Origin of the sequence: Ruminococcus sp. RTP21484sp1_RTP21281st1_A8_RTP21281_210402, from assembly GCF_040914025.1 — a bacterium.
Taxonomy (GTDB): Bacteria; Bacillota; Clostridia; order Lachnospirales; family Lachnospiraceae; genus Blautia_A; species Blautia_A faecis.
The window spans coordinates 1-49,512 of sequence record NZ_JBCPGE010000037.1 but is presented as its reverse complement, the minus strand read 5'-3'; the positions used below and the strand labels follow the sequence as shown (position 1 = coordinate 49,512).

The 49,512-nt window shown below is 45.4% G+C and carries 43 protein-coding genes and 4 pseudogenes; 7 read left to right on the top strand and 40 right to left on the bottom strand.

Annotation, left to right across the window (positions count from 1 at the left end; genetic code table 11):
* Positions 1-106: 106 nt before the first annotated feature.
* The 9 genes and pseudogenes from AB5170_RS16245 to AB5170_RS16205 form a co-directional block, all read right to left on the bottom strand.
* Positions 107-1,207 carry a glycoside hydrolase family 172 protein gene (locus tag AB5170_RS16245; protein ID WP_005423676.1) on the bottom strand — a complete coding sequence of 367 codons (1,101 nt, stop codon included), beginning with the start codon at positions 1,205-1,207 and terminating at the stop codon, positions 107-109.
* Positions 1,208-1,234: 27 nt separating this feature from the next.
* Positions 1,235-3,214 carry an alpha-amylase family glycosyl hydrolase gene (locus tag AB5170_RS16240; protein WP_368361524.1) on the bottom strand — a complete coding sequence of 660 codons (1,980 nt, stop codon included), beginning with the start codon at positions 3,212-3,214 and terminating at the stop codon, positions 1,235-1,237.
* On the bottom strand, positions 3,211-4,293 hold the full coding sequence (locus AB5170_RS16235; RefSeq protein WP_368361522.1) for a LacI family DNA-binding transcriptional regulator: 1,083 nt from the start codon (positions 4,291-4,293) through the stop codon (positions 3,211-3,213). Before AB5170_RS16235 ends, AB5170_RS16240 begins: the two co-directional genes overlap by 4 nt.
* 68 nt (positions 4,294-4,361) lie before the next feature.
* Positions 4,362-5,915, bottom strand: a complete 1,554-nt coding sequence (locus tag AB5170_RS16230; RefSeq protein ID WP_368361521.1) for a hypothetical protein — start codon at positions 5,913-5,915, stop codon at positions 4,362-4,364.
* 14 nt (positions 5,916-5,929) lie between these two features.
* Complete coding sequence (locus AB5170_RS16225; protein ID WP_368361520.1) at positions 5,930-6,724, bottom strand: polysaccharide deacetylase family protein; 795 nt, start codon at positions 6,722-6,724, stop codon at positions 5,930-5,932.
* Between the two features lie 123 nt (positions 6,725-6,847).
* A pseudogene (locus AB5170_RS16220) lies at positions 6,848-8,049 on the bottom strand (glycoside hydrolase family 32 protein).
* Positions 8,050-8,479: 430 nt separating this feature from the next.
* Positions 8,480-9,337: a carbohydrate ABC transporter permease gene (locus AB5170_RS16215; RefSeq protein ID WP_368361519.1), complete on the bottom strand. Its 858-nt coding sequence runs from the start codon at positions 9,335-9,337 to the stop codon at positions 8,480-8,482.
* Complete coding sequence (locus tag AB5170_RS16210; protein ID WP_144368412.1) at positions 9,337-10,221, bottom strand: carbohydrate ABC transporter permease; 885 nt, start codon at positions 10,219-10,221, stop codon at positions 9,337-9,339. Before AB5170_RS16210 ends, AB5170_RS16215 begins: the two co-directional genes overlap by 1 nt.
* A 96-nt stretch (positions 10,222-10,317) precedes the next feature.
* Entirely contained in the window at positions 10,318-11,625 is a 1,308-nt protein-coding gene (locus AB5170_RS16205; RefSeq protein ID WP_368361518.1) for an ABC transporter substrate-binding protein, read from the bottom strand.
* Positions 11,626-12,009: 384 nt separating this feature from the next.
* Between AB5170_RS16205 and AB5170_RS16200 the strand changes: the two are divergent.
* A pseudogene (locus tag AB5170_RS16200) lies at positions 12,010-13,696 on the top strand (glycoside hydrolase family 3 N-terminal domain-containing protein); the annotation flags it as partial.
* 33 nt (positions 13,697-13,729) lie between these two features.
* Positions 13,730-14,062, top strand: a complete 333-nt coding sequence (locus AB5170_RS16195) for a fibronectin type III-like domain-contianing protein (RefSeq protein ID WP_368361526.1) — start codon at positions 13,730-13,732, stop codon at positions 14,060-14,062.
* Here the strand turns inward: AB5170_RS16195 and AB5170_RS16190 are convergent.
* The 13 genes and pseudogenes from AB5170_RS16190 to AB5170_RS16130 all read right to left on the bottom strand — a co-directional run bounded on the left by AB5170_RS16190 (position 14,049) and on the right by AB5170_RS16130 (position 24,293).
* On the bottom strand, positions 14,049-14,900 hold the full coding sequence (locus tag AB5170_RS16190; protein ID WP_368361517.1) for an alpha/beta hydrolase fold domain-containing protein: 852 nt from the start codon (positions 14,898-14,900) through the stop codon (positions 14,049-14,051). The two genes, AB5170_RS16195 and AB5170_RS16190, sit on opposite strands and share 14 nt — an antisense overlap.
* A gap of 258 nt (positions 14,901-15,158) precedes the next feature.
* On the bottom strand, positions 15,159-15,284 hold the full coding sequence (locus AB5170_RS16185) for a hypothetical protein (RefSeq protein ID WP_264293654.1): 126 nt from the start codon (positions 15,282-15,284) through the stop codon (positions 15,159-15,161).
* Between the two features lie 64 nt (positions 15,285-15,348).
* Complete coding sequence (locus tag AB5170_RS16180; RefSeq protein WP_368361516.1) at positions 15,349-15,759, bottom strand: hypothetical protein; 411 nt, start codon at positions 15,757-15,759, stop codon at positions 15,349-15,351.
* On the bottom strand, positions 15,722-15,913 hold the full coding sequence (locus AB5170_RS16175; protein WP_368361515.1) for a hypothetical protein: 192 nt from the start codon (positions 15,911-15,913) through the stop codon (positions 15,722-15,724). The genes AB5170_RS16180 and AB5170_RS16175 overlap by 38 nt, the downstream gene beginning before the upstream one ends.
* Before the next feature lie 400 nt (positions 15,914-16,313).
* A pseudogene (locus tag AB5170_RS16170) lies at positions 16,314-17,069 on the bottom strand (reverse transcriptase/maturase family protein); the annotation flags it as partial.
* A 665-nt stretch (positions 17,070-17,734) separates the two neighbouring features.
* Positions 17,735-18,016: a hypothetical protein gene (locus AB5170_RS16165; RefSeq protein WP_368361514.1), complete on the bottom strand. Its 282-nt coding sequence runs from the start codon at positions 18,014-18,016 to the stop codon at positions 17,735-17,737.
* Between the two features lie 452 nt (positions 18,017-18,468).
* Entirely contained in the window at positions 18,469-19,455 is a 987-nt protein-coding gene (locus AB5170_RS16160; RefSeq protein WP_368361513.1) for a LacI family DNA-binding transcriptional regulator, read from the bottom strand.
* A 100-nt stretch (positions 19,456-19,555) separates the two neighbouring features.
* Positions 19,556-20,098, bottom strand: coding sequence for an HdeD family acid-resistance protein (locus AB5170_RS16155; RefSeq protein WP_368361512.1), 543 nt, complete (start codon positions 20,096-20,098; stop codon positions 19,556-19,558).
* Entirely contained in the window at positions 20,095-21,924 is a 1,830-nt protein-coding gene (gene ftsH, locus AB5170_RS16150; protein WP_368361511.1) for an ATP-dependent zinc metalloprotease FtsH, read from the bottom strand. The genes AB5170_RS16155 and ftsH overlap by 4 nt, the downstream gene beginning before the upstream one ends.
* Positions 21,925-21,962: 38 nt before the next feature.
* On the bottom strand, positions 21,963-22,403 hold the full coding sequence (locus tag AB5170_RS16145; protein WP_226820626.1) for a hypothetical protein: 441 nt from the start codon (positions 22,401-22,403) through the stop codon (positions 21,963-21,965).
* A gap of 284 nt (positions 22,404-22,687) precedes the next feature.
* On the bottom strand, positions 22,688-22,840 hold the full coding sequence (locus tag AB5170_RS16140) for a nucleotidyltransferase family protein (protein WP_195478088.1): 153 nt from the start codon (positions 22,838-22,840) through the stop codon (positions 22,688-22,690).
* A gap of 43 nt (positions 22,841-22,883) precedes the next feature.
* A complete protein-coding gene (locus AB5170_RS16135; RefSeq protein WP_368361510.1) occupies positions 22,884-23,417 on the bottom strand; it encodes a TetR family transcriptional regulator in 534 nt (177 codons plus the stop codon).
* Between the two features lie 222 nt (positions 23,418-23,639).
* Positions 23,640-24,293 (bottom strand): hypothetical protein, encoded by a 654-nt coding sequence (locus tag AB5170_RS16130; RefSeq protein WP_368361509.1) that lies wholly within the window; start codon positions 24,291-24,293, stop codon positions 23,640-23,642.
* Between the two features lie 247 nt (positions 24,294-24,540).
* Here AB5170_RS16130 and thiE point away from each other — a divergent pair, with 247 nt between their 5' ends.
* A complete protein-coding gene (thiE, locus tag AB5170_RS16125) occupies positions 24,541-25,230 on the top strand; it encodes a thiamine phosphate synthase (RefSeq protein WP_368361508.1) in 690 nt (229 codons plus the stop codon).
* Positions 25,224-25,883: an HAD family phosphatase gene (locus AB5170_RS16120; RefSeq protein WP_173716082.1), complete on the top strand. Its 660-nt coding sequence runs from the start codon at positions 25,224-25,226 to the stop codon at positions 25,881-25,883. Before thiE ends, AB5170_RS16120 begins: the two co-directional genes overlap by 7 nt.
* Before the next feature lie 197 nt (positions 25,884-26,080).
* Here AB5170_RS16120 and AB5170_RS16115 read toward each other — a convergent pair whose 3' ends face one another.
* The 5 genes from AB5170_RS16115 to AB5170_RS16095 all read right to left on the bottom strand — a co-directional run bounded on the left by AB5170_RS16115 (position 26,081) and on the right by AB5170_RS16095 (position 34,738).
* Positions 26,081-29,392 carry an SbcC/MukB-like Walker B domain-containing protein gene (locus AB5170_RS16115; RefSeq protein WP_368361507.1) on the bottom strand — a complete coding sequence of 1,104 codons (3,312 nt, stop codon included), beginning with the start codon at positions 29,390-29,392 and terminating at the stop codon, positions 26,081-26,083.
* Positions 29,389-30,540 (bottom strand): exonuclease SbcCD subunit D, encoded by a 1,152-nt coding sequence (locus AB5170_RS16110; protein WP_173716080.1) that lies wholly within the window; start codon positions 30,538-30,540, stop codon positions 29,389-29,391. Before AB5170_RS16110 ends, AB5170_RS16115 begins: the two co-directional genes overlap by 4 nt.
* Before the next feature lie 100 nt (positions 30,541-30,640).
* Positions 30,641-32,143, bottom strand: coding sequence for a DUF4186 family protein (locus AB5170_RS16105; protein ID WP_173716079.1), 1,503 nt, complete (start codon positions 32,141-32,143; stop codon positions 30,641-30,643).
* Positions 32,144-32,659: 516 nt separating this feature from the next.
* Positions 32,660-32,869, bottom strand: a complete 210-nt coding sequence (locus tag AB5170_RS16100) for a hypothetical protein (RefSeq protein WP_118581997.1) — start codon at positions 32,867-32,869, stop codon at positions 32,660-32,662.
* Positions 32,870-33,055: 186 nt separating this feature from the next.
* Positions 33,056-34,738, bottom strand: coding sequence for a phospho-sugar mutase (locus tag AB5170_RS16095; RefSeq protein ID WP_118582000.1), 1,683 nt, complete (start codon positions 34,736-34,738; stop codon positions 33,056-33,058).
* 530 nt (positions 34,739-35,268) lie between these two features.
* Here AB5170_RS16095 and thrH point away from each other — a divergent pair.
* Entirely contained in the window at positions 35,269-35,874 is a 606-nt protein-coding gene (thrH, locus tag AB5170_RS16090) for a bifunctional phosphoserine phosphatase/homoserine phosphotransferase ThrH (protein ID WP_173716078.1), read from the top strand.
* A 229-nt stretch (positions 35,875-36,103) separates the two neighbouring features.
* On the opposite strand, the gene AB5170_RS16085 is transcribed toward thrH, so the two are convergent.
* The 8 genes from AB5170_RS16085 to AB5170_RS16050 form a co-directional block, all read right to left on the bottom strand.
* On the bottom strand, positions 36,104-37,102 hold the full coding sequence (locus AB5170_RS16085) for a LacI family DNA-binding transcriptional regulator (RefSeq protein WP_148463200.1): 999 nt from the start codon (positions 37,100-37,102) through the stop codon (positions 36,104-36,106).
* 105 nt (positions 37,103-37,207) lie between these two features.
* Complete coding sequence (gene rbsD, locus AB5170_RS16080; RefSeq protein ID WP_148463201.1) at positions 37,208-37,609, bottom strand: D-ribose pyranase; 402 nt, start codon at positions 37,607-37,609, stop codon at positions 37,208-37,210.
* A gap of 103 nt (positions 37,610-37,712) precedes the next feature.
* Positions 37,713-38,759: an ABC transporter permease gene (locus tag AB5170_RS16075; protein ID WP_148463202.1), complete on the bottom strand. Its 1,047-nt coding sequence runs from the start codon at positions 38,757-38,759 to the stop codon at positions 37,713-37,715.
* A gap of 19 nt (positions 38,760-38,778) precedes the next feature.
* Complete coding sequence (locus AB5170_RS16070; protein WP_148463203.1) at positions 38,779-40,317, bottom strand: sugar ABC transporter ATP-binding protein; 1,539 nt, start codon at positions 40,315-40,317, stop codon at positions 38,779-38,781.
* A 14-nt stretch (positions 40,318-40,331) separates the two neighbouring features.
* Positions 40,332-40,919, bottom strand: a complete 588-nt coding sequence (locus tag AB5170_RS16065; protein WP_178090715.1) for a DUF2291 family protein — start codon at positions 40,917-40,919, stop codon at positions 40,332-40,334.
* Between the two features lie 174 nt (positions 40,920-41,093).
* Positions 41,094-42,077 (bottom strand): D-ribose ABC transporter substrate-binding protein, encoded by a 984-nt coding sequence (locus tag AB5170_RS16060; protein ID WP_148463205.1) that lies wholly within the window; start codon positions 42,075-42,077, stop codon positions 41,094-41,096.
* A gap of 430 nt (positions 42,078-42,507) precedes the next feature.
* Complete coding sequence (locus AB5170_RS16055) at positions 42,508-43,398, bottom strand: ribokinase (protein ID WP_368361505.1); 891 nt, start codon at positions 43,396-43,398, stop codon at positions 42,508-42,510.
* A gap of 169 nt (positions 43,399-43,567) precedes the next feature.
* Positions 43,568-44,206 carry a Crp/Fnr family transcriptional regulator gene (locus tag AB5170_RS16050; protein ID WP_368361504.1) on the bottom strand — a complete coding sequence of 213 codons (639 nt, stop codon included), beginning with the start codon at positions 44,204-44,206 and terminating at the stop codon, positions 43,568-43,570.
* A gap of 221 nt (positions 44,207-44,427) precedes the next feature.
* Here AB5170_RS16050 and AB5170_RS16045 point away from each other — a divergent pair, with 221 nt between their 5' ends.
* Positions 44,428-46,218 carry a flavin reductase gene (locus AB5170_RS16045; RefSeq protein WP_173716073.1) on the top strand — a complete coding sequence of 597 codons (1,791 nt, stop codon included), beginning with the start codon at positions 44,428-44,430 and terminating at the stop codon, positions 46,216-46,218.
* On the opposite strand, the gene AB5170_RS16040 is transcribed toward AB5170_RS16045, so the two are convergent.
* A complete protein-coding gene (locus tag AB5170_RS16040; RefSeq protein WP_368072597.1) occupies positions 46,166-46,312 on the bottom strand; it encodes a DUF6783 domain-containing protein in 147 nt (48 codons plus the stop codon). The genes AB5170_RS16045 and AB5170_RS16040 overlap by 53 nt on opposite strands.
* On the opposite strand from AB5170_RS16040, the pseudogene AB5170_RS16035 reads away from it, so the two are divergent.
* Positions 46,284-46,349: pseudogene (locus tag AB5170_RS16035) on the top strand (hypothetical protein); the annotation flags it as partial. The gene AB5170_RS16040 and the pseudogene AB5170_RS16035 overlap by 29 nt on opposite strands.
* On the opposite strand, the gene AB5170_RS16030 reads toward AB5170_RS16035, so the two are convergent.
* The 4 genes from AB5170_RS16030 to AB5170_RS16015 form a co-directional block, all read right to left on the bottom strand.
* Positions 46,350-47,369 (bottom strand): U32 family peptidase, encoded by a 1,020-nt coding sequence (locus AB5170_RS16030; protein WP_195391703.1) that lies wholly within the window; start codon positions 47,367-47,369, stop codon positions 46,350-46,352.
* Positions 47,370-47,468: 99 nt separating this feature from the next.
* Entirely contained in the window at positions 47,469-48,902 is a 1,434-nt protein-coding gene (locus AB5170_RS16025) for a hypothetical protein (protein ID WP_368361503.1), read from the bottom strand.
* Between the two features lie 74 nt (positions 48,903-48,976).
* Positions 48,977-49,078, bottom strand: coding sequence for a hypothetical protein (locus AB5170_RS16020; RefSeq protein WP_368361525.1), 102 nt, complete (start codon positions 49,076-49,078; stop codon positions 48,977-48,979).
* Between the two features lie 17 nt (positions 49,079-49,095).
* On the bottom strand, positions 49,096-49,512 hold a 417-nt coding region (locus AB5170_RS16015; protein ID WP_368365103.1), incomplete at its 5' end, for a GH36 C-terminal domain-containing protein.

The following is a 49,512-nucleotide window of genomic DNA, read 5'->3' as shown; positions in this document are numbered from 1 at the left end:
ATCAATTTAACAAGCCCCAGCAAAAAGCCGGGGCTAATACTTCAATTATTTTAGGACATTTTCAAAAACGCTTGACAGCCAAAATGAAGAAAATGTGCTTCCATACTCATCTCGGCCAGCGCTCTTCCTTTTTCAAAAGCGGAGCAAACGCCTGATGTGGCTCGCTCTGATACCAGTAAGCCACGCTTGCCACATCGTCCTGCCGTTCAAAATTTCCCTTATGGCAGCCTCCGATCTGCTGAAGCGTCACGCGCAGATCCTCCTCAAACAGAATCGGATCCAGAATATGCCAGCGATAAAAGCCACGCTGCGGAAGTGTATCATCATTATGATACGCACTCCAGGCCCGCTCATCGTGTGTGGAATAATACGGATATCCGAGGAACGGCGTATTGTAATTCTGCTCCACCGTCTTCCCGTCCACCTGCTTTGCAAAGCTCCAGGAGCCGCCGAAATAGTCCTCCATCCCGGTTCCACAGATCGTCGGATATTCCTCATCTCCGTCAATATAGAACTTCATCTCACCTTCGCCATACCAGTAACGCTCCAGTGATGTATGGGCAATATACGTGCCGACATAATGTCCGCGTCCCTTCACGCCATCCAGAATCGTATAATCCTTCTGCAGCTGCGTCAGCTTCTCCCTGCGCCACTGTGCATGGAAGTATAAGGTATCCTCCGGCTGCTCATCCAGCTCCAGATAATCAACCTGATAAAAGAAGCACTCCAGCTCTGTCTCGTGCTGATTTTCCAGTGTGATCCTTGCCCGCTTTCCGAACGGCATCTGAAAATAGCAGTTAAAACCTCTCGCCGGAACCACGCAGATCGGAAGGGAATTGACGATACAGTCCCTGGCAAAGCCGCAGCAGAAGAAGTCCCCGAGCGGGCTCTCCACAGAAGGTGTCTCCTCATCATCCCAGTACATCCGCAGCACCAGATCGCGCAGAACATAATAGTCCTTTTCCGTCTGATCTGCTACCGTGATCCAGATATGATTGATCACGCCCGGCCCTTTGATATCTGCCAGCGTTGTCACGCTTCCGGAAGCAAGGTTTCGCAGACACGGAGAACCTTTTCTGGAAGGTCCCAGATTGCTGGGTGCCATCCCGCCCTTTCCTTTTTCGCCTGTCGGATTTTCTGCATTGACAGAACGGCTTCTGCCTCTTTTTGCTGTCGTCAGATCTGAAATACCACCAAATCCATTCATTTCTTTTTCCTCCTACAATTTACTTTTTTACAGCTTTTTCAGATAATAGTAACCAAACGCCGGAATATTAACCCCGCATGCCTTCATCTTCTGTCCAGAGATCAGGTCGACATACAGACCGTCATTTCCATTGATCCATGCCGTCTTGTCATACTCACTGAAATTAAACAGACCGTAAATTTTCTCTCCGTCATAAAATCTTCCGATACAGAGTACACCCTTTTCCCACGTCTCGACTGTCCATGTATCTGCATAGGAGACAAACGCCTTCTCTTCCTTGCGGATCTGCTCCAGCTTTTGCAGGCCAAGGAACATTTTCCCTTCTACGGTAGACAGATCGTTTCTCTTTTTTGCCAGATCCCAGTGCATCACGCCACGGTGAATGTAACGGGAATCTGCCACCTTGTTCGGATCATCCTTGTAGGTATAATCGTTGACCTGTGCGATCTCGTCTCCGCTGTAGAGTACCGGAATACCGGACTGCATAAACATATACGCATGCAGCATCAGATCCTTGCGGATTGCCAGATCCATCGCGGCCGGATCCTGCTCAAAACCGGCTTTTTCGATTCCACACATGGAAGCGGTCGTTCCGCAGAACCGCGCATCTCCGGTCACCGGATCGGCATTGTACAGCTCACCTCGGCTCGTGCTGTTTCCTGCATAGCCCTGGAAATAGTCATTCAGATACTGCTTGTGGGAGCGCTCCATCATGCCCTCCTGCTCCAGTGTCGCATAATCCAGTCCCCAGCCGATATCATCGTGGCAACGCAGGTAATTCAGAAATACATAATCCTTTGGCAGACTGTCCACGATATCCAGCTGCTTCTTTAAAAGGCTCACATCACGTGTCGCTACGGTATGCCAGGTCGTAGCCATCGTCGTCACATTGTAGAGCATGTGGCATTCCGGCTTCTCGACTGTGCCGAAATACGGAACGACCTTCTCCGGCTCCATGACTACCTCACCGAGCAGCAGAATACCCGGGCAGACGATCTCACCGATCATACGCATCATGCGCACAATCGTATGCACCTGCTGAAGATTCCGGCAGGTCGTACCGAGTTCCTTCCATATATATGGCACCGCATCGATCCGGACAATGTCGATTCCCTTATTTGCAAGGAAGAGGAAATTGTACATCATCTCATTGAACACGCGCGGATTGCGGTAGTTCAGATCCCACTGATACGGATAGAAGGAGGTCATGACAAAATGTCCGGCATCCGGAAGCCAGGTAAAGTTGCCCGGTGCTGTCGTCGGAAATACCTGAGGAACCGTCTGTTCATATTTTGCCGGAATATCCCAGTTGTCAAAGAAGAAATAACGGCCCATATACTCGCCATCTCCCTGACGCGCACGCTTCGCCCACTCGTGATCCTCTGAGGTGTGATTCATGACAAAATCCATGCAGACATTAATGTCCTTCTCATGGCAAGCTGCGGTCAGATGCTCCAGATCCTCCATTGTGCCAAGCTTTTCCTGTACCTTGCGGAAGTCTGATACTGCATAGCCACCATCGGAGCGCCCCTCCGGAGTATCCAGAAACGGCATCAGATGAATGTAGTTGACGCCACACTGTTCTATATAATCCAGCTTCTTCTGCACGCCCTTCATATTGCCTGCAAAATTGTCGATGTAGAACATCATGCCCATCATGTCATTCTGCTTGTACCAGTCCGGGCGTTTCTCTCTGCTCGCATCAGATGCACGCAGATCGGTATTTCGCTCCATGTAGAAGCGTTTCATATTGTCGCACAGCTCTGCAAACATGGAGCTGTTGCCATAAAGCTCCATATACAGCCAGCGCAGCTCCTCAAAGTGCCGGTCAAACCGCTTCCGGTACGTCGCTTCGATTGCATCCTCGCGTGCTTTTTGGGCTGCCTCTGCCTCGCGCAGTGCAGCCACCTTCTCAGCTGCCGCCTTATCCTCAGCTGTCATCGTGATTGCCACGGTCGGCTGCTGTAATGTCTCCTGCTTTGTTGTCTTTTTTCTCGTTCTTTTCATCTTCTATCCTCTCCCTCCAGAATCGGAAGCATGATGCCCTGTTTCTCCTTTATATCAGTCTCTGGCAGTGGAAGCGTCGTCCCGCCGTCCTGAAAGACAATCGGCAGATCCACAATATCCTCCACCGCTTCTCCATTCAGAAGCCGCATCAGACAATCAACACTTGTCTTTGCGATTATCCCGGTATCCTGATAAATACTCGACACAAATGGCTGTCCGGTATTCATCCAGCGCAGCCCGTCATAACCAATCACCTGCACATCCTCCGGGACACGCAGGCCCATCTGCTCCAGCTCCTCCTGAATGACGACTGCCAGATGATCAGTACCTGCAAAAATCCCGTTCGGCCTTCCATTTTCCGTCATCTGATTATTCATATGTGCCTGCAATACACTTCCGATCAGGCTACGTGCAGAAAAGGATGAGTACACGGACGGTACCTGCTTCTCGGAAAACGTAATGCTTGCATATGGAATCTCGTTTTCTTCACAATATCCTTCAAAACCAAGTCTGCGCTTTCGCACCTCATTGTCCACTGACATAATGGTCTGCACAAGCAACAGGTTCGTCGCACCGCGCCGGGCCAGATTCTCTGCCGCCATACGTCCGCCCAGATAATTATCTCCGGATACACACGGAATATTTTTTGAAAAACGGCGCTCAATCGACACAAATGCCAGCGTATCATCCAGATATTCCTCCACATCACTGAACGTGACACCGATGATACCGTCGACCTTATTGGCTCTGGCCATTTCGATATATTTGATCTCTTTCTCTTTCTCGCCGTCTGAAATACACAGCAGTGGCTGTTTGTCATAGGCAGAAAGTGCATGCTCCAGCCCCTGCAGCAACAGGCTGTAAAACGGATTGATAATATTAGGCAAAATGACAACGACATAGTCGGTGCGCTGTGTACGCATCTTCCGCGCGATCCCATTCACCTGATAGCCCAGCTTCTGAATCGACCTCTCGACCCGCTGTCTCCGCTCTTCACTTACCTTTCCACCGTTAATGACATTGGATACCGTTCCTACCGATACACCTGCATCCATCGCCACGTCTTTGATTGTTGCCATACCTGTTATCCTCACTTCTTTTCCGGTATTCGATTTTTTATCTGTTCAACCATTGTTCTTTCACACTTTTATTTCAGTACGCACCACTTTGCAGCTTCCGGAGCCGCATCTCCATGCAGCTTAAGCGTTTTTCCAAGTACATTTTCCTCGGTCTCAATGGTGCCGCAAAGCCGTCCGCCGTCTGCCAGGATATCCAGCATCTCCTGATCGATCACAACTGTCATATCAAGCGGCTTCGCCGGATCAAACACACCTCGCAGTTCTCCATCCAGCTCATGCTTCCGGTCGGTGTCCACCCAGAGCTCGCCATGTGTAAAGTCTATCCGGATCGTCGTCTCTCCGATCTCAAGAAGCTCTGTTCCTGTCATTCCGGCATTCCAGCTAAGCACAACTTCCCTTGCTTCCCCTGCAATGGAAATGGTCTCATTTTGCGGAAGTACCTCCCAGCTGCCGCGCATGGCATGCAGCTCCTCTGTCATGGAAAATGCCAGCTGCAATCCGTCCGCGCCATCCTTCAGGCAGATTTCCTGCGGAATTCCCATTGCGCCGCGATACCAGCCGTTTGCATTATCCAGCCGCACCCACGGAACGAGTAATACTCTCTCTCCAACATTTACAAAATTCTGTGCGGCATAGGCCCGTCTGCTGAAATAGGCCATCTTCCGCTCCGTCTTCGTCTGGAAGGTATAGCCGTCAAAGCTGCCGATCTGATAATAACCGTCCGCAGACCAGAATACCCATTCCTTCTTATCCGTCCCCTCTACCGGAACCTCGATCAGAAGCGGACATTCCCACATCCCCGGTACCGTCATCTTCTGCGTCTGCTCCCAGTGCAGTAAATCGGCAGAGCGCAGGATCAGAAAATCATTTTCCTCCAGGTACATAATCATCACATAGGCGTTTGATTCCGCATGCCAGAATACCTTCGGGTCGCGGTTTTCCCCGACAATCCACGGAACCAGCTCTTCGTCACGCTTATGAAGGGTTTTCGTTCCGTCTGTCGACCACATCAGCTTCTGTGTGAAGAGATTACCTGCTTCCTTCGACCACTCGTTCATCCCTCCTGCCGCTGTATAGAAAAACAGCAGTGCATCCTTTCCGTAACCGGCTGTATTTTTTTCATCAACCAGCGCACAGCCCGAATACATCGTGCCGTACTCATCCGGCGTGATTGCCACCTCCTGCTCTTCCCAGTGCATAAGATCCGTACTGATGGCATGTCCCCAGGACATGTTCTGCCATTCCGTCGAATACGGATTGTACTGATGGAACATATGATAAACGCCATCCGCATACACCAGTCCGTTCGGATCGTTCACCCAGCCGTATGCCGGCGTGTAATGCAGCCGCGGACGGTACGGATAATCATTCTGCGGACGCGTCTCCTCCTCGCGGATGCCAACGCCATCCAGATACTCCTCCCCTTTTTCGCTGACTATCCGAAGCTCTTTTCCAAGATACTCCGTTGCCTTCCATGCCCCGTAAAAATCAATATGCTCTTTTCCGAGGGAAACTTTCATCTCCTGAACCTTCTGATCCCCGTCATATACCGACACCCAGGCCATTTCTCCGGACATATCCACCGGAAACCAAAGATACTTCTCACTCACTGTAATTTTCATAAACGTTTCTCCCGTTATTTTCTCCACAAGCTGAAATTATATGGCTCTTTTGCAGGCTCTGCATCTTTGTAGCTCAAAAGCTTCACACCCTGCTCCTGTAAAAAGCTAAGAACCGTCGGATCATTGTAAAACTCATAATCATCCTCCCGCTCCCACGCAATAAATTCCCCGGAATAATTGTGATTTCCGGTCATCTTCATCTCATCTGAGGTCTTTGCCGGATGCAGCACCAGCTTGTACTGGCCCTCCATCTTTTGGATCTCTTTTTCAAACAACGCCCGGTCATGGGAAAAATTTCCGTTATCCGGAAGCATCCGGTTGTAATAGCGGTGGTTGATCAACCCCTCTTCCTCTACCCACCGGTCAAATTTTTCTGCCAGTCCCGGAATGTCTCCCTCCGGCATCATATGAGAGTCAATATACGCTATCGGGAAGCCCACCTTGCGCAGCCGATCCAGCTGATACTTGTATTCGGTAATAATCTCATCCAGATCCGGCTTTGCCGCTGCCAGCTCCAGCACATCCTGGTAAAAAACGCCCCGGTGGTCGATCAAACTTTTCACTTTCTCCTTCGGCGCTACCGGTCCCCATACGACCCGATCCCATTCTGCATTGATCACACTGTGCATACCAAACGTGACATCCTTACTGGATGCAAGCATTTCCGCTGCTTCCTCCAGATATGGTGCACATGCCATCACGGATACATTTTTTACAATTCCTTTTTTTGACACTTCATAAATCGCCTGGTTCGCCGAATGGCTAGACCCAAAATCATCTGCTCTTGTAATTAAAGCTTTATCTAACATAGTAATCTCCATTCTATCCCCGTTGGCAAAGCGGAAACATCCTCTCTGCCAACTGCTCAGCACTGCGCACATCTGAATCAGGAAATGCTTACTCTGCCTTCATAACAGATGTGGGCAAGGTTCTTACCGGATCAGGAACAGCTCTGCTTCCATCTCACCGGAAAGTTCAATACTTTTCACAAGTTCCCCGTTTCCCGGAACATAATAGCAGGCTGTATCTTCATTAACTGCGATCTCCAGCACCCCACGGTCTGCCAGAATCGTCATATTCCTGATTTCCCGGATGTCAAGACGGTTCATAAAGGTAAATGCCAGCTTTTTCTTTTCGGCATCCCATTCAATCCGTTCGCCGCAGATCCACAATGCAAAAGGCGTATTCTCGGAAAAAGTCAGCTGCAGCAGCATCGCTCCGTCCTCTTCCCAGCAAAATTCCATCGGTTCCTTCTGAACCGTCCGCCAACACAACGGAATCTTCTGCTGCTGCAGCTCCCGGCACAGCGGTTCGGATAAGACATATTCACCGCCGTCTTTTTGAAGCTGCATTTCTCTCGGAGCGCCCATCAGGCCGCGATGATTATAATACGGCTGCGTATGTCCGCGCAAAAACGGGATCTGGAGTACACGTCCATCCAGATTGGCGACCGTCTGTGCCGCATAGACCTTCTCGCTTCCGTAAAATCTTCTTCCCGGCTGCGTCGCGGTAAACTGCATGCCGTCAAATTCTCCCACCAGGTAAAATCCGTCCGGTGTCCAGAACAGCCATTTTTCTTCTCCGGTGCTTTGTACTCTCAGCCGGACAAGATCCGGACATTCCCATGCCTCCGGAATCACCAGACTCTGCGTCTGTTTCCAATCCTTCATATTGTCTGAGACAAAAATTCCGAATTCATGCCCATCCAGGAATAATACCATAAACCAGTGCTTTTGTCCAAACCTGTATACCTTTGGATCCCGGTTTTCAAAAATCTGATTTGGCAGTATCTCACCCAGCGCCTGAAAATGCGTTCCATCCTCGCTCCACGCGATTTTCTGACACATCTTCTTCCCACGGCTCCATACGCTGTGATTTCCGGCACAGGTGTAATAGACCACCAGTGCATCCTCCGGCACTTCCGGCAGCTCACCCTCATGCAAAATGGCACTTCCGGTAAAAGCCGCGCCGTCTGCCGCCGGGAGCAGCGCCTCCTCCAGCTGCTGCCAGTGCAGCAAATCGCTGCTCACCGCATGCCCCAGCTCATATTGTTCCACTGAATACCAAACGGATTGTGCTGAAAATACAGATGATAGCTTCCCTGATACCAGCACGCTCCACAGACATCATTCATCCATCCGCTTTTCGGTGCAAAATGAATCCATGGCTGAAATGGCTCTGTATTTGGCAAGAGCTCATCCGACTGCAGAAACGGAACCGGCCGGTCCTCCTCATGCACAAACGTCAGTACCGAACCCTTCCATCGTTCTACCGGAAGCTCCGCATAAAAATCCGGTGCCCCGGATCCATAATCCACAAAAAGGCCTGCCTGGAACTGCAGCACTGCGGTCAGTTCCTGGTAAAGCCACACATTTTTTTCAATTGCATCTTTTCTGATCGGTATCCGAAGATAATTTTTTTCAATTAAAACCCGCTGATTCATGCGTTTTTCTCCTTGCATCTTCGTATTATCTCTGCCAAATAAACAGATTTACTGTATGCAGAAAAGGGCAACGCATTTTTACTAAATTGCTGCATTGCCCTTTTTCTTGCTTATACATTCATCAGGATTTTACTGCTCCTGCAACAACACCTGCAATAATATACTTCTGCAGCACGACATATAAGATAATAATCGGAATAATCGACATCACAAGGCCTGACAGAAGCAGATCCATCTGATTTGAATAAGTACCCTGGAACAGCGACATCGCTACCGGAAGGGTATATACCTTCTTGTCGGTCAGTATCAGGCTCGGCAGCAGGTAATCGTTCCACAAAGACAGGACATACAGGATGACCAGTGTCGCCGTCGGCGCCTTCAGCAGTGGAAATACGATGGAGAAATATGTCCGGAACGGGCCTGCACCATCAATGTGCGCCGCCTCCTCCAGTGCCAGAGGAACACTTTCCTTGATAAAGCCATGATACATGAATACCGCCATTGAGACAGAAAAGCCCAGATGCATGAAAATCAGCGTATATCTGTGATTCAGCAGACGGAACATGCCGCCGTAAATGGAGATCAGCGGGATCATGACTACCTGGAACGGAATGACCATCGAAAACATCATCAAAAGGAACAGGAGTTTATTGATCTTCCAGTCTTTTCTTACAAAGATGTAAGCGCACATGGAAGAAAACAGAATGATCAGAAGGACACTGATACCTGTTACTAGAAAGGAGTTCTTAAATACATTCAAGAAATCCAGTCTCTGGAAAGCTGTGATGTAGTTGTCAATCGTGAATCCCTTCTTGCCGCCGAAGCTGAGCGGCAGCTTTGTAATATCACGCTTATCCTTAAAGGAGTTCAGCACGATCATGAAAAACGGAAACATATAAAACAGGAACAGCAATACCGCAACCACCGTACGGATAATCGGTCTTATTTTGCTGGATTCTACACTTCTTCCCTCATCCATTACGCTTCTACCTCCTTCCGCTTATTCATAACAGCCTGAGAAACTGCAATAATCGCCGTAAACAGGAACAGAATGACCGCCTCGGTCTGACCCGGTCCGTAGGACTTTGTCACAAATGCCTTGTTGTATACGTACATTGCCGCCATAACGGTAGAACCGAACGGGCCGCCCTCAGTCAGGGCAAGGTTCAGATCGTAAACCATGAAGCAGCGGGTAATTGTCAGGAACAGACAGATCGTAAAGGAGGAACGCATCAGCGGGATGACAATGCTTCTTGTCACCTGGCTCTCCGTACATCCGTCGATCTTGGCAGCCTCGCGCAGGTCGGCAGATACACTTGTCAGTCCTGCGATGTAGATCAGCATCATGTAACCGGACAGCTGCCATACCGTTACGATGATCAGTGCGATAAATGCGGGTACCGGGGAGGACAGCCAGGACTTGGATAAAAATCCGATGCCTGCGTTCTTACCGATATAAACCAGAATGGTCTTGAAAATGAACTGCCAGATGTAGCCAAGTACGATTCCTCCGATCAGGTTCGGAACGAAGAAGCCTGCACGGAAGAACTTTTTGCCACGGAGCTTTCCGGTAACCAGCAGTGCCAGAAGAAATGCTACGACATTGACCAGAACCACGGACACAACCACATAGATCAATGTCAGTCCGAGTGCCTGCCAGAAGCCGGTATCCTTAAATAGCTCAGCGTAATTCGCAAGTCCTACAAACGGCTTTGACTTGGAAAGGCCGTCCCAGCTCGTAAAGGTCAGATAAAATCCGTATAAAAACGGGATAATAACTACTGCCATGAAGGCAAAGACTGCCGGTCCTGCAAAGGCCAGAAACAGTCCCGTATTTTTTAAAGACTCATTTTTTTTATTCATAATTCCCTCTCTTAATCGAAGAATAGCTGCCGCCACCGCCGACAGCAGCTATCATCAGCCGTTCAAGCTCTGTATGTCCATTGAATCGGTTCGGAATTATTTTGCAAGTCCGGTCCAGTAATCCTGAATCTCCGTTGCGAAGGTAGCGCGGTCGGTCTCACCTGCGAAGTACTTCTGCATGTAAGCACCAACGGTCTGCCAGTGATCTCCCGGGTAGGAGTACGGTACGTTGATGACTTTGCCTTCCTTCACGTAGTTCTGAACGCTCTGTGCCAGCATGTTGGTAACATCCTTGTCGATATTCGTGAATGCCGGGATCAGGGAGCACTGCTCGATCAGAACGCTCTGGCCTTCCTCAGACTCAACAAGCCAGTTCAGGAAATCCTTCGCTGCTGCCTGCTGCTGCTCATCATTGCACTCCTTGTCGATCATGACCTGCTTCGTTGCGCTGCCGCAGATGGAGCTGTTTACTGCTTCGTTCTCAGAGGTCTCATTCTGCATTACCGGCATGATACCGATCTCTGTGCCGTCTTCAATATAGGAAGAAATCTCTGCCCATGCCCAGTTACCATTGAAATAAATAGCTACTTCGCCTTCTGCCAGGTCTGCGCAGTTCGTAGCGTAGTCCGCTGCGAGCGGGTCATCCTTATTGATATTGTACTGAGCCAGAAGATCGAAGGTATCCATCAGAGCTGTGAATCTCTGGTTGGACATCAAATCTACGTTACCAGCCTTCAGGTCATCGATGAACTTGGAAGTTGTCTCCATCGTGCTGTCCTGCTCCTCATATACCTGTGTGAGGTAATGTCCTCCAAGAGCATAGTCCTCCATGTTCAGTGCTACCGGATACTCCATGCCGTTCTTAACGAGCTTCTCCAGCAGAACTGCCAGATCATCCATGTTCGTTACAGAAGACGGATCCCACTCTTCGCCGAGGGTCTCTTCGATCGCGGTCTTATTGTAAATCAGGCCACGGCCCTCAATGCAAAACGGGAAGCTGTAAAGCTTGCCATCTACAGATACACCGTAGGTCTCACCACCGTTTGCTGCCCAAGACTCATTGCTTAAGTCTGCACCATACTCCTCGCAGATATCAGCTACGTCCTGTACATCGCCCATGATCAGGGTCGGTGCATTGTTCGCTGCATATCTGGCTGCGATCTCCTGAGACGGTGAACCGCTGTCGCTGATCGTATAAACATCCAGTGATGCTCCGGTCAGCTCGCCCCACTCTGCTGCTGCATCTACCAGGTAATCCTGGAGCTCACTCTTTGTGTTCAGCATTGTGATGGAAACCCCATCGTAGCTTCCTGCCTCGTACGCAGAAGCGTTCACGTTCACGTTCACGCCCATAAGGCCAACCATCATGCTCAGTGCCATTGCTGTTGAAACTGCTTTTTTCATATTCATCCTCCTGTTTTTTCTGTTGCTTGTTTTGTTGAAATGAGTTATTTTGTGCCGTTCTTTTGAATCGTTTCATTTCTTGTTTTTTGCAACATTTATTGTGGTTACAGAATAACACAATCTTTTTCTGATTTCAATGCACAGATATGTACAATATCGTTTCCTGTTTTTGTGCACTTTTAACCTGTTTTCGTTTTCTGTTTCGTATTCCGGTTTTTGAACGTTCATTTTCGTTCTTTCATTTTTCATTATGAATATTCATTTTTTTGAATTTTCTGAATCGAATAAACAGAAGATTCATTTTTTTCGTTGCGATATGTTCCTTAATAAAAGTATAGGAATGCCCGTTTGATTTACTTGCAGGATGCCAGCTGAAATGATACGATGAAAGTAGCTAGGATTGCGAGAGCACTGATGCAGATTCAGGATGCCTATATAAACAGGCATCCGCATCATATCCCTCTTCTGTTTATGATGGATGTCATCCACGGCTACCGCACGATTTTTCCGGCTCCGATCGCGCAAGGCGCTTCCTTTGACCCGGAGATAAGCAAAAGGGCTGCTTCTGTCGCCGCACGCGAGACATCTGCCGCAGGAATCCACGTTGTCTTCTCTCCGATGGTTGACCTCGTCCGCGACCCGCGCTGGGGGGCGTGTCATGGAGTCCACCGGCGAAGATCCATATCTGAACAGCCGCTTTGCTGCGGCACAGATCCATGGCTTTCAGGGCGACGATATGAAAGAGGATGGGAAGGTGTGCGGCTGTATCAAGCATTTTGCCGGATATGGCGGTGCCGAGGCCGGAAGGGAATATAATACCGTACAGGTCTCAGAGCATACGTTCCGTGAGTATTACCTGCCCTCCTATGAAGCCGGAATCAAAGCCGGAGCCGGTATGGTCATGACAAGCTTCAACACCGTCAACGACATCCCTGCCACAATTAACCAAAAGCTCATGCGTCAGATGCTCCGTGAGGAGATGGGCTTTGACGGCGTACTGATCTCCGACTACGCTGCAATCCTTGAGACAGTCGCACATGGTGCTTCCTCCGATAAAAAAGATGCCGCACACAAAGCACTGCTCGCCGGTGTCGACATCGATATGATGACCGGCTGCTATGCCGGGGAGCTTGCAAAGCTCGTAAAAGAAGGCACGATTCCGGAGTCACTGATCGACGAGAGTGTCCTGCGCATCCTGCAGCTGAAAAATCAGCTCGGTCTCTTTGAGCATCCGCATAAGGATGCCGACCCTGAAAAAGAAGCCCGCTATATCCTCTGTCCGGAACATCGCGCGCTGGCCCGCGAGGCAGCTGCCGCTTCCTGCGTACTGCTCAAAAACGACAAAGTGCTGCCGATCCGCCCATCCCAGAAAGTAGCTTTTATCGGGCCGTACATCGACAATTACGAGATTTGCAGCAGCTGGGCCGTCACCGGACATCCAGAGGACTCCGTCACGATCCGACAGGCCGCTAAGGAACTGCTCCCGGACTCTGACCTCACCTTTTGCCACGGCACGACGCTTCTTCCGCGTGACCACGTCTTTGCCGGCTTTGCAGAGCCAAATCGCGCCGAAGAATTTTATGCCGACGTGTTTGCGGATCCGGAAAAGGCACTGGCAGATGCAGTCGCGGCCGCTAAGGCTGCTGATGTCGTCATTCTGTGTCTTGGAGAGCATTACCTCCAGACCGGCGAAGCGACCTCACGCACTGAGCTTTCCCTTCCGGAGAATCAGATGGAGCTGTTTTGCGCAGTAAAGACAGTCAATCCAAATGTCGCCGTTGTGCTCTTTAACGGACACCCGCTGCTTCTTGACGAGCTCTCCCGTAATGCCGCTGCAATTCTCCAAGCATGGCTTCCGGGTACTGAGGGCGGTCATGCGATCCTTGATCTTCTGACCGGTACAAAAAATCCATCCGGAAAGCTTCCGATGACATTTCCGCGGAATATGGGACAGATTCCGATTTACTACAACCATTTTTCTACCGGGCGTCCGCTGACCGGAACAGATCCACAGCGTTTTGTCTCCAAATACACCGATACGCCAAACACACCGCTCTTCCCGTTTGGATACGGATTAAGCTATGCAGAGTTCTCTTATTCTGATGTGAGCCTTTCTTCCGATTCTCTGACGAGCGAAGATTCCATCACTGCATCCGTACAATTAAAAAATACCGGTGCATGCACCGGTACGGAAGTCGTACAGCTCTATATTCAGGATGTTGCCGCGAGCACGGTTCGCCCGGTTCGGGAGCTGAAAGGCTTTACACGTATCACCCTGACTCCTGGTGAGACACAGACCGTCTCCTTCCGGATTTCCGAGGCAGAGCTGGCCTTCCACCGGGCAGACGGCAGCTACGGCACAGAGCCGGGTGCCTTCCGCGTATGGATCGGCGGCAGCAGTGCCACGGAAAACGGAACAGGATTTACTTTACGTTGAGCTTTTCTTTAAAAAAATCTGCGATGATTTTCCAGACTTCTCTCTGGAAAAAGTGCAAATCTGCGTGATCCGCGCCCTCGATGGCGATCAGATCCGCATCTGCGCCCGCTTTGGTCAGCGCCTCATACATCGCCTCGCCCTGTGTGTACGGTACCGTATGATCATTGGTGCCGTGCAGCAGTAAAAATGGCGGGGCATCCTTTGTCACATAGCTGATCGGGCAGGCCTTCATCGCCTCCTCTTCATGCAATGCCGCGTTTTTTCCAAGCATCAGAGATTCCGGCGCAGCCATCATCTCCACATCGGAAAGACGCGGCATTTTGCTGATATCCGCCGGAAGATACCACGGGCAGGCTGCCTGCACCGCACTGCTGTACTCCAGGTAATCCCCCTTGTCAAATTCCTTATGGCCACCGGCCAGAGCTGTCATAACCGTCAGATGTCCTCCGGCTGACTCTCCCATCACACCAAAGCGCTCCGGATCGATGCCATAGCGCTCACTGTGTGCCTTCAGATACCGGATCGCCGCCTTTACATCCTCAAGCTGTGCCGGGAATACCGCCTCGTTACTCGTGCGGTACTGTACGCTCGCCACGACAAAACCCTCGCGTGCCAGATCACAGAGGTATGCCAGATGTGCGCTCACACTCATCTGCAGCCACGCACCTCCGCAGATCCACACGATACATGGACGTTTTTCCGTGTGCTCCGGATAAATAACATCCAGCTTCAGATCCCGCACCGTATGCCCAAACCACGCATCTACCTGTGCGAACGCCACATCCGTGCTGACGACGTACTGCGGCTCTTTGACTGCTACCTGAATTACTTTTTTCATGAAATGAGTCCTCCTTAAAGCATCTATCAGCCATTGCACTCATTCGTACTAATTATAATATGGTATATCAGCAAAAACAATCGTGGCAATATAACATTTTGCTTACTTTATAAAAATGAACAATTGAGAATCTATGTTACTTTAAAAAGAATGAACAATATTCTTTTGTTCAAAACTGAATATTGTTCAAATATCAAATTTATGGACAAATTCCTTAAAGCCTTATTTTATAAGGTTTTTATGTGTTTTGTATAAAGTTCAAATTTTTCGAGAGTTTTTAGCACATCTTGGATTCCCCAACTCACTTTTCTCACAATAATTCACATACACCATCGGCTCCATATCTTTTGGAAGCTCCGGATCATAGGCTTTCAGTCTTTCCATCAATACACCTGCACGAACAGATAAGCCTGATGGAAAAGGGAGATTCCACCAGGCTCTTTCAGATCTACTCTTCCGTTTCCGGAAAAGACGGCTTATATCGTTTGTTTGCAGATTGTGGCACTACGATTTCAAAAAAATAATATCCAAGATACCGGAGAGCTACTTTTTTCTTCCGGTAAAAACTTGCCCGGCTCATCCCCAGTTCAAGCATAATTTCCATATCTGTCATTTTTCTGTGTCTGCAGAAGCAGCCATAAAGCACATCATAATATTCGGTTCCAAAATTCGGGGTAAAATATTTTACCAATGTCATTGCCCGGTTGACCATATCGCAAAGTCCATAGATTAGAATGATATTGTTTACTTCTTTTTTCAGTTTTCCTAAATTCATGCGGTAATCGTAAGAATCCATATACTGAAGAGCATAAGCCATGTTCTCATTGATCTTTTCCTGACACTCCTGCTCTATATTCATCCAGAACCATCTGATTTTCCAAAATCAAGTCCTGATAATTGTTCATCAGTTCCTTGATTTTTCCATAGTACAGGTTCATTCTTTCTTCTGTATGGCGTGCTGCATTTAAGGTTACTTCTTTAAACGATCTGATCGCATAATCTCTTTCTGTCATTATCAAAATCTCCTTTTCGTATTGAATCGTCTTTCTCTGACGTTCTACACTCCCATCCCTGTGATTTTGACGGAAGCTCAATAAGAATTATTCTTGAGCAGGGTCACATCTGCATAGACAATATAGTGGGTATATTGTTTCATGGACATAAATGTAATGCCCTTATATGTCAATCTGAAAAGAGCAAAAGGGAAAGGTCAGCTCTTCTGCAGATCCTGTTTTCTTTCTTAAATCTTTACGCACTCTTGTATTCCTTATTGTTTGCTCTCTTGCTTGGTAAACTGCGCATGTAGTTAATAGCGTCCTTTTGCAGCCGCAGAGCTTCCTTTCTTTGTTGCTCATTCCAATTTTCCCAATTTGCTCGGTTTTTTCTTCTGATGTAGTATAATTTGCTTGCTGCCCTTTGATACTCAAGGTTTTCTTTTGATTTACCTTTATTGAAGCTTTTCTTTAAGTTTTCCGCAAAATCGTCCAGCTTCGACAGATGTATATTTGCCAATATTGGACTTACTCCTGAACCCTGAGGAGTTCCTGAGAAAGTGCAGTTATAAGCCCATTGCTCCATGTAGCCTGCCTTCAACATTTTCCAAATGAGAGCCAAGAAATTTTCATCCTCGATTCTCTCCCTCAGAATATTCACTAGCACATGGTGGTCAAAGCTATCAAAACAGGCATGAATATCACCTTCTACAAACCATGTGATTCCGGTGAATTGATTCTGTATTTGCTGTAAAGCCGAGTGACAGCTTCTTTTAGGTCTGAATCCATGAGAGCAGTCTGAGAAATTTGGTTCATATATACTCTCAAGAATCATTTTTACAACCTCTTGTACTAATTTGTCTTCTGTTGATGGAATTCCCAATGGACGCTTCTTTGTGCTGTTTTTCTTTTCAATATACACTCGCCTTGCGGGATTCGGCTGATAGCTGAAACTCCTAATGCTTTCGATGAGAGCACTTATTCGCTTCTCGCTCATACCATCTAGGCTTTTGCCATCCACACCAGATGTCATACTTCCTTGAGATTGGCTTATATTCTTATAAGCTAGAAAATAAAACTCTGGGTTGTATAAATTCCGATATAATCTTTTAAATTTATACTGTTTGTTTATTGCTTGTTCTGAAAGACTTTTCAATACCTTTACTGGTTCTCTCAATGTCTCACACATCCTTCCTCGTTTTAGTATTGAATGATAAACTGCCGTCCTTCGCCATGTGGGCGTTATTATTCGCTTCCGATTTTACGGCTATCCTTGTCAATCCAAGGTCCTCGAACTACTATGACGGCTCCGTTACCATGCTGAATATTCAGAGTCATCTCTCTTGCTTTTTACACTTGAGATTTTTCACCTTTCGGCATTACTCATAGCCACTTGGGCATTTCAGTTTAGGTAATCCCCGTTTAGCTTCATTGTGATAAGTTGTACTATTATCGGTATGGGAGTTTTCGTCATTTTCCATTACTTATGGCTGGCTTACGTTGATTATCCCGCGGATTGCAGACAGCAAAATACTAATCCGCCAACGTACCACCGTAACATCTTCCATTCGGTGTGGAGATGGTTAGCTCCAGCCTCTGACTTTCCTTCAAGCAGTTTAGCCTTCATCCTTATATAGTACCTTTCGCCTCGACACTCAGTCGCAGCCTGGAAGATTCGCTGACTTGTGCCTTTACAAACGTGCTGTTGTCCCCTTCATGTTTCCACTCGAGGTTAGTTGTTGACGATAAGATTGTGTTTTTTGCACTTGATAATTTTTCTTATTACTTTCTCATAGTAAAATCACAATGACCCACGACAATTGGGCGTCCACCCCAACCGCCTTACGGGCGCACCGGGTCTACCATAGAGATTGTATATGGATCATTCGCAGAATATCTGGTAGCCAGATGAGCAGATACTGTATCACTGTTGTAATAAACCTCTACGCCAACGCCGGTCTCTTCTGCATACTGAGCAGCTAACTCTTCGAACTGGCTCTGAACCTCCATCTTGGAGTTAAAAATTGTGATGTTCACATCGTCTGCCATAACCGGTACAGATACACTTGCCATTGTTGCTGCTGCAGTTGCAACTGCAATTGCCATTGAAATACGTTTTTTCATTTTTGCTTCCTCCTGTTTTTTACGTTCTTATTGAGACGTTTTCTTGATGATTGTATGATAGCATTGCGCTTCTAATATGTTAAGCGGTTGTCATATTTTTCTGTGGTTTTAAAGTCATTTCATTAGTTTTATACTATTTCAAGCATCTTATTTTGTGCATTTTTACATGTGTTTTATATTGATATGTTGTGTAATTTCAGTTTTTTCTGTTTTTTCTTAAAATTCGCTCTTTTTAATATCGCAACCGTATATCATATCTGTTATGCTGAACAACATGTGCAAAAGCTTTGTTACCCTTTGCGTGCCAGATGCCACCTGCTTTAGCGGACAGATTCCTATTGCATAAAAAAATCAGCTGCTACGCAAAAGCCAGAGGCAATTGCTATAACAGCTGACTTGTATTTTTTTATTTTGGAAATTCCCAAATCATCTTAAAGAAACTCCTGTTTCCTTCAGGTTGTTCCCCGCTCAACCAGGGTAACAGGAAATACGGCTTTGGTGGGTACCATTTTTCCCTCATCGATCTGCGCAATGGCAGCAACTGCCATCTCTGCCATCTGCTCCACAGGCTGATGAATCGTCGTAAGTCCCGGACTGGTAAACTGCGCAATGTTCACATCGTCAAATCCTACGATTTTCAACTGCTCCGGAACCTTAATTCCCAGATCCGCGCATGCCTGCAGTACATAGGCACCAATAACATCTGAACTGGCAAATACGCCATCCACCTCAGGATTGTCTACCAGTGCCTGTCTTACATATTCATAATATTCCAGAGAATCAAAAAGACGGTTATCCGTTACCATAACCACATTTTCTTCATTTCGATTCTTACAGATATCACGGAATGCAACCTCACGAAGATCTCCTGGCATATGGATGTCGACCCCTGCACTTACTCCGCCGATAAACATCAGCTTCCTGCAGCCCTTCTCTATCAGCAGCTCCGTTGCAAGCACCCCGCCCTGATAGTTATCACATTCAATTCCGGAGGTTCCCTCATCCATGGAACGCTCCAGTGTGATCAATGGGAAATTCAGACCTTCGAATTTCTCTGTTTCAAAGCTTCCACTACAGAGAACCACACCTGCAACTCTTTCGCTTTTGCACATCTCAATGCACTGTTCTTCACGTTCTTCCTTATATCTGGAAACAAAGAGCATGATGCGGTATCCCCGTTTCGCAGCTTCTCTCTCCAGGCGGCTTAACACCTTGGAAAAATAAGGATGTTCAATACTCGGCAGAATAACTCCGATGGTATTACTTTTCTGCTTAGACAGAGCGCGAGCTGTCTCATTAGGCTGATAATTCAGTTCCTTCATCACCTGATATACTTTCTCTCTGGTCTTGTCACTGATATAGCCTCTGTTATTCAGGACTCTGGAAACCGTTCCTACCGTCAGACCCGAGGCCTTCGCCACATCCTTAAGTGTTGCCATATATATATCTCCTTTATTGCGAGCTGCAGTAATTTTTTAATTTCATCTTGATTTTATCACCTCGTAGTTTCTTGTGTCAACCGGTAAATATATTCTGCTTCTACATCCACCCGGCATCCATATTGCTGCATGCCATCACCACACTGTCGATTCCCAGAAGGATCAGATAGACGCCGATGATGAAGCCTGCGGAAAACAGAGCTATGGCAGGCCAGATGATCATGAAACAGCCCAGGATGATTCCAAAAATATTTACGATCATAGTAAAGTAACAGAAAAATTTTCCTGCCAGGCGGACCAGCGGGAGGTGGGTCAGTCTGGAAACGGAATGGGCGATGAACCAGATTGGGAGAAGCAAGGTCATGATCAGTTCTCCGGCGTTTGGATACATCAGAAGCATTAAGCCGGCAAGAAGACTCAAAATACCGGATATCAGGGCAACTGTAGGTGCAAAACCAACATAATGCTCCGTCTTTGCATAAAATACGATATCTGAGATTCCTGTAATCACAGCGAGAATGCCATATACGACGGTGATTCCCCGGATAGTATTTCCAGGATTAAATAAGGTGTAGATTCCAAGAAGGATCAGCAGGATTCCCTCGATGAGTTCCAGCCATCCATAGCGTGAACGTCTTCTCATTTTTCCTCACTCTCCTCTTTGTTCAAAATTTCCATAAACTCTTCACCGGTTATGGTCTCTTTTTCGTAAAGGAACATAGCCAGTTCATCCAGTTTTTTACGGTTGTCTGTCAAAATCTTTTTAGCTTTTTCGTGTTCCCGTTTCACAAGCTCTACCACTTTTTCGTCAATTTCCTTCTGGGTGTCTGCTGAACAGGAAAGAGATGCGTCACCACCAAGATACTGGTTGGTAACAGTCTCCATAGCCACCATGTCAAACTCGTCAGTCATTCCATAGCGGGTAATCATGGCTCTTGCAATTTTGGTGGCCTGTTCAATATCGTTAGAAGCGCCAGTAGTAATCTCGCCGAAAACAATTTCCTCTGCAGCACGTCCGCCGGTGAAGGTTGCAATCTTATTTTCCAGTTCTTTCTTTGTCATCAGATACTTGTCACCAGTTTCTACCTGCATGGTATAGCCGAGTGCACCGGAAGTACGCGGAATAATAGTAATCTTCTGAACAGGAGCGGAATGGTTCTGAAGGGCTGCCACCAGGGCATGTCCGATTTCGTGATAGGAAACCACTTTTTTCTCCTGGTCAGAGAGAACTGCGTTTTTCTTCTGGTAACCAGCGATTACCACTTCAATACTCTCTTCCAGATCTGCTTCTGTAACGATTGTACGTCCGTCACGGACTGCACGAAGTGCTGCTTCGTTTACAATATTTGCCAGCTCGGCTCCGGATGCACCAGATGCCATACGTGCGATAGTGTGGAAATCCACGTCATCGGATGCTTTGATTTTTCTTGCATGAACCTTCAGAATTGCTTCACGTCCTGTAAGATCTGGAAGCTCAACTGGTACGCGGCGGTCGAAACGTCCTGGACGGGTAAGTGCCGGGTCAAGGGATTCCGGGCGGTTGGTAGCTGCCAGAATGATAACCCCATTGTTGCCTTCGAAACCATCCATCTCTGTAAGCAGCTGGTTCAGTGTCTGCTCACGCTCATCGTTACCACCAACCTGGCCATCACGTTTTTTACCGATGGCATCGATTTCATCAATGAATACAATACATGGGGCTTTCTCTTTCGCCTGCTTAAAAAGATCACGAACTTTGGAGGCACCCATACCTACAAACATTTCTACGAATTCAGAGCCGGACATGGAAAAGAATGGAACATTCGCTTCTCCGGCAACTGCTTTGGCAAGCATTGTTTTTCCAGTACCTGGAGGGCCTACAAGGAGAACGCCTTTCGGCATGGAGGCTCCCACGTCTGTGTATTTCTTCGGGTTGTGAAGGTAATCTACAATCTCTGCAAGGTTTTCCTTGGCTTCATCCTCTCCAGCTACATCTGAGAAACGGATTCCTTCACTGGACTGAACGTAAACCTTTGCATTGCTTTTTCCCATGCCAAATGCCATGGAGTTTTTGCCTCCAGCCTGCTCCATCAGCTTCTTCGCCATATAATTTCCAAGAACTATGAAAATGATCAACGGCAGAAGTCCGGTTACCAGGAAGCTGAGAATCGGAGAGGCCTGCTGGTCAATGTCTTTGGTAAAGGTGGCACCGCACTCATACAGACGGTCGGTGAGATCGGGGTCATTCATAAGACCGGTTTTATAAATTTTTTCGTTGTTCTTATCGGTAAAGACGATCTGGTTATCTTCTACTTCTACTTTACCGATGTTTTTGTCATTGATCATGCTCATGAAGGTACCGTAATCGGTTTCTTCTACCTGATGCTCCATTAAGATTGGGGAAACCACCAGGTTAAAGACGATCAGTACCAGAAGCACAATGCCGTAGTAATAGATCAACGGCTTTTTTGGGGTTTTTACTTCTTTCATGGTTGTAGTCCTTTCTTATGTAAACTAATAGTGTCTACTCACTCTTCTGCCTCTTTCTTCTCTTCTAGACGCTGGGCTTCAATAGCCTCCAGCGATACCAGAAGTGCCCGGTTTACTGCCTGCATTGCAAAATCAAGGGCGTATTCTGCGGTGAGGATTTTCTTCTCCGTTCCCGGGAGCACATTTCCAAATATTGGCTCCTTATTTTTCAAATTTATGTTTTCTGCCTCCAGCACTTTTCCAACTGCTGCCTCCACCTGGTCGTAGACGCCTGCCAGCTTCATTACACAGTCTGTCTTGGAATGGCGAAGTCTGTTTTCCAAAGTGATACGGCTTTCCTGACATTCCTGTCGAAGATTCTGGATCTGTTGGTGGAGTCTTTCCGTATCCATACTCTCCGCCAGCTGAATCCGACTGTGGGTCTGTTCCAGTTTTTTATCCAGCTCGTACATTTTTACGGATAAAATTTCATGTGCCATATATGGTTCCCTCCTCTCCTTGCGGATTACGTTATCATTTCCATCCTTCCTCAAACAGGCTCTAGAACATGTTTGAAAAAGGCTTTCTGCAAGATGTGCGTCACAATCACGCTCCGTAATCCTGATAATTTTATTCTAGTACAAGCAAAAGAAAGTGTCGATAGTCAGAAATTTCACCGTGTATAGACAAAACGGGCAAAGTGTAAAAAATACACCTCGCCCGTTTGATCCCTTGTTTAGTTTCCTCCATGTACTTGCAATCGGCCTCTGGATTCTATTCCCAGTCAGTCTCCGCCATATACCGCTATATCTATATCGCTTCTTTCTGTATTGTTTCCCCTTGCACGCGATCCAAACAATATAACTTTTCTGACAGAATACCTCTTAGCAAACGTTACAATATCTTTTACAACCCTTTCCGGAAGATCATAGCCCATACTTTGCCGCCTCCATTTCCTGTAAATACAGTCAAACGATATTTTATAGTTCTTCTGGAGCATTCTTTCCCATCATAATCAAATAGACTTCGTGTACGATCATATCCAGATTCTTCGTATCCTCCGGTGTCCAGTCCTGGAAAATACCAAAGATAGCATGGCTGTGGTAACGGAGGATCAGTTTCAGCTCCTGGCGGCTATAATTCTGGTACAGATTTTCTTCTTCCACAATGCTCTCAAACAGCTCGTAGGTTCCTTGCATAAGGGTTTGTTCCAATTCTTTTCCATAATTACTTTCTATTCCTTTTCGCACTTCGGGTATAGCATTGATGGCAAAAACAAACAGATACTTCAGCGCTGCTTCTGCGCCGCCCTGCTCTTTGCACGCCTCTAGCAGCCGCCTGGTTCCCTGCTTTATGCTCCACTGAATCATATCCGGTATTCCTTCGAAATGGTAATAAAATGCCTGCCTAGTGATCTGGCACTCTTCCACAATATCCTTTACTGTAAGCTTCTTTACTTTTTTCTCCAGAACCAGCTTACGGGCTGCTTCTGTGATGATTTCTTTCATGTCCATATACTGTGGTTCTCTTTCCTTTATCCGGTGTTGAATCATAAACAATCTCTAATTCTTATACCTTAATAGCTACATGCAAATCATATTATTGGCAACAACGACTAACTACAGCTCATACAATTTCACAGGTTATATATCTTTAACAATTTTCCCACTGCATTTTCCTATGACGCTTATACCCACTACATTTTCCAATAATGCTTATATTCATACTTTGAGTTTCTAATTTGACTCTTCTGAATCTGCAATATTTTTCTCATCTACAGTATCTTGTTTCTCTGGTACCACTACATCTTCTCGCGCCTGCATAGCGGCTCTCTCACGAATGCTCTTCTTCGGGGCGGCCGGTTGAGATTGCTGGGAGGATTTCTTCCTGGCTGGGTCTACTGCAAATTTGCGTTCCGGATCAGCCTTGGCAACTTTGCCTAAACGGGTGGCACCCCAAAGTAAAAACAGCGGAAGTACAATGGCTGTAAAAAGAAGCCCCAGATTCATCAATCCAGTAAAAAACAGAATTACCTGCATGACAATCTCTGTTATAAGAAGAGATATGGCCAGTTTCACAGAAAATCTGCTCTTATCTACTCTGTTGGAATTTCTTACAGATAGAAATCCAACTACAGCTTCCCAGATTCCCACTGCAATAAAACAAATACCAATCCCTTTCAGAAGTCCACTTCCCACTCCGGCATTCTCAAGAAGTTCTACATACTCTGCAGTTCCCTTGTCTACTTCCAGAGCTGTCATAAAGAAATTGATTCCATACATGATCGTGGAGGTAATGGCTGAAAACATCAGGAAAATACCACCAAACATCAGACACATCCTGCCATTCATCGCCTGCCGTGTCACCTTCATCCTCTCAAATTGATCCATAATCAAACCTTCCTCTCTTTTTTGTAAACCAACAAAAACACAATTTTAATATTAGTCTAACATATCATTTTTCGTTATTCAATGTACAGATTCCTGTTCGTGTAACAAACATTATGGGTTACGATTCTCGATCTTCGCAGAAACAGGCTCTAGCTTAATAATTACCTTTACTTTCCAGATTCAGCTTTATATAATGTATTAGAGTGTGTTTGACGCACAAGTTACATGTGAAAGGCAGGTTTTACCAATGAACTGCAATAAAAAAGATCTTTTACTTTATGCCGTTACTGACCGCAGCTGGTTAAATGGCAGAACTTTATATGACCAGGTCGAAGAAGCCTTAAAAGGTGGGGCTACCTTCATTCAGCTACGCGAAAAAAATCTGGATACAGATAGTTTTCTCAAAGAAGCTGCGGAAATCAAAGAGTTATGTGCGCGCTATCATGTACCATTCGTGATCAATGACAATGTAGAAATTGCAAAAGAAATCAATGCCGATGGCGTTCATGTAGGGCAGGAGGATATGGCTGCTGGTAATGCCAGAGCCATCCTCGGTTCTGACAAAATCATCGGCGTTTCTGCGCATACAGTTGAAGAGGCTGTTCTTGCTGAAAAAAATGGCGCAGATTATCTGGGAGTAGGTGCCGCATTCCAAACCGGAACCAAAAAAGATGCCGGCAATATCAGCCATGAAACTATAAAACAAATATGTAAGGCTGTAAATATTCCCGTTATTGCCATTGGCGGAATTACACATGACAATGTAATGGAACTGGCTGGAAGCGGTATCTGCGGAATTGCAGTTATAAGTGCCATCTTTGCAGCTGAAGATATTACAAAAGCAACCAGAGAGCTTAAAGAGCTTACTCTCAAAATGAAAGATTCTACTTGTATTTCCAAAGACAATGCATCTTCCAGGAAAGGAATTTCATGTTAAGGGGTGCCATCTGGGATCTGGATGGTACGATTCTGGATTCTATGTCAGCCTGGGATCATGTAGGCGAAAATTACCTGCGAAACCAGGGAATTGAACCTGAACCGGATCTGGATGAAGCAATCGCCACTATGAGTCTCCACCAGGCAGCTGACTATTTTATTGAGCACTATGATGTAAAACAGACCCGAGATGAATTGATCAAGAGTGCTGTAGCAATTGTAGATGATTTCTACCGCTATGAAGCTCAGCTGAAGCCTCATCTGAAAGAATTTCTGGCTCAGCTTCATGAGACCGGAGTCAAAATGTGTATTGCCACTGCTACAGAGCGCTCCCTCGTGGAAGCTGCCCTGGCACGTTGCAGAGTGCTTGACTATTTCAGCGAAATCTTTACCTGCTCCTCTGTGGGTGCCGGAAAGGACGAACCAACCATTTATCGGGAAGCCTTGAACTTTCTTGGCACTGACCGAACCAATACCATGGTCTTTGAAGATTCTCTTCATGCCCTTACTACAGCTAAGAAAGATGGCTTCTATACCACTGCTGTGTACGACTCTCATGAAGAAAATCAAGAGGAAATACAGCGTCTGGCAAACTGTCGGATTCATGATTACGGTGAGTCGGAAGAGTTTATTAATTTTACAAAAAATCTATAGAACTTTTTATTTGTCGGGAAGCTTAATTGCTTCCCGATATTCTTTATTCAACCAAGTATCTACTACATTGACGCAGGATGATTTCTTCATATGCAAGGCGGAGGAAGGAGGCGTAGCGGTGGCTACGGCGACCGACGACAACGCAGCAGATGAAAAATCAGACAAGTCAATATGGCAGTTACTTAATATTCGATGTACTAGCTTATCTGCCACTTCACATGACTTCCCTTCTCGTCTTTGCTGACGATCAGCTGATCTTCAATCTCCTGCTTCAGCTCGGTCACATGAGAAATAATTCCAATCAACTTGCTTCCTCCCGCCAGTTCCTGAAGAACCTTTACCGCCTGTTCTCTGGAATGCTCATCAAGGGAACCGAAGCCTTCATCCACAAACATTACATCAAGATGTATCGCTGCAGAGCTCTCCTGGATCTGATCTGCCATTCCAAGTGCCAATGCCAGGGCTGCCATAAAGGATTCTCCTCCGGAAAGGGTACGGACTTCACGCTCTTTGCCGGTAACATTAGAATATACCATAAGATCCAGACCACGATTCTTGCCTTTCCCCGCATTCTCCTCGTCTACCATACGAAGTTCAAACTGTCCGGCAGACATATTCGCAAAGCGGCGATTGGCCGCATAAAGAATCTTCTCCAAGTAATATCTCTGCACATAGGTTTCAAGATCCATACGGTTTCCGGACATATTTCCAGACAACAGCTTATAAAGAGTTTCCAGCTTGGTATGCTTTTCAATGATTTTACCTCGCTTCTCCATCTGAGGGCTAAGAATATCATATGCCTCTTTATCAGCTTTATACTGTTCTTTATAAAGTTCCAGTTTCGTCTGAGTCTGAAGCCGTACTTTCTCAGCTTCCTCCATCTGGGACTTGGCAGCTTCCATATCCGGCTTGCTCCTGCCATCTATGGCTTTTCCAGCTGTTTCTGCAGTGGTCTGTGCGGCTAGTTTTTTTCGCTGCCAGCTGTCTGCTTCTTTTTGCAAAAGCTCCGCTGTTTCACGGGTATAGTTCTCTGCTATGTCCGCCCATTCTGCCTCTGTCATATTTTTCTCATTCATCAAAGTCTGATAAAAGGCCTGCCGCTCCTGGTAAAGCTTCTGGTGATCTGGAAGTTCCCCTTCAAATCGTTTAATCAAGCTGGTACAGTTAACCAGCTCTTCAGAAGACGCTTTTTCTTTCTTTTCAGCTTCCTTGGAAGCAGCTTCTGCAGCTTTCCATTTTCCTTTTGCCTGGTTAAACTCTGTCATAGCCGCCTCTTCTGATGGATATTCCCGGGAATCATTCAACTGCTTCAGAAGAGCTTCTGCGCTCTTGGCTGACGCTGCTGCCTCAGTCAGCTTTTGTCCGCATTCCTCTACGGCAGTTTTTCCTGATTTCTTCCGCTCTTCTACCTGTCCCAGAGCATCCTGAAGATTACGCAATGTTTTCTGGGCTGTATTAAGTCTTGTACCCTCTTCCTGTAATAAAGTTTTCCAGGTTCCAAGAAGTGTCTGTATCTGCTTCAGCAAGGCATTCCAATTACACTCTTTATCCGCCATCTGATCCTGGGCTGCACCAGAGACTTCTGAATTTCTGCTCTCCTGGAAATTTTTTATATTGTCTCCCAAAGAATCAAATACTTCCAGCATTCCTGCTTCCGGGAACTGCTCATGATCATTTAAAATACGCGTGCACAGCTTCCTTCCTGTCTCTTCCAAAAGTCGTTCTTTTTCTGCAACTATATCCACAGCTGACCTTGCTTCACCGGCAGACTGTTCCTGCCTGTTTCGAAGCTCAGAAACTTCTTTTTCTGCCAGTTCCAATTGCTCACGGGTGAGATCTCTATGAAGGGTAGAAGCTATGCATGGATTCGGATGTTCTATTGCGCCGCATACAGGACATGGTTTCCCCGGCTGAAGCTCGCGTGCCAGAAAACCAGCCTGCTCATCCAGAAAAATTCTCCGCATAGACTCATATTCCTGGCTCTTTGCGTCATATCTGATTCTATTCTTCTGGTATGTCTCTCGTGCTTTCTTCGCCAGTTTTTTCTGTGTTTCTACACCTTTAAGAAGATCTTCCGTTTCTTGTACTTCAATGCCAAGTACTTCCAGTTCCTGATTTTTCCCTTTCCAGACAGCAATTTTCTCATTAGTGTCGGTCAGCTTCTCTGACTGAGCCCTCCAGTCTGCTTCCTGCTTCTCCATTTTCTCCAGATCTTCTCTGGCTTTGCGGTCTGCGGCCTGCGCTGCGGTCAGATTTTGCTGGCTGGTCTTTACACTTTTTTCTGCTTCCTTGATCTGCTTAAGGAGCTTCACTTCTTTATTCACGCGCTCATAAATAGTGGTGTACGCCTTAAGCTCCTTCTCTGCCGTTTCTTTCACCGCCTTCGCTGTCTGAATGACAGATTGTGACTGTTCTTTTAATAAAGGAGCTCGTTCCTGCTGCTCCTTTAAGGCACTCTCACATGTCTGCATATTACGCAAGACATCCTGACAGCGTGCGTATTCGCCTTTTATTTCGTATGCTTTCTTAATTTTCTCTGACAGAATGGTCTTTTCCCCTATTTGTGCTTCCACTTTCCCACATTCAGAAAGCTGAACCTCAGCGGTTTCCAGCTGCGCATATAAATTCGTCAGCTGAATGGAACTGTTGTAGATATCCCTTTTTTCGTCGCGGAGTTTTGATGCGGATTGTAATTCTTTCGAGGTAAAATTCACACTTTTCTCCAGTGTTCTGCATAACTCGCCCAGATGATCCAGAAAGCAATCCATCACTACAATTTCCCCATTCAAAACCTGCTTTTTTAGCCCTTCTATTTCCTGCCACTGGTCATATTCCTGGGGAATTACCACATGGGCAGCTTCAGTCTGACATGCAGTTTTGATCTGGGCAATCTCTTTTTCCAGGGAACGCTTGCGATTCATCAGCTCGTCCACAATATTCTGGTATAATTCAGTGTTAAACAGCTTCCGGAAGATGACTTTCTTATCATCAGATTTTGCACGAAGAAGCTCCATAAATTCTCCCTGAGCGATCATGGCAACCTGCATAAACTGGCTTTTGGTAAGACCGAGGATCTCCCCCAGCTTGCTGTCAGCTTCCTTCTGTGGATATTCGGTACCATCTGGCATGATCAGGCTGACAGACCCCGGTACTTCACGACTTCCTGTATTTTTCCCCGCCCCTCTTGTCAGAAGCTTCAGATGTCTGGGAACACGGCGGACAGTATACAGCAGGCTATTTTCTCCTGCCCCTTCGGAAAAAACAAGCTCTACAAATGGTTCAACGTTCAACTCTGCATACTGGCTTTGCAGTACAACACCATCTTTCTTGTTTGTACTGGAGCTGGCTTCACCGTAAAGAGCAAATACAAGGGCATCAAATATAGTTGTTTTTCCTGCTCCGGTGTCTCCGGTCACAAGAAACAGATTCTGATTCGGCTCCTGAAAATCGATCTGTGTCAGTTTTCCGTAGGAACCAAACGCCTGCATGATAAGTTTCACAGGTCTCATTTCGTCACCTCCTGTACTGTATTGATAACCTCCTGAAGAATTTCCTGCTCTTCCGCATCTGCATTTCCGAGGAACTGGCAGCAAAGTTCAAATGGATTCAATTCACGCTCACTGTCTGCATGTCTGGTATAATCAACCTGCCGCACAGTCTCACGGCGTATCTCTAGAAGCCCTGGAAAAGCCAGACGCAGACGATCCTGCATATCAATTACGTCCAGATCCACCTTATCCGTAAGAATTACTGTCACATAATCTTTACAGCGCTGTGCCAGAACACTCTCTAAATCTCCCTTGATCACTTTTATCTGGCGCAGCGGTTCCAGTGGAATTACTTCTGTAGTGATTTCGCCCTTTTGTTTTATGTCAACCATTATAATTCCTTTATTCTGACCTGCTTCACTTACAGAGCATGCCAGCGGCGTTCCACAATAGCGATAAAACTCGCCGCCTGCTTTCATTGGCTTATGAATATGTCCCAGTGCCGCATAGTCAAATTTCTGCAGAATATCGGCTGACACCTGGTCAATATTTCCTACTGTCCGGATCTCAGAGTCCATTCGTTCAACTTCTTCTGCACTCTCCCCCATAGGCAGATAGAATTGATGGCTGACCAGAATGTTTCTCTGGTTTATGTCAACCTGTTCACGTTCTATCAGTCTGTGGATCGTATCATTGTAAGAAAGATTATTTCCATTCTCGTCTGTACCAGTGATCAGCTTCACCATGGAAGGCTTCACAAAGGGAAGCAAATAAAAATTCACCGGACCATATTCATCCTGAAGTACCACTTTCTCAATCTGATCTTCTTCTGTCTGCGGCGGCATTCCGATCATATAAATTTTCTGACGATCAAGTACACTTCGAAAGCAGTTCACGCGGGGCGCGCTGTCGTGGTTTCCACTGATCATCATAATTACAGAATCCGAAACTGCATTTCGCAGCTTTCCGATAAAATGATCAAACACCTCCACTGCTTCTGCAGACGGAACTGCTTTGTCATAGATGTCCCCTGCGATCACGATCGCATCAGGTACTTTCTCTGCGGCCTTCTGAATTATTTGATCCAGTATATATTCCTGATCTTCTCTGAGATCACGATTGATTAATTTCAAGCCAATGTGTAAATCTGATAAGTGAAATATTCTCATAAACCGTTCCCCATTCTTATCTTCTCAAAATTCCTGTTAAACTATATATTTCATATACCTTAATGTTACCGATTGTATATATAAAACCAACTTCATAGCCCTATGCATTTCTGTTATATTCTCTCTCAATCCACGCCATCAACACATCTACTATGTATTCCTGCTGCTCTTCTGTGAGCTGCACTCCTGCTGGAATTCTATGCCACTTATACAAGCATCCCCGACAGCAGCAGCCAGTAGCATGCTGAGCCAGGAATACAGGGTGCCCGCGCATTGGAGTCTGTTTGCCATCATTGGGAATCTGAGCCGGAGCCAGACGTGTTCGCACAAAATCTGAGGCATGACTGCGGATGGTATCCATTCCTTTCTCCCGGATATACTGTATATCCTTGTCCTTCAGATGAAAACGACTGCGAAAATTCGAGCGGGACAGGCGGGCAAACAGATCACAAAACTGGTCCTGTTCCGGATCATATTTTCGCAAATACTTCTCATATCCATTCAATATTTCTGCAATTTTCAAATTAAGCTCTGAACTATTATACGTATAGTTCTCATCCTCTAAACGAAAATAGAAATCTATATTAACTTTCAGCTTATTGTTTCCACGCTTTATTCCTCTGCCGCTATTTCTGAAGTTACTACTATTCGTCGTATTATTAATTCCTTCATTTTTTTCATTTGTTCCACCGCCTTCTTCCTGCACCAGAAATTTCACCTGCGCTGCATGCCTCTTCAGAAGAGGAATAATGCAAAAATACAGCCGGTCATCTTCCATATGAAGATACCCCAATACCTGTTTGTCTTTATTCATAAGCTGAATCTGATTCCCATGGAAAGCTTTTGGAAACAGATATTCGCCAGACTGCAAGCTTGCTATAAGCCTGCCTTCCGGGGATGCGGCTTCTGCCGCCAGAAATGCTTTAGCCCGATAAATTCTCTGACCTTTCCTATCTGTGCTCTCTGGTTTCATCAGGGAATCCAGAACCAGTAATGGGTTCACATATTGCATAGAAAGATATTCAAACAGCTTCGCCTGGATGCGAAAACGGTATTCCTTCAAATCTGGTACAGAAGATAAGTCTTCTGCGTTTACGGCATTCTCCGTTCTCTCAAGGAGGACTGCCGCTGCATGACGAATACTGGTAAGAAAAAGCGCGAAATCCTCTTCCTCCGGATCCCACATATATTTTCCACAGGCAGCCTGATAATACAGTTTCCCCTGGGCTTCCTTTCGTTCTTCTTCAGAAAGATTCATACTATAGTGCAGATAAATATTCCTTGGTATAAAAGCAGCCTCGTTCCATTCACCAGACCATTCCTGATGCTGTTCCCTCTTCCCAGATTTATGATTGTCTGTGCCATGAGCCTCTGTTCCATAAACTTCCGTTCCATATGCGTTCTGCATTTCCCGGCTATCGCTCTGGCTCAGTATCCGATACGCTTCATTTATCTCCTGTGCACGCTGAATATGAGCTTCCCTTACTTCATTCAATGAGTCCGGATGAAAACGGCTGATCATCTTATGATATTTTCGCTTAATTTCTCTTTCATCATCTTCTGGGACAATCCCCAGAAGTTCTATTGCATCTTGTGTATTCATTATATATTCCCGATATTTTTATTTCGTTTTTGTCTTCATATTCTTTCAGTATACATTATTTCAAGTAAAAGGGCTATAAATTTCCAATTTAACTTACTCTGAGTAGATGTCATTATAAATGGGAATCGGTTAGATATTGTTATGATTTATGGCTGGGAAACTAGTTCCCAGCCATTTTTTCTGATGTGTCTTGTTATAATTTTATCGGATGTGTTTCGAAAATCTTTCGTCTTCTTATTGATCTTAGGTATTTTGGTTGATCTTTAGCGGCTTATGAATCTTTAGTAATTTACAAATCTTTGGTGAAACACAGAACTTTCGTACTTCTAAGTTCTTTTGTATTTTCAGATTCTTTTGTGCTTTATTACTTTCTTTCGTATTTCAGATTTCTTAAGTGTTTTTCGTATTTCTCTTTCGTTGATGTATCTATACTACCATATCTGTCGCTTTTTGTCATCTGGCAAAGTGAACATATTTTCGATTGTATTTTCATCTATTTTTTATTCTATCAATATATTACATCAATACCAGCATGATAATCCCAACTATCACAAGAAGGGGAAGTGCTATGTAGATCAGACCTCCCAGAACTAATCCGATCAGGACAAGGGGAAGGAATATCAGACGAAAAAAGATTTTCGTAATTCCCCAGGTTGCGCGGAAGGCAAGTCCGATCATTTTGCCAAATATACCAAACATTAAAATGATAAATAACAGCGTCAGCATAAATTGTCACCTCGTTTTCTTTTCAAGCATTATACAATATGGTCTGCCCTTTACTGTAATCAACGACTTAATGGGGATTTTCACTTCAAATAAAGAAAAAATTTACAAACAGCGCAAAAAGCCCCCTGCAGAATCATTCCGCAAGGGGCGATTATTCACTATACGATTATATACTTCGCTTAAGCCTTAAGCCATCATCGGCTCCAATGCCTTAGCCAGCTTCTCTTTCTCAGCTTCTGCCTCTGCAAGATCTTTACCCAGTGTAGTGTAATAAATCTTAATCTTCGGCTCTGTTCCGGATGGACGAACAACTACTGTCTCGTTATTCTCCAGTTTGTAAATGAGAACATTTGCTGCTGGAAGACCGGTCTCCTCAGGCTTCTTATAATCGGTAACCTTCACTACCTTGTAGCCTGCAATGTCTGCCGGCGGGTTGTCACGGAATTTCTGCATGATTCCTGCCATAGTGTCCATTCCGCTGAGTCCCGGGAATTCAAAGCTGTCAACCTTGTTCAGGTAACGGCCATACTGTGCGTAAATCTCCTCAAGTCTCTGCTTCAAGGAGCTTCCAATGCTTCTGTAGTATGCAGCCATTTCGCAGATCAGCATGGATCCGATAATGGCATCCTTATCACGTACATACGGTCCTGCAAGGTATCCATAGCTCTCTTCAAATCCGAAAATGAAACGGTCCACTTCACCAGCAGCCTCAAGCTGTGCGATCTGGTCACCGATCCACTTAAATCCGGTAAGTACGCTTCTAAGCTCTACACCATAGTGCTCTGCAACTGCATCTGCAAGAGGTGTGGAAACGATAGATTTCACTGCAACCGGGTTCTTCGGCATTGTGCCTTTCTCGATACGGCCAGCTGCAATATAGTCAAGAAGAAGAACTCCCACTTCATTACCACTTACCAGCTCATAGGAACCGTCCGGGCATTTCATGGCAATACCAACACGGTCTGCATCCGGGTCAGTAGCAAGCATAAGATCTGCTCCTGTCTCCTTGGCAAGCTTCAGTCCCTGCTCCAGCGCTGCGAAAATCTCCGGGTTCGGGTAGCTGCATGTGGTAAAATAGCCGTTCGGGTATTCCTGTTCCGGAACAATCGTTACATCTGTGATTCCGATATCCTTCAGGATCTGGGTTACCGGCACAAGTCCGGAACCATTCAGCGGGCTGTAAACCAGCTTCAGTCCTGCTGTCTTACAAAGACCTGGACGAACCTGGCGTGACTCGATTGCATCGTAAAGAGCACGTTTGCAATCGTCACCAACAAAGCGAATCAGGCCTTCCTCAACGCCCTCTGCAAAGGACATGTATTTCGCGCCTGTCAGAATGTCTGTCTTCTGGATCTCATCATAAACGATAGCTGCAGCATCATCTGTCATCTGGCAGCCATCCGGGCCGTAAGCCTTGTATCCATTATATTTAGCAGGGTTATGAGATGCGGTAACCATAATACCCGCGTTGCACTCATAGTAGCGTGTCGCAAAGGAAAGGGCCGGTACAGGCATTAATGCATCATAAATTCTGACCTTAATGTCATTGGCAGCCAGAACTCCTGCTGCTGTTTTCGCAAATATATCACTCTTCAGACGGCTGTCGTAGCTGATTGCAACGGTCTGAGTGCCGCCCTGAGTCTTCACCCAGTTAGCAAGCCCCTGTGTAGCCTGACGCACTACATAGATATTCATACGGTTGGTACCTGCTCCAAGAACTCCACGGAGTCCTGCTGTACCAAATTTCAGAGCTACTGCAAAACGATCTTTAATTTCTTCGTCGTTTCCTTCAATCTTAGATAATTCTGGTTTCAGATCTGCATCCTCGAGATCCGCTGCCATCCAGCGCTTGTACTCTTCGTTATACATTTTAACCACTCCTGCCATTATTATTCTGTTTATTTTGTCTAATATTACTACAGATATTAATAATATACCACATTTTTCACGGAACGGCAATATAAGCGACAAATTTCTACCAGACATTTTTTCGCTGTTTTCCACTAATTTCCGACAATTATACATTTCAGCCGCAGTTCACAGGGAGTTACTGTTCACTGGTAACATTCCGCGAGGTGTTTTTTGTGAACAAAGTTCACAAAAAACCCGAGAATTAAGTTTGCGCAGCAAACGCTACTTCTTGTGCTTGTCACAAGAAGGTTCGTTTTTCTGTGCATCGCGAAGCGAGTTACTGGTCACGGAGTGAACAGTAACCACAGGGAACATTCCATTCTCACATTATCAATTTAGGTATAGCGTTCCCGGCTTTTTTACGCTATAATAAGATAATGTGTGAAAGCAACCATCCTAACCGCTTTCCCTTTATCTGACATTGAGATTTGAAAAACACTATAAAATTCAATTGCAGCAATCTTTACAGCTGCAGAACGGAGGAGATTATGGAAATTGTCTGCCTAGACTTAGAAGGTGTGCTTGTCCCGGAGATCTGGATCGCATTTGCCGAAGAGACCGGCATTCCGGAGCTGAAACGAACCACAAGAGACGAGCCTGATTACGATAAATTAATGAAATACCGCCTGAACATTCTGAAAGAGCATGGTCTTGGCCTGAAAGAAATCCAGGAGACTATCGCCAAGATCGACCCGCTTCCAGGCGCCAGGGAATTTCTGGACAAATTAAGAGCACAGACCCAGGTTATCATCCTCAGTGACACTTTTTCCCAGTTCGCAGGTCCTCTTATGAAAAAGCTGGGCTATCCTACCATCTTCTGCAACACACTGGTAGTGGGCGAAAATGGCGAAATTACTGATTTCAAAATGCGCTGCGAAAAGTCCAAATACACCACTGTGAAAGCCCTGCAGTTCATCGGCTACGACACCATTGCCAGCGGTGACAGCCACAACGACCTTGGCATGATCCAGGCAAGTAAAGCAGGATTCCTGTTCAAGAGCACGGATGCTATCAAGGCTGAATATCCGGAGATTCCGGCTTATGAAACATATGACGAGCTGTATGACGCAATTATGAAGGCAATTAAAAATTAATGTAAAGTAAAACTTGGATTCCATCCAGTTTCCGCCAATACACAGCAGTTGGGCAACTGCTATTCCTAAGCATGTCATTTTAGGTGCGCTCTTAGCGTAGGTAAAATCCACAACCTGCATAGACTTAGGCGTGAGGGCTTTCCCGAACGTCTTAGCCAGAGTTGACCGTTAGTTCACCGGAGCGTTGCACCGACCTGCGTGGAATATCAGTTGCCCAACTGTGTACCTCTTATATCTTCTTCACGCTTTCCCTCTCAATAAACTGCGTACACATCTGCATCTTGATCTTAATCCCGTCATTATCTTTCAGAATATTCCGCAACCGCCTTACAACGGCTCTTCCCATCTCCTGCTTCGGCACCCGGAGCGTGGTCAGAGGCGGATAAGAAATTGAGGAAAAAGTAAGGTCGTCAAATCCCACAATAGATATGTCCTCCGGAATCCGGATTCCAAACTCTGCCATAGCTTTCATAGCCCCCAGCGCGATCATATCGTTGTCTGCGAAGAAAGCTGTAGGCAGCTTCACCTTCTCAGACAAATACCGTTTCATATTTTCGTAAGCACCGTCGATGGTAGTTGCCATTGTAAAAATATAGTCCTTATTCAGGGGAAGCCCCGCCTTTTGCAGTGCTGTCTGATATCCTGCAAAACGAGACCGGAAAGGTTTGATCCTGAAATCTCCCCGCAGATAACCAATCTCTTTATGTCCATTGGCAATGAGATACTCTGTAGCCATGCGCGCAGAATCCGCATTATTGATCAGCATGGCGTCAAAGCTCATATCCTCTTTCCAATAATCAATCACAATAAATGGGCAAGTCATTCCCCGGATCAACTCAATGTCAGCATCCACCATCTCTGTACCAAGAAGAATTACCGCAGAAGCCTTATCACTCATAATCCATTTCGCCTGCTCCTGATAACCAGGATCACGTTTATCCAGATTGCAAAGCTGCATTTCCATTCCACAGGCACGACATTCCTGCTCAACGCCAGAGATCAGCTGAATAAAGAAGGGCGAATCCTCTACCACAGAGCCATCCCGCTTAAACACTACAAATTTCACCTTGCGTATATGATTTTCCTCAAAGTACCCCAGTTCCTGTGCCACTTTGAAGATTTTGGCAGATGTGTCAGCATTCACGCCTTTTTTATAATTTAGTGCATTTGAAACAGTTGCTGGAGAAAATCCCGTGGTCTCACTGATTTTCCTCACACTTACTTTCATATTGCATCCTCCTCTGTCTGTAATGGATACGTCGCCCTGCGGACAGCTAAAAGAACGCTGCAAAATAAGTTCTCCCTACTTCGCAGCGTCTTCTCTTGTGAACCTTTATGCCGGGAACGCAACTCCCGCTCTTAAAATTATGTTCGGATAAGGTGTAAACTCACCTGTACGGATTGCAAATTTGCACTGTGCAGACATCTTTTTCAGATCTACGTGGTCAATTCTGCTCTCCTCTGCCTCAAGAAGGCTCTGCTGAATATATGCAAGAAGCTCCGGATTTTTTTCCTCAATCTCATTTGCAATGGTGTAGGCTTCCACTTCTGTCTCCGCCAGCACTGCATCCATCACCTGTTTAAAGGTGGGAACCCCTCCGCATACAACCAGGTCTACAATCTCCACGCCCTTTGGAATGGGCATTCCTGCATCACCGATCATAAACAGATCTTTATGTCCCAGCTCTGCGATACAACGGATCAGCTGGGCATTTAAAATCCCTGATTTTTTCATGCTATTCCTCCTGCATCTCTGATTATTACTATAAATCTTTTTCGGATTTTTTTCAACTTTTCAAATTATTTTAACATTAAGAAAGATTTTGTTGGTTACCTAATTATTTGTTCTCGTTTCTTGCCTGAAGTGCCATCTTCGCCTGCAGATTTCTCTGTGTCTGGTCGATTACGACTGCAAGGATGATAACCAGACCACGGATAACCTTCTGCCAGAACTCGGATACACCACACATTGTCATACCATCATTGATAACACCGATAACAAATGCACCGACTACAGTTCCGATAATGGTTCCGGAACCACCGCTCATGGAAGTACCGCCAAGTACGGTAGCTGCGATGGCGTTCATTTCCCAGCCATCACCAGATGCAGGATGTGCTGCGGAAAGCTGTGCGGTGTTGATCATACCAACCCATGCTGCACAGAAGCCGGAGATCATGTAAACGATAATTTTGATCTTGTCTGCTTTGATACCGGAAAGACGAGCAGATTTCTCGTTGCCGCCGACTGCAAGTACATACCATCCGAATGGAAGCTTCTTCAGGATAATAACGGAAATAATTGCAAGCACTGCGAAAATGTAAACACCGGTAGGAATGCCGGCAATATTGCTTCCAAGGATTTTGAAGCCTGTGTTGCCAAGTCCGTCATAACCTTTGATGTCGGAGAATGTTGCACCGTTGGAACGAAGGTTCGCAAAGCCACGGCAGATGTACATGGTACCAAGGGTAGCGATAAATGGTGCTACACCTAATTTTGTTACAATAAGGCCGTTGACTGTACCGATGATGCATCCAACAACCAGCATGGTAATAATGATTACCGGAACGCTGAAGTAAAGAGTTACACCTGCAAATTTCAGTGTAATACCTTCCTGGATCATACCACCGGCAAGCATACCAACAAGTCCGACTACAGAACCAACGGAAAGGTCAATACCGCCGGTAATGATTACGAAGGTCATACCAAGTGCAAGGATTCCATACAGGGCTACGTGCTTGGCAACCATGGTCAGTGTAGATGCTGACAGGAATGTGGTTCCTTTTACAATGGTAAAAAAGATGACCAGGAGTACCAGTACAATAAAGGTACGTCCTTTTAACAGTGTCATTAACAACTGATTATTATTTGATTTTTTGTTATTCATTGTTCTGCTCCTCCCCGGCTTACGCATTTCTTCCGGTTCCAAGTCCGGCATAAGATGTACGTACAAGTGTGTCTTCTGTGATCTCATCTCCGGTCAGCTCGCCGGTCTTTTTGCCATTTGACAATACAACGATCCTGTCTGCGATTGCCATGATCTCTTTCAGCTCAGATGAGATAACGATAATGGAAAGTCCTTTTTCCGCAAGGTCGTGAATGATCTCAAAGACCTCAGTCTTCGCACCGATATCAATACCACGGGAAGGCTCATCCAGAAGTAAGATCTTCGGCTTGGTCAAAAGTCCTTTGCCGATTACAACCTTCTGCTGGTTTCCACCGGACAGTGATAGGATTGGAAGTCTCTTGTCCGCCACTTTAATATGGATATCCTTGATCTGCTCGTCAACTGCCGCATTCTCTGCTTTCTCGTCAAGGAACAGACCTTTTACATAATCTTTCATAGAAGAAATAGCGGTATTCTTGCCGATATCAAGAGTCTGGATCAGACCCTGGCTCTGACGATCCTCAGGTACAAGAGCAAAACCGTTTTTGATCTGGGCGGCAACATCTTTGATATTTAGCTTTTTGCCCTCATAGAGTACATCACCGGTGTGCTCCGGATGAAGTCCCATCAGGCACTCAAACAGCTCGCTTCGTCCAGCTCCCAGAAGTCCGTAAACACCAAGGACCTCGCCTTTTTTCAGATCCAGGCTTACATGGTCAAGAGTCCAGCCGCCGCCTTTTTTCGGAAGGCACATATCCTTAATTTCCAGCACCTTCGGCTGTTTGGAAAGGTCAATGCTTCTCTCAAACCGATGATACTGGGTGTTCTTTCCAACCATATTCTCTACGATCCAGCTGAGCTCAATGTCCTTTACATCAGCATCTGCAACGTATTTTCCATCACGAAGAATGGTAACGTGATCGCCAATCTCCATAATTTCTTCCAGACGATGGGAAATATATACGATGGAAATTCCGGCTTCCAGAAGCTCTCTCATAATCTTGAAAAGTACCTTAACCTCTGCGGCAGAAAGAGAGGACGTAGGCTCATCCATGATCAGGACACGTAAGTCATCCTGGTTCAGGTTTCGTGCAATTTCCACCATCTGCTGCTGTCCTACACGAAGATCTCCGACCATGGTTTCCGGTGGAATTTCATGTTCCAGACGCTGCAGGATTTTTTTCGCACCCTCTGAATGGGCCTTGTCATCCAGGAAAAAGCCTTTCTTTTTCTCATGTCCCATAAAAATATTCTGGTAAACTGTCATATTCGGGAAAAGAGAAAGCTCCTGGTGGATGATTCCGATACCTTTTGCACGGGCTGCATTGGTATCCTTGAAGTAAACCTCCTGGCCGTCCATGTACATCTTACCTGCTGAAGGCTGCTCGATTCCGGCAATCATCTTCATCAGGGTGGATTTTCCGGCACCGTTCTCACCGATCAGAACGTTTACCTTTCCTTTCAGAAGATCGAAGGAAACCTGATCCAGAGCTTTGGTTCCGGGATAAATTTTATCAATTTTTTCACAATGGAGAACAACATTCGGATCATCAAACATAATGCTTCCTCCTTTTATTCAATCGTCAGCTCAACTGCTGTAACAGATACTGCATCTGTACCGGCTTCTGCGCCGCCTGTAAATGTAACAGTCTTGCCAACTACATTTTCGTCGATTCCAAGTGGGGCAATTACCTGTGCAAGCGCCTGCTTGTTCAGTTCTTTTCCATAGCTTGACCATTCCGTCTGGTTGGTAAAGCTTTCAAAATTCTTCAGAGACTGAAGGTCACGGATGGCGGTACTGGAGTTCGGTCCATCTGTCCGGACCTGAACCTCTGTAGTTCCGGTATATCCATCCAGTTCTACTATCAGATAATGTTTCGGGGTGTCTGTATTGTATTCTTTGATTTTTCCTGTGCCTTTTACTGCAATTGTTTCTGTAATGCCATCACCATTTAATAATTCAGAAAGATCCTGTGCCTTGTCGGAAATGTCCGCTACAACGGCTCCCCAGTCACCCTGGGACTCTGCTGCGGAATCAAATTCCTGTTTTCCTGTATAAGAAGCTTCTTCGCCAATGGGTACTACAGTTACAACACCACAGCCGGTAAAGGTTACTGCTGTACATGCGGCCAGAACTGCCAAAATTCTTCTGCTTTTCATAATCATCTCTCCCTGCTTTCTATTATAAAAGGCGGCGCTGGCGCACCGCCTTCCAAAGCGTGTTTAAAAAGACTTTCTGCAAAATATACCACAAAGCGGGGCATGCAGATTGTGCGAATAATTTTTCAAACACTCGTTCATTTTTTTATAAAAATCTGTTTCCTGGCAGCCAGATTATTTAGCTTCTGGTTCTGTGTAAACAAATGCGCTCAGGCAATCTGTATTGTCAGCTGTGATTGCTACACAAGGAACAAGCTGTTTCTCTTCTTCCGGAGCTGTACCGTTAAGGTAAGCGTCTGCCTGCTCAACTGCCATCTCAGTGATCAGAGCGATCTGCTGAAGAGCGGTACCAACCATGTCACCAGATTTGATGTAAGCGTTTGCTTCGTCAGATCCGTCAAGACCGATGATCTTAATGTCGTTACGTCCTGCATCCAGGCAAGCCTGAACAGCACCACATGCCATTGTGTCATTACCGCAGATAATACCGGTGATCTCTGGATTGGACTGAAGGATTGCTTCTGTCTTCTCATAAGCTTCTGTCTGATCCCAGTTAGCGGACTGCTGAGCTACCATCTCAAGATCCTCATACTCATCAATTACAGAATGGTAGTTATCAGAACGAACCTGGCAGTTTGTATCGGATTCAAGTCCAAGGAGCTCTGCGTATTTGCCTTCGTAGTTCATAGCCTCAACCCATACTTCTGCGATTGCTGCTGCACCCTGTGCGTTATCTGCAACGATCTGTGCTACTGCAAGTCCGGACTGGTTGATTTCACGGTCGATAAGGAAAGTCGGGATTCCAGCGTCATATGCTTTCTGAACTGCTTCGATGGAAGCATCTGCACCAGCGTTATCGCAAATGATTGCTGCTGCGCCATCGTTGATAGCTGCTTCGAAAAGCTCAAGCTGTGTAGCAGCGTCGTCATCGTGGGAAGCACATTTTACTTCGTATCCAAGTTCTTCAGCTTTTTCTTTCGCAATTACCTGCTCTGTGTTGAAGAATGGGTTAGATGTGGAAGGTGTGATACAGTAAATGATCTTGCTTCCGCCGCCTGGAAGTAATTCTGCATTCTCTTCAGCCATTACCGGAACTGTCATTAAACCTCCAACCATCGCTGCTGTCATAGCCAATGCCATTGCTTTTCTTGCTTTCATAAATACGTCCTCCTTGAAATATAATTAAGATCTGTTTTTGTTCGGTTTTCTCTCCGAACTGTTGATAATTTGATTATAAACGTTTGCATAAATATTTCAATAATCTTTTTAGTTTTATGTGTTATTTTGTATGAATGCACAAGGTTTTTGTTGTGATTTTAGTAAGTTTTTACTATAAAATCTATGTATTCCCAACCATCCATTAGTGCATTTATGTAAACGTTTATATAAACATTTATAAACAGTATGTAAAACATAATATAAATTTTGCGCGTTATGGAGACGGTTGCCAAGACTATCCAGAGCCAGGCAACCGCTCCGGTGAATAAGACTTGTTCTCTGAAAAAAAACGTGGCAGTCACCAAGGCCTCATGCAAGCATGGACTTTGGCGACTGCCGCACACCGATACACTCTTATGTAATTCACAATTTACAACATTCCCAGCTCTTTCTTCACTTCATCCGCTCTCGGAATGGACGGTGTAGCGCCTGGTCTTGAAACAGCAATGGAGGAGGCCTTTGCAGCCATTCTCAGCGCCTCCTGGATGGATCTGCCCGCGGTAACTGCTGCAATGAAATATCCTGTAAATGTATCACCAGCTGCTGTGGTATCCACAGCTTTTACCTTGAAAATATCCTGGAAAACTTTTTCTTTTCCATCGTAATAAACAGCGCCGTCACTTCCAAGTGTAAGCACGAAACGTGCATTAGGAAATTTCGCAGCCATGGCATCCAGGATCTGATCTTTATCCTTGCAGCCAGTGATCTGTTCACCTTCAATTTCGTTTACGAGAAACAGATAAACCTTACTGAGATCACAGGTACTCAGCTTGTCATCAAAGGGTGACGGGTTCATAACAATCTTCATCCTTTTCTCATAAGCCTGGTCAATAATGTAGTCCAGCATATTGATCTCATTCTGCAGGATCAGATAGTCTCCTTCTCCAAAATCAGCAAGAACCTCATCTACAAATTCCTTTGTCTGCATCTGGTTGGTTCCACCGTATAAAATGATGCAGTTCTGGGCATTTTTGTCCACCTGGATCATGGTATGACCACCCTTTACCGGAAGTCTGCGGATATATTTGGTGTTTACACCAGCTTCCTTACAAGCATCCAACAGAATATCTCCATCTGTTCCCACGATTCCCGCATGATAAACCGTCACCCCAGCCTTCGCCAGTGCAATAGACTGGTTCAAGCCTTTTCCCCCGCTGAAAACTTCCAGCTTGGAAGAATGCTGGGTTTCACCGCCTACAATGATGTGATCTACGGAATACACGTAGTCTACGTTTAATGAACCGTAATTTAGTACTTTCATGTAAAAACCTCCAATTTGTTTGTTCTCCCTCATACCGCCACCCACAAACCTTTTCAGATGACAGCATCTATACTTCTATTATTATGTTGTACAAACTTCTTCTCGTCAACTATATTTTCCATCAGAATGTTACCGTTTACTGATAAAAATTATATATCCCACTCTATTTTCAATCCAAAATCCGCAATTTCTTCCCATCCCGTTCTATAATCCCCTCATCTGCCAGGTTCTTCAGCTCCCGCATCATGGCACTGCGGTCTACACTAAGGTATTCGGCAAGAGTGGTGTAGGACATGGGCAAGATAACCGTTTTCGTCTGTTTTTCTGCGGCAATGGAATTTAAATAGGTCATGATCTTCTTTCGGATGCTGTTTCTTGACAGCACATAAATCCGGTTGGCCTGCTGGCTGGCACGCAGGGCAATCATCTGAAGCAGGTTGCTTACCAGCTGGCTATGGAATTTACAAGCATTTTCGCAGCGTTTAATCACATGCTCATAGGCGATAAACAACACTCTTGTTTCGGATTTTGCACAGACATAATAGTGCTGGGATTCTTCAGGTAAAAGGAATGGTTCGCCGAAAACACTATCCTTTTTCAGGTTATCTATCATATATTGATTTCCATCTTCATCAATGCAATAAAGAACTGCCTGACCTTCCAGGATCAAACCTATTTTTTTCATGGAACTGGCATATTCCATCACAGTCTCATTATTCCGATAGACTGCTTCATGCATATCGAAACAGATGCGCATACGTTCCTGTTCTTCAGGAGTTATGTATGAAAAAAGTGTCACTGGTGTCATTTCTACAATCCCTTTCTATAAATTTATCCAGAACATGTTCAAAAAATAATTTCTTATATCTTACACCATTTTGTTGTATTTGCAACAGATTTTATTTCAAAATTTGGTTATACTAAGACCATGTTAAAGAAATAACAAAGCAGTAAAAAATACATAGTTCCCGCAGAAATCACAAACAATTACACCAATAACAATATCTCATAAAAAGGAGACGAACCCCTATGAAAATTACAGACACCATCCGCTACGCAGGCGTAAACGACCATCAGATTGATCTTTTCGAAGGTCAGTACAAAGTACCGAACGGTATGACGTATAATTCCTATGTGATCCTGGATGAAAAAATCGCAGTCATGGATACTGTAGATGCAAATTTCACTCACGAATGGCTGGATAATCTGGACCGCATCCTGGAAGGCCGCAAGCCAGACTACCTGATTGTACAGCATATGGAGCCGGACCACGCAGCAAATGTGGCAAACTTCCTGAAAGTTTATCCGGAAACCACCATCGTAGCCAACGCAAAAACCTTCACTATGATCCAGAACTTCTTCGGTCTCGACCTGGAAGGACAGAAGCTGGAGGTTACAAATGGCGGCACCCTCAACCTTGGAAACCACAACCTGACCTTTGTTTTCGCTCCCATGGTGCACTGGCCAGAAGTTATGGTAACCTATGACAGCACCGATAAAGTACTTTTCTCCGCAGATGGCTTCGGAAAATTCGGCGCACTGGATGTAGAAGAAGATTGGGACGATGAAGCTCGCAGATACTTTATTGGCATCGTTGGAAAATACGGACCACAGGTTCAGAAATTACTGAAAGTTGCCGCAGGCCTGGATATCCAGATCATTTGCCCTCTTCACGGACCTGTTCTTACAGAAAACCTTGGACATTACATTGGTCTTTACGATACATGGTCCTCTTACACACCAGAGACAGAAGGAATTGTCATTGCCTACACATCTGTATACGGTCATACAAAAGCGGCTGTAGAGCTGCTGGCTGACAAGCTTCGCAGCAAGGGATGTCCCAAAGTTGTTGTATATGATCTTGCAAGAGATGACATGTCACAGGCTCTGTCCGACGCATTCCGCTACAGTAAGCTGGTTCTTGCTACCACAACCTATAATGCAAGCATTTATCCGTTCATGCACGACTATATCACCCGTCTGACCGAGCACAACTTCCAGAACCGCACCGTGGGCATCATCGAAAATGGTTCCTGGGCACCTCTGGCAGCAAAAATTATGAAAGAAATGCTTTCTGGCTGCAAGAAGATCAACTGGCTGGACACTACTGTAAAAGTGCTTTCCGCAGTAAACCAGGAAAACAAGGATCAGCTGGAAGCTATGGCAAGCGAACTTTGCAAAGAATACATTGCCCAGAATGATGAGCTGGCAAACAAAAATGACATGACAGCCCTTTTCAGAATCGGATACGGTCTTTATGTAGTTACCTCCAATGACGGCAAAAAAGACAACGGACTGATCGTCAACACTGTGACCCAGCTCACTGATACTCCAAACCGTATTGCGGTAAATATCAATAAGGCAAATTACTCCCACCATGTGATCAAACAGACTGGAGTTCTCAACGTAAACTGCCTGTCTGTAGATGCACCGTTCTCTGTATTCCAGCAGTTTGGTTTCCAGACCGGACGCAGCGTAGATAAATTTGCAGGTCAGAAGGTCTACCGTTCCGATAATGGACTGGTATTCCTGGACAAATATATTAATGCATTTATGTCTCTGAAGGTTGAACAATATGTAGACCTTGGTACCCATGGAATGTTCATCTGCAGCGTCACCGAAGCCCGCGTCATGAACGATCTTGACACCATGACTTACACCTACTATCAGAAAAATGTAAAACCGAAGCCAGAAACCGATGGCAAAAAAGGCTTCGTCTGCAAAGTATGCGGCTACATCTACGAAGGTGACGAGCTCCCGGATGACTTCATCTGCCCGCTGTGCAAACATGGAGCTGCAGATTTCGAGCCCATCGGATAAAAAAACAACCAGATAAATTTTTCAAGGCAGCACCGAATCCAGAGCGTGTCTGAAAAAGGCTTTCTGCAAGATGTGCACCACAATTTGTGGGAATGATTTTTCAGACACACTCCGGAGCCTGCGCTGCCTGATTACCGGTAATAGCAATTCCTGCTGCACCCTCTGGGAAAAATCTGCAATTTCAATTTTCGCCGGAATTCCATTTCGTCAACGGATTCTCTCAATATATTCAACGCCATTCGAAGATTTCGAATATCTTTTTCCATGTAATCCGTATAATTTCCACGGCCAACCAGCTTCAAGTGCGTAATTCCGGCTTGCTTTAACTGATAAAGTGCACATAGACCACAGCCAGTTTCACCGCAAAGATAACCCGCAGAATCATAGGAAAAATCATGTAAACTGTGAAAATCATCAGGAACAAAGCCGTCTGGCAGCAAATGCCCTCCGTTTATTTCCTGATTGAAGATTTCAGAACCGGCATTCCCTGTTTTTAAGGTTCCGATCTGATAGGGCACTTTACAAAGATACCCCATCTCATCGCAATGCAAAGAATTACAAAATGCACCTGTAAACTGGCACATTTCATTCAATACAAAGGCCTCAAATTCCGGAACTCCTTCTGTTCCATCCTTTTTTCCACATTTATCAACAACCGCTTTCATATCTTCGAATGTATTTTTCCTGTGAAAAATCACACGTTTCAATCTCATTTTTGCCAATGAAGCCACCATCTGGCTGTTAATTTCTCCACATTCTCCACTGAGATGGATTTCGCAGTTTATGCCATTTTCACGTAAATATACCATCAACGCCGGGTCTGCAATAATATAACTGTGAAAACCGATTTTTATACACTGGCTTATAATCCCGGCAATTTCTGGATATTGTTCCGGGATATAATACAGGGAATTGAAGGTAAGATGGACTGGTTTTTCGTACTTTTTCATCATCCCAGACAGGATTTCCAGCTCACTGAATGCGCCAAGCTGTACGTTATAACAAAGTACTTCCCTGCGGTTTAAGGGCAGTACCGTTCCGTATTTTTGGGACCAGGAATAAGGAACATAACCACAGAAAAATTCATCTGCACCAGCCTCCGCGAACTTTATATATTCATCTATTGAGCCTAATCCTGCTACTATTTTCATCACTTATCTCCATAAATTCCAGTCTTGAGCAGCCATGTACTTCATCCTGAATAAAATATCGCTTCTGCCTCAACACGGGTATGTCACCTGCCGGCGGCATTACCATGCTCTTATTACAACCCGGTCCACACCGTTTTGGATATAATTCTTCAGTATTTCTTCCTCTTTCAATATCCTCATATCAATCCCAAACAACGAATTATACCGCCCTATCATATGCAAATGTTCCGGATACAAAAGTGCATATTCCGTACAATATCCCGGGCATTTTTTTGCAAGCTTTTGTCGTCCTCTCTCGCCTGTTTCACATACTGCACCAAGAGGACAATACTGTGATGTATTGGTCTGATAGAACGGAATATGCAGGCTGTTTTTTCCAGGTGGAATCTGCTGTTCGTAACCGCAGGATTCCCATTCAAAGCGTTGGATTCCATATTCTCTTTCCAGAAAATTACGGTAAAATCCAGCATTCAGGCTGTTCCTCTCAAACCATTTCTGTTCTCCTTTTTTGAACGGAATCCGAGGGTCTTTTCTGCGTTTATTTAACAAAATTCCAAGGCTGGGAATCAGATTCCTTCTGCTTTTTTTTACTAAAGAAGCCATTCCCCAGTCATTTACAACAATCTCTACAGACTGCCTTTTTTCTTCACACCACCGGTTAATTTCATCAAGCAATTCTGTTATATAATCCAGCATATATTCCCGGATATAAGAAAAAACAAGTGTGATTTCCACCTGTTCTGCCGCTGCTTTTTCTATTATTTCAAACAACAATTTACGTTCCGGAAACAGAAGATGACAGAACTGATTTCCAATATAAAGGTGATCCGGTACTCTATGTTCCAGAATAATGCTGCCGCAGATACCGATACATTTTCCGGCATACTTTTTGGAAAATTCTGTCAGGGAACTATTCAAATATTCCTGATACAATTCCGGGCGATCTATCTCCAGCGCCAGCTCCGTAACACCTGATTCAAGCGGTACCTGGCACTTATACCCAGGCTTAAAGCCAGTTCCGTACTGAGAACAATTATCAGTTAAATCTATACGTTTCCCATTATAAGCGGACTCCAATCCATCTGGCGTAAGCTCTCTCCGCCATATTCCCACCTGCTCTTCCAGACTGCCACGCTTGACCTCATCCAGTTCCCCCGGATACCCTGTCAGGCTTTTCGCCAACGCACTGTCGTCCTCTTCCAGCTTCAGATGAATGTAGTGATTATACTGATAAAGAAGCCTCTGAACCGCCTCTGCATACGCTTTCTGCTTCACTGTCACCTTATATTTTACATAAAATCCGGAGAGTTCTGCGTCCACCATATCAAACCTTTGTATATCGTATTCTGGAATTTTCAATTCACGATAACACCCATTCTTTATATCATAAAAGCACACCTTCAAAGCTTCTGAATCAGAGATATTTTCTTCTATTGTCCGAAAACAAAATCCACTCTCATCAATCTCTGTAATCCGAACCTCCCGTCCTCCCACAAACCCGGCAAGAAGCCCGAAAGGAATCATTGAAACCATTGCAATCACACCCTGTTCCGTCTACGAATACTGCAAGTATATCTCAGAATATATAAAAAAACAATCTTTCCAGTTTATAAACCTTTTCTCCTTTTTTCTTCACAAAAGAATGGTAAAATTAACTTAACGACTATGAAAAGGTTCGGGTAAAATATACCGCAAAGTGGGGCGTGCAGATTGCGGGAATGATTTTTCAAACACGCTCCAGTTCTATCTGGTATGCTTCATATTCGCTCACCGCAGCAGGAAGTAGTATTCCAGCCTCCATAAGTGCAGCTCCCGGATATACTTTTCCGGTAGTTTTTTCCCGATAAAAAGCATCCTCTTCCATTCCTTTTAAGGTAACGTATGCTGCCGGCAGATTGGCTTCTGCTGTAAGTCTTATCACACTTACCAGTGCCTTGGATCTGTCATCTGATACCACCATCCAGGCCGCAAAATTATCCTGGAAAGGATTGGAAAGACGGTAATAATCTCCTTCACGGATCAATTCCTGATACTCCCTGTATTGGGCAAGCTGGGCACGGATTTCTGCTTTTTCCTTTGCATTTAAAAGTGCGGGATTCAGTTCATAGCCAAAGGTTCCAGACATAGCTGCAACGCCTCTTGT

Coding starts and splice junctions, on each gene's coding strand:
- AB5170_RS16245 (WP_005423676.1), bottom strand. CDS start 1,207: ATGAATGGATTTGGTGGTATTTCAGATCTGACGACAGCAAAAAGAGGC.
- AB5170_RS16240 (WP_368361524.1), bottom strand. CDS start 3,214: ATGAAAAGAACGAGAAAAAAGACAACAAAGCAGGAGACATTACAGCAG.
- AB5170_RS16235 (WP_368361522.1), bottom strand. CDS start 4,293: ATGGCAACAATCAAAGACGTGGCGATGGATGCAGGTGTATCGGTAGGA.
- AB5170_RS16230 (WP_368361521.1), bottom strand. CDS start 5,915: ATGAAAATTACAGTGAGTGAGAAGTATCTTTGGTTTCCGGTGGATATG.
- AB5170_RS16225 (WP_368361520.1), bottom strand. CDS start 6,724: ATGTTAGATAAAGCTTTAATTACAAGAGCAGATGATTTTGGGTCTAGC.
- AB5170_RS16215 (WP_368361519.1), bottom strand. CDS start 9,337: ATGGATGAGGGAAGAAGTGTAGAATCCAGCAAAATAAGACCGATTATC.
- AB5170_RS16210 (WP_144368412.1), bottom strand. CDS start 10,221: ATGAATAAAAAAAATGAGTCTTTAAAAAATACGGGACTGTTTCTGGCC.
- AB5170_RS16205 (WP_368361518.1), bottom strand. CDS start 11,625: ATGAAAAAAGCAGTTTCAACAGCAATGGCACTGAGCATGATGGTTGGC.
- AB5170_RS16190 (WP_368361517.1), bottom strand. CDS start 14,900: ATGAAAAAAGTAATTCAGGTAGCAGTCAAAGAGCCGCAGTACGTCGTC.
- AB5170_RS16185 (WP_264293654.1), bottom strand. CDS start 15,284: ATGGAAAGACTGAAAGCCTATGATCCGGAGCTTCCAAAAGATATGGAG.
- AB5170_RS16180 (WP_368361516.1), bottom strand. CDS start 15,759: ATGAATATAGAGCAGGAGTGTCAGGAAAAGATCAATGAGAACATGGCT.
- AB5170_RS16175 (WP_368361515.1), bottom strand. CDS start 15,913: ATGACAGAAAGAGATTATGCGATCAGATCGTTTAAAGAAGTAACCTTA.
- AB5170_RS16165 (WP_368361514.1), bottom strand. CDS start 18,016: ATGAAAAAACGTATTTCAATGGCAATTGCAGTTGCAACTGCAGCAGCA.
- AB5170_RS16160 (WP_368361513.1), bottom strand. CDS start 19,455: ATGGCAACACTTAAGGATGTGGCGAAGGCCTCGGGTCTGACGGTAGGA.
- AB5170_RS16155 (WP_368361512.1), bottom strand. CDS start 20,098: ATGAGAAGACGTTCACGCTATGGATGGCTGGAACTCATCGAGGGAATC.
- ftsH (WP_368361511.1), bottom strand. CDS start 21,924: ATGAAAGAAGTAAAAACCCCAAAAAAGCCGTTGATCTATTACTACGGC.
- AB5170_RS16145 (WP_226820626.1), bottom strand. CDS start 22,403: ATGGCACATGAAATTTTATCCGTAAAAATGTACGAGCTGGATAAAAAA.
- AB5170_RS16140 (WP_195478088.1), bottom strand. CDS start 22,840: ATGGGCTATGATCTTCCGGAAAGGGTTGTAAAAGATATTGTAACGTTT.
- AB5170_RS16135 (WP_368361510.1), bottom strand. CDS start 23,417: ATGGACATGAAAGAAATCATCACAGAAGCAGCCCGTAAGCTGGTTCTG.
- AB5170_RS16130 (WP_368361509.1), bottom strand. CDS start 24,293: ATGGATCAATTTGAGAGGATGAAGGTGACACGGCAGGCGATGAATGGC.
- thiE (WP_368361508.1), top strand. CDS start 24,541: ATGAACTGCAATAAAAAAGATCTTTTACTTTATGCCGTTACTGACCGC.
- AB5170_RS16120 (WP_173716082.1), top strand. CDS start 25,224: ATGTTAAGGGGTGCCATCTGGGATCTGGATGGTACGATTCTGGATTCT.
- AB5170_RS16115 (WP_368361507.1), bottom strand. CDS start 29,392: ATGAGACCTGTGAAACTTATCATGCAGGCGTTTGGTTCCTACGGAAAA.
- AB5170_RS16110 (WP_173716080.1), bottom strand. CDS start 30,540: ATGAGAATATTTCACTTATCAGATTTACACATTGGCTTGAAATTAATC.
- AB5170_RS16105 (WP_173716079.1), bottom strand. CDS start 32,143: ATGAATACACAAGATGCAATAGAACTTCTGGGGATTGTCCCAGAAGAT.
- AB5170_RS16100 (WP_118581997.1), bottom strand. CDS start 32,869: ATGCTGACGCTGTTATTTATCATTTTAATGTTTGGTATATTTGGCAAA.
- AB5170_RS16095 (WP_118582000.1), bottom strand. CDS start 34,738: ATGTATAACGAAGAGTACAAGCGCTGGATGGCAGCGGATCTCGAGGAT.
- thrH (WP_173716078.1), top strand. CDS start 35,269: ATGGAAATTGTCTGCCTAGACTTAGAAGGTGTGCTTGTCCCGGAGATC.
- AB5170_RS16085 (WP_148463200.1), bottom strand. CDS start 37,102: ATGAAAGTAAGTGTGAGGAAAATCAGTGAGACCACGGGATTTTCTCCA.
- rbsD (WP_148463201.1), bottom strand. CDS start 37,609: ATGAAAAAATCAGGGATTTTAAATGCCCAGCTGATCCGTTGTATCGCA.
- AB5170_RS16075 (WP_148463202.1), bottom strand. CDS start 38,759: ATGAATAACAAAAAATCAAATAATAATCAGTTGTTAATGACACTGTTA.
- AB5170_RS16070 (WP_148463203.1), bottom strand. CDS start 40,317: ATGTTTGATGATCCGAATGTTGTTCTCCATTGTGAAAAAATTGATAAA.
- AB5170_RS16065 (WP_178090715.1), bottom strand. CDS start 40,919: ATGAAAAGCAGAAGAATTTTGGCAGTTCTGGCCGCATGTACAGCAGTA.
- AB5170_RS16060 (WP_148463205.1), bottom strand. CDS start 42,077: ATGAAAGCAAGAAAAGCAATGGCATTGGCTATGACAGCAGCGATGGTT.
- AB5170_RS16055 (WP_368361505.1), bottom strand. CDS start 43,398: ATGAAAGTACTAAATTACGGTTCATTAAACGTAGACTACGTGTATTCC.
- AB5170_RS16050 (WP_368361504.1), bottom strand. CDS start 44,206: ATGACACCAGTGACACTTTTTTCATACATAACTCCTGAAGAACAGGAA.
- AB5170_RS16045 (WP_173716073.1), top strand. CDS start 44,428: ATGAAAATTACAGACACCATCCGCTACGCAGGCGTAAACGACCATCAG.
- AB5170_RS16030 (WP_195391703.1), bottom strand. CDS start 47,369: ATGAAAATAGTAGCAGGATTAGGCTCAATAGATGAATATATAAAGTTC.
- AB5170_RS16025 (WP_368361503.1), bottom strand. CDS start 48,902: ATGGTTTCAATGATTCCTTTCGGGCTTCTTGCCGGGTTTGTGGGAGGA.